Raw genomic sequence first — 57508 nt, forward strand, 5'->3', positions numbered from 1 at the left:
TCTGAAGTACTCCTGATACTTTTCCGGGTTTTTCCAGATTTTTCTCATCATTGAAGGCCATGGTGCTTTGATGGCCAGATTCCCCATCTGGTAAGGAGGCAGTTCGTTGCCCTGATCATCAATGATGGCAGCCTGAACCCCAGGAATCGGTTTTCCCATCGAACCCGGCTTGATTTCCATCTGTGGATAGTTTGAAATCAAAATGGCGCCGGTTTCGGTCATCCACCAGTTATCATGAATCCGCTTTTTATATACCTTGAGACCCCAGCGGATCACTTCCGGATTCAAAGGTTCGCCCACGCTCAAAATATGGCGGACAGAGGAAAGATCGTAATCTTCCACCTTTTCTTCTCCCGCAGCCATCAGCATGCGAAAGGCCGTAGGAGCACTATACCATACCGTTACTTTATACTTTTCAATAGTTTGATACCAGTCGTCCGGAGTAAAACGTCCGCCGCGGATCACATTGGTGACACCATGCAGCCAGGGTGCAAAGATTCCGTAAGAAGTTCCCGTAATCCACCCGGGATCGGCCGTACACCAATACACGTCATTTTCCTGCAGATCAAGTACCCATTTTCCGGTCTGATAATGTTGGATCATCGCATTGTGAACATGAAGGACACCTTTTGGTTTCCCGGTTGAGCCGGATGTATAGTGGATCAGCATCGGATCTTCACAGTCTATCCATTCGATTTCCAATTCAGTCGATGCCTGGGCCATTTCCTTTTCAAAACTGTAAAACCCTTCTTTTACGTTTTCATCTCCGCCTAACAGAATGACATGTTTCAAATGCGGCAGTTTCTGAACGGGAACACGTCCCAAAAGAGCGGGAGTAGTAACCAGGACAACAGCCTCGCTGTTTTCCAGACGGTCCTTTACCGCGTCTTCCATAAATGCTTCAAACAATGGACCGACAATGGCACCAATCTTTATGGCTCCCAAAAAACTGAAATACAATTCGGGTGAGCGGGGCATGAAAATAAACACGCGATCCCCCTTATGTACCCCGATCTTCCGCAAGACATTGCCAAACCGGTTTGACTTTTCTTTTATTTCTGAAAACGTATATGATTCATCCCGGGTGGAATCACTATAATAAAGAGCGATTTTATCCTTTTTCCCTTCATCAACATGCCGGTCAATTGCTTCGTAGGCAGCATTTAACTTCCCGGTTTTGGACCAGGTAAATTGCTTTTCAACATCTTCCCAACGGAAATTTTTGCAGCATTCGTCATAGTTCTGCAAATTGTTTCCCGTGGTCTGAACCGCAATCAATTCGTCATGTTTCATATATAGATGTACCTCCCTTATGTTAACGATTTCCTTATTTATTATTCAGTATTATAGCACAATTCCAACTATAGAGAAATTTTTGATAATAATTAAATCAAGTTGGCATTGTTTCAGGAGAGCATATGAAATACTCCCCTTTTATTTTATCACTGTTTTGGTTCAAAGGTTTTGCAATCTGTTTCCTCGCTGTGATAGACTTCTTCAACCTGGTTGGATACTACATAAATTTCTTCTGCTGAGCAAAGATTCCCCTGCTCCCAGAATACACAGTTTCTGACTTCGCACAACACATCACGAGCCACCTTACATCCCTCCTTTATTACGCCTTAGTCTGTATTCTTTTATTCTTTTTACACTGTCAGTTTATTGAAATCCATTGCCGGTCTTCCAACAGGCCAGGGGACATGCGATGTTCCCGCTGTCACATGACCGGACGGTCAACAATCACAATATTCAAAAAACATTCAGCGGCACCCATTCGGATGGACAAAGCTTCCTTTTAATGGCTTTTGACCTTGCTGATCCGGAGTTTTCCCTGTTTGCTGTCCTGGTTAAACAGGGTCAGGCCGGAACCGATAACAATAAATAAAATCCCTGCTGCAATATGGGGAGTAACTGTTTCTCCCAGGAACAGAAACGCCAGAATTGGCGCCAGAGCCGGCTTGATAAAAAAAACGACCGATGCGGTAGAAGCATTCGTTTTGTCCATGGCCAGAAAATAAAAGGCAAATCCCAGGCCTGTCACAAAAATGCCAATATAAATGATGACCGGCAGTGTATCCCATGTAATACCTTCGAGGATGGGCACACTGGCAAAAGTTCCAAGTCCGGTTTTCACCAGCCAGGATGAGATTACATCGATTTTTGACAAAAGGACAAACACGAGAAGCTGCATACTGCCTGAATAAAAACTGAAACTGGTCAAAATCACCCCGTCACAGTTGAATTGCCAGCTTCCTTTTCTCCCGACAACACTGTACAAAGCAAACGTAACCGCAGAAAAAAGAGCATAAAAAACTCCCGCAGGATTCTGGATATCAAATGGATTGACAATGCACAAGATCCCCGCTGCACTGATGGCCAGGGCCCATAATGTCTGCCTGGAAAGCGGTTCTTTCAGCATAAAGTGGGCCAGCGGAATAATGATGAGCGGATTGCAGCTGAATAAAACAGCAACCGTTGATGCACTGGCATAAACAATCGCCAATTGGTAAAATGTCATGCTAATCACTACGCATAAAAAGCCAGTCACAGCAAAAAAGGCCAAATTTTCCCTGGTTAGATGGAATCCGCTCCGTTTCATATGTTTCAGCGCCAATGGTGTCAGGATTATTGCCCCGATCAGGAATCTTAACAGGTTAAGCTGAATGGGGTTAAAATCGCCTGATCCAATTTTCAGTATGATTTCCATCGTACTAAAAAAAATAACTGATAAAAAAATATACAAATACTCTTTTTTCATCCCTATTACCTCAATATTTCAAATTGGTAATCACGTATAGATCATATCATCTGATGAGTAAAATCCATAAAAACAATTTCCATTATAGTTCATTCTTTTATAAAAGAAAAAGTGAAATTTCGGAAGCGGATCGGCCATTACCGTTCCTGGTTGGCATGTATCCGTTTTAACCTGTTTCAAGCACAGTTATGTTTTCTTTATCAGGTTGATCCGCCAATTGTTCCCCAAAAACCAAAACGCACCCGATCAGCGGCCTTTCATAAGTCCGCACGATCAGGTGCATTTCAATCCCGTCATCAAACCGATTTTTTCATCTCTTTTTGTCTCAATGCCAAAAGCCGGCAAACCATCTCACTGGAACGGCTCGCAGCCAACCGGGTAAATTCGGCAAAATTGACATGTGCCGAATGGTCCGCACGATCCGAAATGGAACGAATTACCACATAAGGGACTCCGGCCAGCCAGGAAACATGGGCTACAGCGGCCCCTTCCATTTCAACACACGCACCCTTTAATTGCTCCCGTAATTCAAGCACTTTTGCCGGGTCGGAAATAAACTGGTCCCCTGACAAAACTTTTCCCGGGACAATTTTCACATGGTTCAGTGATTTGCCGGCGTCCACAGCCCAGCGAACCAGGTCCGGATCTGCCGGAAAAATGGAAACCTCCTGGAATGGAATGGTTCCTCTTGGAAAGCCTAAAACACTGGCATCCACGTCATGCTGCTGACATTCAGTGGAAACAACAAGATCCCCGATATCCAGATCAGAATCGAGGGCGCCGGCAACCCCGGTAAAAATAATCGCTTGCACCTGAAAACGGTCAATCAGAATCTGGGTGCATAATGCCGCATTGACTTTGCCAACACCCGATTTACACAACACCAGAGATGTGCCTTCCAAAGTTCCACGGTAAAAACGAATGCCGTAACAGGCATGGGGCCGAACCTGATCCATCTTGTTCAGCAATGATGCAATTTCTTCATCCATTGCCCCAATAATCCCGATAACTTTCTTTTTCATCTGCGACCTCTCTTCCGTTTATTTCTCCTCTTCCCACTCTTTCAGCCTGGTCGACTCACGCAACATGATATTGTATTGCAAATAAACCTGACCTGTTTCAACCGGCTCATCATTCATGTATTTGGTAAGCAGGCGCATCGCGACTGCCCCGATATCGTACATCGGCACTCCTACTGTACTTAACAGGGGTCGCACCTGGGAGGCCAGGGGAATATTTTCAAAACCGATTACCGACAGATCTTCAGGCACTTTGCGCCCCAGATCCAATGCCGCATGAATAGCTCCGACGGCCATTTCATCACTTGCTGCAAACACGGCTGTAATCTGCGGCTGCTTCTCGAGCAGTTCCTTCATTGCCTCATATCCGGAGCGATAGCGATAATCACCCAATCGGACCAACTCTTCCACGAACGGAACATCCATATCCTGCAATGCTTCCTTATAGCCGAGATAACGGGGATACCCGGTGACGGAATCGGTCAGCGGGCCGCCAATCAGGGCAACATGTTTGTTTCCTTCATGAATCAGGACACTGGTTGCCTCTTTGGCCGCCTGGATCTGGTCAATGGTTACATAAGACATTTCCTTTTTCTCATCACGGCTGGCTGCCAGCACCACGGGAACATGGGTAGCGGATAAAATTTCCCGATGGGCTTCGGTGAGTTCCCCGCCCAAAAACAACAAGCCATCAACCTGTTTTTCCAAAAGGGTTTCAATCAGCTTTAGCTCTTTTTCCTTTTGTAAGTCTGAATTGCTTAAAATAATGTTGTAATGATACATCGTGGCAATATCTTCAATACCCCTTGTCAATTCAGCATAAAAAGCATTGGAAATATCAGGAATCACTACGCCGACTGTTGTCGTTTTCTTGCTGGCCAATCCGCGGGCAACCGCATTTGGACGGTAACCCAGCTGTTGAATTACATTCAGCACTTTTTTTCTTGTCGCCGGCTTGACATTCGGGTTCCCATTGACGACACGGGAAACAGTAGCCATGGAAACCCCCGCTTCACGAGCTACATCATAAATCGTAATCGTTTCTTTTTTCTTACCCATCTTTTTCTTCCACATCCACTTTCTAAATTTTTATCATTATTCCGTACCAGGAACAGATCAAGATCTTACCATATGCTTATTTTTACCGATTTGTCCAAAAAAAACAGATCCCTGACAAAGTCAGATCTTCCCAGCCTGCATTTGTGACATCAATTGTAACACATATGGAAGGGTATCTCCCATAATACTGGTCCAGGCTTCCGCCGAGCCCCGGTTAATCCAGACAATCGGCTGCCGCGGCGCCAAAGCGCGATACAGTTTTTTGGTGGAAATCAATCTTGGAACCATCGGCGGCAAATTGGGGTTTTTTTCAAGCGCTTCATCAATCAATCGCTTTGCATGCTCAGATGAAGTAAAGAAATCGACAATCGGGCTTTGATCCTGGCCGGCCAGAATCACCATGTTTCCTTCCGGGTCAACCACGACCCAAATCCTGCGCAGTTCTGCCATCGCACGGCAGACTTCCCAGCCATTTCCCATCCCCTGTCCTTCAATTGTAGCCTTTTCCAACTTTTTCAGTCCAGCGGCAACATCAGGATCGATGGGACGTTGTTTTTGCACAGCCGGCCTGTCTTTTGGAAAATTGCGCCTGGCGATTTCGTGCTGCTCCGGATCAGAGACCTGGGATTGCCTGAAATCTTCCTGTTTAACCTGCCCTGGCCCGGAAGATTGGGACGGCTGTACAGAAGAAGGCATTACCTGAACAGCATGGGAGTCAGGGGATGGCGCCGGCATCGGCAACACCTGTTCAGCAGCCGGTTCTTCCTCTTCCGGTTCCATCCGGTATCTTCCGTGGTTTCCCGAATAGATGGCATTGGCTTCTTCTTCACTGAAGGGACTTTGCTCCGGCAAACCGAAATGAAAATAAGGTGCCGGCGCTCCCAACTGTCTGCAGCGCTCTTCAATTTTTTCCCAGGAATGCCGGACCGCCTGCCCTCCGGATTTCCGGGCCACGTACTCTGCATCTTCCTCACTCAGATAAACGGTTACCGTATAATGATCCTTTTCATATTCCACCAGCAGCAGGTTTCCATCCATGGTCGGCACCCATGGCCCCGGCATGTCACGAAACTGTTCGACAGCGTATGAACGGATGAATTCCTGGACATTTGGCTTAATCAAAAAAAGCCGCTCATCATGCCCCGGATTGAGAATGACCCCATCAGCCGGCGAACGGTAAGCCTTGATCAGAAAAGAAAGCGCCGGTTCATTCACCACTTCCATATATTGAGGAAAATCCACATGGATTGCATTTATAGCTTCTTCATCGGTATATGCCACTACATAAAAACTGTTTGGACGGTCTCCTTTGGCCAAGAAAGGTTTTCTCTCTGCTCCTGTTGCCTGATAAACCACTACCCAGTCCGGGACCTGTTTCGCAAACAGATGAAACAACTGATTCAGGCTAATCTGATCCATATTTGCCCGTTTAAGATAATGCCTAACATCCAACGAACGTTCCTCCCCTTGCCAAACAATACATTACCTGTTTTTTTATAAGGGATCTGGTCTGTCGGAATCCTGACCAGACTTCCTCTTTCATTATGGCACGTTTTATGCTTATGTTCATCATATCAAAAAACAGGATCAAAAAAAGCGGACAGACTGTGAAGTCAATCCGCTTTTTTCAGGAAGCCGAATGTAATATTATTTAACAGAAACCAGCTTTTCTTCCAGCAGGCCGGAACTACGCAACTCTTTCATAAAGGTTTCAAACCGGGATACGTCAATTTGCTGTTTGGCATCAGACAAAGCTACACTTGGATTGGGATGAACTTCCAGCATGACACCATCAGCACCAGCAGCAAGGGCTGCTTTGGCACACGGCAGCAGAATGTCGCGTCTTCCGGTAGAGTGGGTTACATCGACAACGACAGGCAAGTGGGATTCATTTTTAAGAATCGGCACGGCTGATATATCCAGTGTATTGCGCGTCCATTTTTCATAAGTGCGAATTCCGCGCTCACATAAAATGACCTGATGATTCCCGCGGGAAACAATATATTCAGCTGCAAACAGGAACTCCTCCATCGTGGCAGACAATCCCCTTTTCAACAAGACAGGGGTTTTGGCGGAACCCACTTCTTTCAACAATTCGAAATTTTGCATATTGCGTGCTCCGATCTGAATGACATCCAGATAACGTTCAGCCATTTCCACATCGGTCGGGCTTACGATTTCGCTGATTACTTTCAGCCCGAACGTATCTCCCGCTTTTCTCAGGATTTTCAGCCCTTCCTCACCCAATCCCTGGAAATCATAGGGAGAGGTACGCGGCTTGTAAGCTCCGCCCCGCATCAAATCAATCCCTTGTTCCTTTAATGCCTTTGCTACCGTAAATACCTGCTTTTCAGATTCAACCGCACAAGGACCGGCGATCACCTGCTTCCTGGCTCCCCCGACAGTTGCCCCTGAAATATCAAGAACCGTATCTGCTTCTTTTTTCTTCCGGCTAACCAGCAACTCTTTTTTGTGATTGTCCAGTTGCAGATCGAGAGACGCCTTGAAAATCTGCTTGAAAAGATAACTTACCGTATCGTCTGAGAAAGGACCGGGATTCAGCTTGACCAATGTTTGTAACATGTTTTTTTCCCGTTCCGGATCAAACTTGTTAATTCCCTGTTTTTTCTTTACCTCACCAATCTGCTGGGCCAAAGCAGCCCGCTGGCTTAACAGGTCCAATAATTTCAGGTTGATTTCATCCAGTTGTTTTCGCAAGGATTCCAGTTGCTCACTCACTCGTCTGTCTCCTCTCTTCTCGCCTAAAAAATAATTTCCGATATTATATCGAAAAATCACGCAATTGTCACCTGTTAATATGAAGATTGCAAAATTTGGTTCGTCCAGTTGTCATACCATTTCTGAATTTCCTTATCCGTATTCGGGATCCGGAATATGATGATCTCCGGCCGGGATAACTGCTTGACCATCACCGACGCCCGCTTGATAAATACGGGAACGGCACCGGGATAAATGAATGCCGTCCCGGAAATGCCGGAAATGACACCCGACCATTGTTTTGGTTCAAAATGCTGAATGATATGACTTTGCAGAATGTATGACGCTTCATTATTTTTCGTCAAGGCCTTCAGCCGCCAGTCAACGCCGGTCATTTTCCTTTCATTTTGGTCTGGTTGCAGGGGTGGTAACAGATTGGCATGGAAAGGGGACGCAAAGAAAAACAATATGATGGAAGCGATGACGACAGCCCATTTTACCATTTTGAGCAATCTGCTTCTTGCCAGCAGCCTCTCTCTTTCTCCCAATTGTTCCAGCGAACTGACAAGCTGCTCCAATTTCACCAATTCATCCCGGCATCGCTTGCATTCATTCAGGTGCTTCTCCAGCCTTTGCCGGTCATCCCTTTTCATTTCCCCATCCACATAAAGCTGGATCAAAAATTCCATTTCTTTACAGTCGGAATTCATTTGGATATCTCCCTTAAAACTTGTTGGCTAGCCGATCTTTAAGCATTTTGCGGGCACGAAACAACTGGGTTTTCACTGTCCCCTCGGGAATCTCCAATTTCTTGCTCACCTCTTGATATGTATACCCGTGAAAATGGCGCAAAATAAGCACCCGTTGGTAAATTTCCGGCAATTTCCCAATTTCCAGCTTAATCCGTTCCAAAAGGATTTTTTGTTCCACCTGCTCTTCTACCGACAGATTGGATACATAAAACTTTTCTCCCTGAACACTGTCATCATCCAAGGTAACAACCGGCACACACTTTTTCCGCTTCTGATCACGGAAACGATTTGTCATCAACGTTCTGAGCCAGGCTTTCAAAGACTTCTCATATACGTATTTGTCAGATTTCTGGTGTGCCTGCCAGATCGTTTCCTGCATCAGGTCTTTGGCATCTTCCCGATTCCCTGTCAGACGGTAAGCAATTTGATACAGATATCGCTGATGATGCTGGAGGCGCTCCAAAAACTCATCTGCAACATTCTTCCACGCGCCCTCTCCCAACTCTTTCATAAATTAACTTCTGTCAGGCTCCCCGACAGAAACTTCACCTCTCTTAAAGAATTATCGGTTTGTCTTTACAGCATCGAGTAACGCTTCCGACCTGATATTGTAATGGGACGTATGCCAGCATACCTCTCCGTTTTTCAACAAAATAACCTGTGGTGATGCATGCCGGATTCCAAACCGTTCCGCAATCGCATTGGAGACCGGACGATCTTCCACAACAAGCACAACAGCTGCCGGCACTTTTTTTCCTTCCTCTGTTTGCAAAAATGATTCAAATTCGCGAAAAGCTTTTGCGCTGATGGGACATCTCGTACTGTGCTTAAACAATAACAATAAATGATCCTGATTGTCAGCAAGGGTTTTTTCCAATGTTTCCACATCAGTCAGTTTTACATAATTTTCCATGTTGGAATCCTCCTTCCTGGAAACGAGCCAACACTGTTTCTGCCGGCCCGTTTCTGCTAATCGGTTATAGTGAGATTTCCTGTTTTTCTTTCTCCTGCTTTTCTGCCTGATCTTCCATTCTGACCGGCAATTCCATCCAACCATCAAGCTGGTCGCTTTTGGTCTGATCCGGTTCCGCCGGTTCAATCCTTTCCATCAGTGCATGGTAAAAGTCTTTTCCCTTTTCCTTGGTAAATTCAAGATTTTTCCCCAATTCCTCGCGCATTTCCCTGCCACTGCGCGGGGTGGTTAACACGGCTACCGCCGCTCCGACAAGGGAACCGATCAATGCTCCCGCAATAAAGTATTTGCACTTAGCCACGAATTTCCACTCCCTTGCTTTGTTCCGGATTTCTCCGTTCCTGTTTCCACCTTTTGGCCAATTCAATTCCTGTTCCGATCAAACTTGCCAGATTCCCGTATCTGGCCTGATTCTGTTCCACCTGATGATGAATGCGTACAGAAATTTGCTGCACGGTTTTTCCCAGTCCGTCAATTGCTTCAAAAAGAGAATCGGTTTTTTCAGTCTTGTCGCGAATTTCTTTCACCAGACTTCTCGTTTCTTTGACAGCCGAATGGGTTTCTTCAACCGTTGCCGCCACCTGCCCCTTAACCTCATCCAATGTGGCCTGCACGGTTTCAACTGTTTTTGTCAGGCGAAGCAGAAACCGGACTGCAAACACAACAAAGGTCACAATAGCAACGGCGATTGCTGCCACACTTATTTCAAGGATCACTTTCGCACTTCCTTCCTGAACTCGTCTTCAGTCAATTTTTTCATTTGCCGGCCATCCATAAGGAAAGCGGTCGGAAATGGTCACCGGCAACAGTCCCTGACTTTTTATTTCTCCCGATAAAATTTTGGCACCTGCCTCCAGTAGAGGGTTTGATGAACCATATAAAGCAATATAGGTCGTCCCGGGAGGCAGTTCGCTCAATCCGTACGGGACATCCATCCCCCAAATCACAACCGGGATTTGCTCCGATTGCAATTTTTGAACGAAACGGAACCAGGCCCGGTTTTCCTTTACCTGGTCTAGGGCGATCAATACCGCATCGGCCTGTCTGGACTTTGCCAGCAAAGACGGAATCTGCGATTCGCTCAATGAATCAATCCAGGATACCGAAACGTCGTAACCCTGCTGTTTCAGGACCCGGGAGATAGCCTTCGGTTTGTTGACTGTAAAAACAGCCAGTTTCTGTTTCGGATCAAGCGGGATCAACTGATCGGTATCGGTAACCAGGGTAACCCCTTGCTCAGAGGTTTGCCGGGCAATCTTGGCCGCATCCGGCTGTTGGGCAAGCTGGTTTGCTTTTTTCACATCAACATATGGATCGGTCAAAAAGGCAGGAGACAGGCTTGCCTTCAAACTTAAAATTCGCCGAACAGAAGCATCAATCCGTTTTTCATCAATCTTCCCCTGTTCCACTGCCTGTTTAACCGCCTCAATCGATTCTGTCTGGCGATCGAGCGAATGACAGACCAGAACGATATCGGCTCCAGCCTGCACGGCACGTACAGCCGCTTCACTGGTACCAAAGTTTTCAACAATTGCCCCCATCTCCATATCATCTGTAATGATAATCCCGTCATAGTCCAATTGCTTCCTTAAAAGGCCTGTCAAAACATTTTCGGACAGGGTCGCGGGCAACCCCGGTGTAGACTCAAGCGCCGGAAAGGTAATATGGGTACTCATCACCATGTCGGTGCCAGCAGCAATCGCCCGTTTGAAAGGAACCAGTTCCATTTGATTCAACCGTTCCATGGAATGGGGAATTTCAGGAAGTCCCACATGGGAATCGACAGCGGTGTCCCCATGCCCCGGGAAATGCTTGGCAATCGTCAAAATTTTGCTTTCATGAAAGCCCCGGATCATATCAGAACCCAATTCTGCCGTCAACTCCGGGTTTTCGGAAAAAGAACGCACCCCGATGACCGGGTTTTGCGGATTGTTATTCACATCCATAACGGGAGCCATATTCAAATTGATGCCAACAGCTCTCAACTCTTTGCCCATTTCTTTTCCGGTCTGAAAGGCAAGTTCTTTACTGCGGGTAGCCCCCAGCGCCATATTGCCGGGAAAAGAGGTAAACCCTTCCTTTAACCGGGCCACTTTTCCGCCTTCCTGGTCCACTGTAATGAACAGGGGAATCTTCCTTTCTGTCGATAAAGCCAACTTTTGCAAATCATTGCTCAGTTTTGCCATCTGGGACGGGCTTTCCACATTTCGGTCAAAATAAATGATGCCCCCCACGTGATAATCCGTAACAAGAGTCCGGGCCTGTTCATTCACCGACAGTGCCTGTTCGTCCGAACCTTCCCCTTTAAAACCGGCAATGAACATTTGTCCGATCTTTTCGTCCAGGCTCATCGAAGCCAATTGCTCATCCACCCATTTTGGCGGGTTTTCCGGCTTCGGACCGGAAACGGATTCGGGTTGTTTTGAACAAGCGGTTTGCACAAACAGCAAGCAAACAAAACAAATTCCTATGTATTTCAAATATCCTGGTCGCAAGTCCATCTCTCCCATCAAGGCTTTATACCAACCTTTCCCTCTTCCATTGTACTGAATTCATGCAAGAACTTAAAGAAACTTCACCTTCCCTTCAAGTTATCAAAATTTTCCGCACTGGTGATATACAGGATGTAGGAGTATAATAGATGGGAAATTTTCAATTTGAGGTGAATATTCAATGAGTTATAGAACCGTCGTCATCATGAAAGGAGATCAGACAGGACAGGAGTTGCTCCATGAAGCATTGCGCGTTTTGGATTCCAATGTGATCGGATTTGAACTTCAATTTCAAACTTTTGATTTAAGTCTTGAAAATCGACGAAAAACGAAAAATGAAATTGTTTATGAAGCGGCCCGGGCCATGAAGCAACACGGATTTGGCTTGAAAGCGGCAACGATCACGCCGGAGGAAAAAGGGGATGTCGGCAGCCCCAATGCCATTTTGCGAAAAGAAATTGACGGAAAAGTAATTATCCGCACAGGGCGGCGGATTCCCGGCGTTCGCCCGCTCGCCGGCACTTACGCCCCCATCTCTGTCATTCGCATGGCGGTCGGAGATGCTTACGGTGCCAAAGAATGGCGGGAAGGGGAAGGCATTGATGAGATAGCATACCGCACGGAAAAAATTGACCGTAAAACATGCCGTGCCGTCGCAGAATTCGCTTTCAGACATGCCAAAAAAAATAACGCCAAGGTTTTTGGCGGACCCAAATATACGGTAAGTCCCATATACGAAGGCATGCTGAAGGAAGAAATGGACAAGGCGAGCAGGCAGTATCCGGAAGTACGTTATGAACCGCAACTGATTGATGCCACTTATGCCCTTCTTCTCAACAATTCCGGCGATCCCCTTGTCATCCCCGCCTTAAACCGCGACGGGGACTGTTTAAGCGATATGGTATTGCAGCTGTTTGGCTCTATCGCGGGTTCTGAATCAATCCTGATGAGCTTTGATGATTCGTTTAATACAAAAACAGTGATGGTAGAAGCCCCGCATGGCACTGCTCCTTCCCTGTTCGGAAAAAATGTAGCCAATCCCATGGCCATGATCCTGGCAGCGGCTTCCCTGCTCACCTATATGAATGATACCAAAGCCAATGCCGCTTCCCGCGCCATTTATGAAGCCGTTATTGAATCAGTGAGAGAAGGAATCCGAACCGCTGATCTGGGCGGAAGCTCTACCACCACCGAATTTACAAATGAAGTGATCAAAAAGGTCCAGACAAAGCTGGAAGTATGGACAACCTTGCAGGGTTTTTGATGAAGTTTCCCTCCCTGGCAGAAGGGGGAGATTACAGAAAAACAGAGAGAGCCTTTCCCGGCTCTCTCAACTATTTTTTACGTGGAGGCTGTTTTTTCCCCTGCAAAATATCCAGCCCCTTACGCGGATTTTTCTGAATCTGGTTGGCAAATTTCTTCAGCTCCCCAAACTCTACATCCGCCTGCGTCACTTTCATCAAATATTCCAGAACCGCATCCATTCCTCCCTGATCATGCGCCTTTTTGGCTCCCTGCATAATTCTCTCCATCTTTTTCTCTGACAAAACCGGCTGCCCCATAACGGAATTGATCATCTGTGTCAGATCTTTGAGAGATGGGCCTTTCCTGGACATTGAACCTCCTCCTTACAGGCAACTCCATATACTATATGACCCCCTGATCCCGGTTGATCATGAAAAATACCTATAAAACAGCCCAACTTCGATAAATTGGTTGTTTCACCTGACACCTTTTTCAGGCATTCTGTATAAATTTCTTATAAAAACGGATATCCATGGATCCCGAAAGGATGACGATCATGACACACCTCTCGCCACTGCAAAGCCTGCTTCTGTTTCTGCTCATCATTCCTACTGTTTTCGTCTTTGTCATGAGCTTGAATTGGTAGTCATTTCCCTAATTTTCACGACAAAGATATCCGCCTTTACGAATAACAATCCCAAGGCATAAATTAAAACAGCTACTGGTGAAAGACCGGGTTCTATTAAAATTCCATCTTTTCTCTTTCACCGGTAAATAATATTTGAAGGAGGATCTTTAATCATGAGTGGGTATTATGGCTTCGGCTGGAGACAACTCCTCATTTTCCTTCTGGTGATCGCGACCATTTTCGTCTTTGTTGGATCCGGTTTTGGAAAAGGAGGATATTAATTCACAAATCATAAACGAATGGCTGTGAAAGGAGGTGTTCTCATGAGCGGATACTACGGGTTTGGCTGGAGACAGCTTCTCATCTTCCTCCTGGTTATTGCCACCATCTTCGTCTTTGTCGGTACTGGTTTCGGAAAAGGATATTAATACACCCGGTGCGCCACATCGTTAAATTTGTGAAGGGAGGGGACTTCCATGAGCGGATACTACGGGTTTGGCTGGAGACAGCTCCTCATTTTCCTCCTCGTCATTGCCACCATCTTCGTCTTTGTCGGCGGTTGTTTTGGTGGCGGCAAATATTACTGATTAAAGACTTGCGCAATGGAGATGTCTTCATGAGCAACCACCGGAGGCAGCTCCGCATTTTCCATCTTTTGACCTGCACCATCCTACCCTCCGGAATGAATTCAGGCAAACGGAAAGCGCCTCAATCCAGAGGCGCTTCCTTTTTCCGACTTGTTTGGCAATTCTCTGCTACTCGCCATGATTCCGCTGATTGCGGACCGATTGTATATATAGCTTATTCTGCTCCCTACCCAATAATTGAATCAATAAATGATACTCTTCCAATAACATTAACTCAAAAAATTTCAAGTCCATTTTCATTTTATGATTTTCCCGAAGCAAATCTTTTACCTGTGCCTCGATTTGTTCCAACCGTTTTTCCAACCGGGACAATTGTGAAGCAGATGGTTTTACCTGGCGGTTGGACAAATTTTGCACCTCTTTTCGTTAAAATCTGAGCCATATTATTTTATGATGATGGTTCTTTTTTGTGTTCCGCCTCCGTCCGGATTGAAACGTGTTTTTCCGTTTGCAGGGCAGAAGAGAAGGTTGAATCCCCCATGTCCGATAACAGATTGAGCAGATGCTGGTACCTGTTTTTCACTTCCTGCTGATACCATTGATAAGAATTGCGGTCATCATGCAACTGGCGATTTTCTTCTTTTAATGTTTCATAATATTCAAACTGCTTTTTTCGCTTCTTTTTCAATTGTTCGACATTTTCTTTCAACTGCTTTTCCTCCTGTTCCAGCTGCTTTATATATGGAATGATCGCAGAAATTGATGACAGCTGCTCTCTCCTGTTTTTTCTCAACTGGTTGGAAACGCGTTTCTTCTTTGCCTCAAAATATGAGGCGGGGTCTTGCTGCCTGAGTACAGCGTTCCAGCGAAAGCCACAGGAACCCGGTGTGCGGTCCAGTGTTTGGCCGACTTTCTTGAATGCCTCGATTTGTGTTCCTCCTTGCCGAATTGCCTTCAAGACATGCTCCTTCAGGATCCGGTCCTCTTCCGCCGTCCATCGCCTGCCTTTCATTCTTCGATCCTCCTTTCCAAACATTCCTTTTAAAATCACCGCTTTATAATATTTATTTAGTCCGGATCAAGTCATTTTATGTTAATTTTTCGAAACATTATTTAATTGGGTAATCATTTTTGATAATATCTTCAAAATTTATTAAAAAGAAGGATATAGGGATTGCATGAAATTGGTGAAAATCCGATGTTAAAATATGAATAGTCAGGTTTATCCTGATCCGCACCCGGAATAAAGACAAAAAGAAAAGAGACCAGGCAAATCCTGGTCACATGAAAGAGGGTCAAGATTAAGGAGTTAAAAGAAGCGTGGTAGCGTAAGCAAGAAGGTCAACCTTACTTACACGAACATTTTAACACGCTCCCCGAAATTTGTCGATATTCTGTCGAGAGATGTTTTCATACTTTTTCAATTTTATTCCAAAAAGCCTATATTACCCATTTTTTCCAAAAAAGAAATATTTTAGGGACTTTTGACGCCTTCAGCGCTTTATCAAACTGGGAACGAATCACTTTGTTTTTCGGATCCATTCTGAGTGCCAGTTTCAATTGTCTTGCAGCTTCCTCGTACTTGTTCATTTCCATGAACACTTTCGCCTTCTGCTGGTGATAAAGTGGATGGGCCTGATAATAATGAGCTGCCAGTTCCAAATGCAACAAAGCTTGTCCAGTTTTTCCACGTGTTAAATAAATTTCAGCCAGCAGGGTATGGGATATCGCATCTTTTGAGTCTAATTCCAGATTATGGAACAATATGTTTTGTGCCAATGCAATCGCATCCGTATGTGTGATCAGGTAACGCGCATATTCCCGCGAACCTTTGGTAAAGTCGGGATGTTTGTGAAACAGGGTCTGGTAGGTGATTCCTGCTTCACGCAATTCCCCTTTGATTTCCAGAATCTGTGCTAAAAGGAGCAGTGCATCATGGTTGTCCGGTTCCAATTCCATTGCTTTCTCAACCGCTGTTTGGGCACGATTCCAATATCCTTTCTTTGCCTCCAGAACCGCCAACATCAGATAATCTTCCACATGCGGATCATCTTGCAGCATTTTTTCAATCCGTGAACGATTCCGTCTATAGCTTCCAGCAGCAAACCGATGCCCTTTTTTGCCTTCACAGATCAAATCAACATCAATCATCGGCCCAACCACCTCAGTTTCCTCCCTTGGTCCAAAATACTGTTCTTCTATTTATTAACCCTCGCTGAATAGCGATTCACACTTTTACAGAAAATAAACCCCAGCATATTAGCCATGGAATAGCCAGGGTTTTACATGGTCTGATAAAAATCTTATTTTACGCGCATCCGCAACCGGGTAAAATAATCCGTCTCATAATAGTCAAGTTCATCTCTCAGGACCTCAAATTTTTTAGACAACGAAATCGTCAGTTTTCGCAAAGGTTCAGGAGGGGAATGTCGAAATTTGATTGCATCCTGATTGGTATAGGAATACCGTCCGTCTTCCTCGTATACCTCATGTTTGGGATAGTAAAAAGAATAAATGCAGGAATGCACGATCTCACTCAGTACTTTTTCCGCAAATTCAGGTTTGAAACGTGCCCGGCGCAGCACTAGACTGACCTTTTCATAACCAATTTCACAAGCCACGCTCAAGTGGCGCAAATCTCTCAGAAATTCTCGCACATATTCCACTTTTTCTGCCTGGTCCTGTTCATTTTTCAACAATTGCGGAATACTGATATAACTCAGGAAGTGATCCAGTTCATCCCTGATATCCCGCAATTGATCCTTTGTTAATTTGCAAAGCTGTTTTGTCTGTTCAGACGGCATGCAAATGACCCCCTCGGGATCAATTCAACCCCAGTACTTTTCCTTCTATAGTATATCATATGTCCTATTTTATTTCTGCAATTAATAAAGATAATTTTCACAAGCAATAAGGGGAAATACAGAATATTTAAGACAATTTTTTTGTTATAATAAAGGAATACTTCTTGTTTCCGTTGTGTTCCAGATCAACACTATCTCAACAGGGAGGAGAAAACATGAAAATACCATGGATTACACAGGATCTGCAGGAATGGATCAAATCCTTTCGCTTTTTCACCCCGATTCAGGTACGGTTTTGCGACACCGACCAGCTGGGGCACATCAACAATGTGAGTTATTTCAGTTATTTCGAACACGGGCGCCTGGCCTATCTGCAAGAATTGAATTTGATCGGTTCCCTGCTCGATACTTCGGAAACTTCCGACAGTTTGATCGTTTCTGCCAATATGGAATGTCATTATTTGCGGCAGGTCTATTATGGAGAAAACGTTACACTCGGTGTACGGATCAGCCGCATTGGAAAAAGCAGCGCCGATTTTGAATATGCTCTTGTTACGGGGGAAAGCAGGGAGTTGTCGGCAGTGGGGAGAGGCGCGATTGTATATATTGACCGGCATACCGGAAAAAGCAAGCCTTTGCCGGAAAAAGTGAAGAATATCATCCGTTCTTTTGAAGAGTCGGCTGCACCGGTAGAATAAAAATAAAAATGAGTTTTTATCCGGGAAAGCGGGATTCATTGCTGAAAGAACAGCGAAAGGCATCCCGCTTGGCTGATTCATCTATGTTTAATGATAAATTGCTGATTCATGATGGTAAACAATCGTTTGTGCCACAATTCGATTCATGTCATCCTTGTTTATGTCAGAAATCTTTCCGTGAACCATCACATTGGCGTTCCGCTCAGTTTCTGTTAACAAGTCATACAGTTCTGGGGACACAACAAGTACCAGCTGGGAAAGTTTCATGGTCTGCATGATGAGCATCACCCCGTGAATCTTTTCTTACAACCTTTTTTATATTATGGCATAAACCGGTCTAAAAATCGATATATTTCGACAAAACGTTTGCAAGCCTAAAAACAGGAGTCCGGGATCATTCCCGGACTCCTGCCAGACTGTAAAAACTTATACAGGATGAAAGTTTTCAGAACTTCGTTCCGTCTCCACCGGATACAAGATACGGCAAGGCGCTCCACTCTTTTTCAACCCGGAAGGATTCCCGTATTCTGTGCATCTGCTTCCACCTGGTGACATTACTTACACCTAAAAAATCATTTTCTCAGGCTTTGCCGAAAAAATAATGGCTATCCTGTTCTCCCCAATAAAATGGCATGATCCACCTTGATGCAATGATCCATGATCACCGTCAGTCCATGTTTCTTCGCATAGTTGGCAGCCCCTTCATTTATTACGCCCTGCTGCAGCCAGAGGGCTTTGGCCCCCACTTTTACCGCTTCCTCTGCGATTGGAAAAACGAATTCACTGCGGCGAAAAACATCAACAATATCAATGGGTTCCTCTATGTCGCTCAACGATGCATAAGGCTTTTCGCCAAGCACCGGTTCTGTCAGGTTGGGGTTGACGGGGAAAATTCGATAGCCCGCTTTTTGCAAAGCTTCAGCAATCATATAACTTGTTCGCGCCGGTTGATCGGATAATCCCACGACAGCAATATTTCTCGCTTCCGCCAAAAGCCGTTTGCGTGCTTCATTGGATGGATTTTCAAACAATCATATCACCTCTTAGACTGACTGTTTCCCAGCAATTTTACAAATTTTCGGCCCAACTCGCGAACTGAAAAAGATGACTGGTTCTGGTTGTATATCATTTTGACGCTTTCCATGATCCAGGCGGGAATTTTTCGTCCCCGGATCAACGGATAATATTCATAATATCCTTCTTTCAGGTAATCCCATCTCTTGTCATTTCCGGGTTTCAGATATTCAGAAACGTCCAACAGTTTGGCATGGCCCTGTTGCAATATCACATTTTTCAAATGAATATCCCGGGGATTCAACCCTTTTTGCCTTGCTTCCTCTCTTCCCTTTTCCACATCCAAAATGGCCTGTTCCGGAATTTCGATTCCTTCCCGCAAACATTCATACAATGTTGGCCCCTGTTCATAACTTAACAGCAAATAATTTTTTCCCCGGCCATAACAACGGGCAAAATAGGGAGAATTGCCCAACGTCTGGTACACTTTGAATTCCTGATCAATTTTGTGCAGCCTGTCATCTGCAAAAATTTTAAATACCTTGTCCGGCAGATCCGGATGTTGCACGACGACAGCATCTGTTCCAAAACCGATCAGTTTTAATTCTGAAGGGAATTTTTCAATGGTTACCAGTTGATTGTTCGGATTGGCGTGGAACTTGACCTGCCCGATTGTTCCAGTGATCGTATGTAAATTCATCAAGTATTTGACCCCTAGTTCTTGTCTTGGGCGAAAGCCCTTTTAACAGATTATATTCTATTACAGTATTTACCCCAATTCAGAAAAAACAAGCCTCCATTTAAAAAATCTGTTTACCCATGGATCAATCCGGACAGGAAAATCATGGCCAGCAGGTAAAGCCATGTTGTAAACCACATGACACGAATGGCCAGCAGAAGATGTTTTGCTCTTCTGGACTGGACCGGTTTTCCCATTCGGGAACGGATCGACCGTACACCCTGGTAAACATTTACTCCTCCCAGCTGAATCTGGAGGCCGCCTGCCATCAGCGATTCCGGTATCCCGCTATTGGGACTGGGATGCTTGTGTGCATCCTCCCTGACCGTTTTCCAGGCCGCCCGCGGACTTAAACGCAACAAGCCCAGGGCAAACAACATAAACGGAACCATCGTCCGGGCCGGAAGCCAGTTGGCCAGGTCATCCAGCCGGGCAGAAGCCCATCCCAGGTGCAAATAGGTTCTGTTTTTATACCCTACCATGGAATCAAGAGTATTTACCGCCCGGTAAGCCATCGCCAGTGGCGCACCTCCGATTGCCGCATAAAACAGGGGAGAGATAATGGCATCGACAATATTTTCGGCAATTGTTTCAACTCCGCCCCGAACAACTTCCTCCTTATTCAACCTGGATGTATCTCTGCCGACCACCATCGACAAACGCCGCCGCGCCAGTTCAAGATCCTTGTTTACCAGCGCTTCGTAAATCGCTTCTCCCGATTCCGCCAGTCCGCGCGGCGCAATGGCAAGCCAGATCAAAACGGTTTCACACAGGATTCCCAGCACCAGATGGATTTGACCGGCTACCCTGACAAGAAGATAGGCAGCTCCCCAAACACTGCCTGCCACAGTCAGCGGAAGAAGCGTTCCCAGACAACGTACTTTCCATTTGTCCCTTGTCATATTCCAATTTCTTTTTTTGCAAAAAGCCTGCAAACGATGGTCCAGCCACCCGATCATTTTTCCCATTCCCGCAACCGGATGCCAGGAACTGCGCGGATCGCCCCAAATCCAGTCAATCAGAATCGCCAGTATAAACACAACTGCACAAGAGGCTGTCGTCATCCGCGTTCCCCCTCATTTCGCCCCCTGATCACAGCATTTTTTACTGCCTGATACACTTCTTTTCCCAATGCATTCCCAAGCGGACTTGATAAGCCCGCATAAAGATGCAGATAGCTTCCCACTTTTTTTTGCGTGGAAGCAATGACAATCGCATCGGTCCCTGTTCCGGTCGCCGTTTTCCCGTGAATTTCCTTGACCGCCAAATCCTGTAATGCTGCCGTTTTTGCCTCTGTTGCGGTGACGATCGCCCCGGCCATCGCCGCAGGAGTCAACGCGCCATCCACCAGAATCACTGTATTGATGGTGCCCGGAATATGTTTTTGGGCTGTCCAGAAAACCGGATAAGATTCACCGGCACGGGCCGCATTTCCTGTACCTGCTGTAACAAACACGCTCAGCTGGAACGTTGTTTCCAGAACGTGACGATAACAAACCTGATTCACCCTGGCCGCTGTCAACAGCACAACCGTTTCTTCCAGGGGCTGATTTTGCTTTGTCAGCCAAGCCCGGATTTCCTTTTCGGGATCAGAAGCCTCATAATCAATATCGACATGCCGGTTGATAATCCGTTTGCAACAAGGCTGGTCACTCCCAAAAACCGCACTGGACAATATGGTAAACGGCTGGGTGGATTCAATAACCAGCTTTTCGGAATCGACCGACCATGAAACAGGATTGCCCGTTAAGTGTAACCAGTTCATTTACAAGCTCCTTTCTCACATACAGAACCACAAACAACCCACTTCGTCCCTTCTTTCTCCACAATCCAGCCATCCGCATGCGGGATCATCGCCTTCCAGAAATCATCCCATGTTTTGTATATGTGCCGGACAAAAAACCAGCGAATCGGACCTCCATGGGTGAAGATGGCGACAGTTTCCCCCGGATCATGGCTCTGTTCCAACTTTTCCAGCCAGCCCGACAGCCGTTGATGAAGGTCTGTCAGACTTTCACCTCCCGGAGCAGCATAGTGGACAGGATCATTCACCCAATTCCACCAGGCTTTCCTGGCGGCAGCCTCCGCTTCCAAATACGTTTTTCCTTCCCAGATCCCAAACGAGCACTCTCTCAAGGCTGGTGTGACTGTAAGCGGAAGGTTCGGCCTTCTCTCAAGAAAAGGAGCGGCAGTCTGCAAAGCTCTTTGCAAATCACTGGCAACGACTGCATCCACCTTTGAGAAACGGATTAATCTTTCCGCCAGCGCTTCCGCCTGTTTTTGGCCAATTTCATTGAGGGGTTCATCCGTATGACCGATATACTGTTTCTTGCGATTGGCAGCTGTCTCTCCGTGCCGAATCCACATCAGACGCATAATGCCTGCACCTCCGGAATGGTGAAGAAGAGCAGCCAGACCAGTTCACCCGCTTCAATCATCGCTCCGTAAATATCGCCTGTGCATCCGCCGATGGTCTTGGTTGCCTTTCGTCCAATCCATCCTGTTCCCACAAGTACAAACAGCCCAACAATCAGGCCTGCGAAACCCAGCCATATCACAGTTGGCAAAATAGTACAAACAAGAGCCCATCCAAATCGTTTCCAGTTCAGATGTTGGCGCATCCCTTTCCCCAGGCCATCCATTTTGGCATAAGGAAAAAAGCGAATCCCGACAACTGCTCCCATTCTTCCCCACACACAGGCCAGGATCAATACAATAGCAAAATATGGATCAGACGTATCAGCCAATACAATCAAAGCACCTGCTTTCAGCATCAGAAGCAAAACAACCGCCAATACCCCCATTGCTCCCACACGGGAGTCCGTCATAATTTCCTTGATTTTATCGGAATCCCTGTTGGAACCCATTCCGTCAGCCGTATCCATCCATCCGTCCAAATGCAGACCGCCTGTCAAAAAAACCCATGCGGATAAAATCAACAATGGCTCTACAGGTGACGGAAACCAAGCAGCAACCGCCGCATCAAACAGAAACAATATGGTACCTAATATGATGCCTACCAGCGGATACCACATCGGACTTTCGTCAAAACCTTGCTTCTCAAGCCGGGCAGGCAGCGGAATTCGAGTCATAAAAGTAAGTGCCTGAATAAAAGAATTCATTTTTTCACCCTCCATGGAATACCGGCTATAACCAGCCACACTTCATTGGCCTGTCCGGCTATTTTCTGATTCACCCAGCCCAGCGTATCCTGAAAAGCGCGGCTTACCGGATGCATGGCCACTCCTCCTAAACCGATTTCATCCGTGACGATCACCGTCTCGCGCTGCTCCAGGCTTTTCAGCCATGATTCTGTTTCCCGCTCAACCCGCCGGCTCCATTCTTTTTCTCCAAATACACTCAATCCATAACTCACCCAGGTTGTGACACTGTCGAGCAATACCTGATGTTCGGGCGGGATCTGTCCGATCGCCTGAGCCAGGTCAAAGGGCTCCTCCACTACATTCCAATGGGCAGGGCGTCTTTGGCGATGAATTTCTATACGCGCACGCATTTCTTCATCTTCAGCCGTGCCTGTTGCAATATACGTCACGTTACCGGCATCCATGCACAATGATTCGGCAAAACGGCTTTTGCCGGAACGGACACCTCCAGTAACCAACCGGATTCCCATTTACTCCTCCCCTTTCACAGCAGCAAGTTCGGCAAGCGCCGACAGAAGCAGGCGGTTTTGCCCGGGTTTTTTGATCGCTGCCCGGAAACAGGCAGAGTCCAGACCTTTATAGTTTGAACAATTACGGATCAGCAGACCTTTTTCAGCCAGGCGGGATTGCAATTCATTGACCGTGTGAACCGCGTTTGGCTGAACAATCCGGACCAGCAGATAGTTGGCCAGGCCCGGAAACACGCAAAATCCACGGAGTTTGCCGATTTTCCCGATCATCAAATCCCGTTCTTGATGAATCCAGTCTTCCACCTGTCTGGCGTGCTCCTGATAAATATCTTCCTGCAACACCGCACAACCGATTTTCTGCGCCAGTCCGTTCACACTCCATGGAATTTGCAGTTTTTTGATATGGGAAACCATCGCTTCCTGCGCGATCAAATATCCCAGGCGCAACCCCGGGAGCGAAAAAAACTTGGTCATGGAACGAATGACGATGAGATTGGGAAAATTCCGCGTAAACGGGATCAGAGACCTTGCTTCCCCGTTTTCAACAAAATCGATAAACGCTTCATCCACAACAAGCGTTGTCTTAAAAAGGTGCGCCAGTTTCAAAAGTTCCTCCATCCTGCCGGAAGACAGCATATGGCCGGTCGGATTATTGGGATATCCAATAAACAGCAGATCAACCTGCTTGATCAGCGACACCATTTCTCCCGTTTCCGGCTCAAAATCCTGTTCCCATGCCGTAACCAGATGATCTACGGGAATTCCCCTTTTTTCCGCGCACTCGCTGTATTCCGCAAATGCAGGGGAAATCACCCCGACACGGGCCGGCCGCAACGCCTGGATGATTAAATCGATCAACTCCGCTGCTCCATTTCCCGGCAAAGCCATTTCCGGGGATACCCCGTGAAATTCCCCAATCGCCCGTTTCAGCTTCCTGCTGGCCGGATCAGGGTAAGAGGAGAAAACAGGCATACCTGCTTCCTCCACCGCTTCCCTGATGATCTGTTTCACGACCGGCGGCGATCCATATGGATAAATATTTGAACTGAAATCAATCCAGTCACCCGGCGATATTCCATACAGTTCACTGGCAGAAAGCAAGTCTCCGCCATGCCCAAACTGTTCAACCTGCTCCATAAATCTCCCCTCTTTTCTTTTTCACGATGGGATCAGGCACTGGGACCGGCCAGTCCCAAATCAGCAAAAGTTGCCATTTCCCTGGCGAGCGTAACGGCTGTTTCAAAAATCGGCATTGCCAGTGCCGCTCCGCTACCTTCTCCCAGACGCATGTCCGCATGGAGCAGAGGTTTCAGGCCAAGCTGTTTGAGAATCACGGAATGGCCCGGTTCAACCGATGCGTGGGATGCAAACAGATAGGATTTAATCTCCGGTTTCCAGCGTGCTGCTGCCAATGCGGCCACGGTTGAAATAAAACCGTCCGTGATGACCGGCATCCGGTTTTCGGCCGCACCTATGTATGCTCCTGCCATACCGGCAATTTCCAGTCCGCCAACCTGCGCCAGCACCTCGAGCGGTCGGTCCGGATCTGGCCGGTGCCTCAGAAGGGCTTTTTCAATCACCCGGCATTTATGGGCATAAGCGGAATCGGAAAGCCCCGAGCCCCTTCCTGTCATCCGTTTCACTTCCATCCCCGTCAGCGCTGAGGCAACAGCGGCACCCGCAGTCGTATTGCCAATTCCCAATTCACCTACAGCCAAAAGGCGTACACCCTTTTCCCGCAATTTGCAAACTGTCTTTCTCCCCGTTTGAATTGCCTGCATCACTTCTTCCTCGGTCATCGCTTTTTCCACACAGAAATTACGCGTTCCCTTTCTGACACGGGCTGAAACGACTGACTCAGGCACTTCCTCCAGTTTGCTGCCGACATCCACGACGCAAAGTTCCGCCCCCGCCCTTTTTGCCAGCAGGTTGATCGCCGCTTTTCCCCGGTCGAAACTCTGAATCATCAATGCTGTCGCTTCCTGCGGGTAGGCACTCACCCCTTCTTCCGCCACTCCGTGATCCCCGCAAAAAATGACAACCGCTTTTTGGTGAAGTTCAGGAAACATCTCTCCCGTAATAGCTGCCAGGCGAACCATAATTTCCTCCAATTGCCCCAGACTGCCAACCGGCTTCGTTAACTGATCCACATGTTTTTTCATTTTGTCGGCCATTTCTTCCGAAACAGACGGAATTTCTATAAGAGTTTCCAAGTTTCCTCCCTGCTTTCTTTAAAATCTTGTTCAACACAATTATAGTAAAATTTAATAACGTCAGTTATTTGTTAGAAAATTGATTGTTGCAAGATGCATATCTTTTGTTAAAATATTCTTCAATTATATGTTTCTGATTTTCTTTTTGTTTTCGACGAGCTGAGACCAAAGATGAGGTGAGCAAAATGAAACCACGAACTTTCTTCGAAAAAGTTTGGGATCGCCATGTCATTGAGCAGAAAAAGGGAAAACCGGCGATTTTGTATATTGATCTTCACCTGGTTCATGAAGTTACTTCCCCACAGGCTTTTGAAGGATTACGCCTTCAGGGGCGGAAAGTCCGCCGTCCGGATCTGACGGTCGCAACGATGGACCACAATGTTCCTACCACCGACCGCCTGATACCGGTCAAAGACCCCATTGCCCAGAAACAGATGGAAACATTGGCCCAAAATTGCAAAGAGTCCGGTATCCCCCTGTTTGACCTGAATCATGAGTACCAGGGAATTGTCCACGTCATCGGCCCGGAACTTGGGCTTACCCTCCCCGGAAAAACAATTGTCTGCGGTGACAGCCATACTTCCACCCATGGAGCTTTTGGCGCGCTGGCATTTGGAATCGGGACAAGCGAAGTGGAACATGTCCTGGCCACCCAGTGTTTGCAACAGCACAAGCCGAAAACGATGCGCGTCCACTTCAGGGGAAAACTCCAGCCGGGAGTCAGTGCCAAGGACGTGATCTTGGCGTTGATCGCCCAGATCGGCACAGACGGTGCAACCGGTTATGTCATTGAATATACGGGTGAAGCAATTGAGCAAATGTCCATGGAAGAAAGAATGACCGTTTGCAATATGTCGATTGAAGCAGGTGCTCGCGCCGGAATGATCGCTCCCGATGAAACCACGTTTTCCTATTTGAAAGGACGCCCTTACGCCCCCAAAGACCATGACTTCGAGCAGGCGGTAAACGAATGGAAACAGCTTTGCACCGATCCAGGCGCACTGTATGACGCCTATGTCGAAATAGATGCCGCCTCGATTGCCCCGCAGGTAACCTGGGGGACCAGTCCGGGAATGGGTACCGACATTACTCAAACCGTCCCCGATCCAGCCTCCTTTCCTTCCGAAACAGAGGCGAAAGCCGCTGAATATGCCCTTGAGTACATGGATCTCAAGCCAGGAACCCCGATGACGGAAATCCGGATTGACCAGGTGTTTATCGGTTCCTGCACCAACTCGCGCATCGAAGATTTGCGGGCTGCCGCCAAAGTGGCCCAGGGCTACAAAGTGGCGCCACACGTTAAGGGAATGGTTGTCCCCGGTTCACAACAGGTAAAGCGGCAGGCGGAAAAAGAGGGACTCGACCGGATCTTCAAGGAAGCTGGCTTTGAGTGGCGCGAGTCCGGCTGCAGCATGTGTCTGGCCATGAACCCTGATGTTCTTCAACCCGGTCAGCGGTGTGCCTCCACTTCCAACCGAAACTTCGAAGGAAGACAGGGACGCGGGGGCAGAACCCATCTCGTTTCCCCGGCTATGGCGGCTGCCACAGCCATCGCAGGCCACTTTGTAGATGTTCGTAATTGGCAATATCGCAATCAGGAGGATAAAATTCATGCAACCACTTAAACAGCATCGCGGAATCGTATGTCCGCTGGATCGAGCCAACGTCGACACGGATGCCATTATCCCCAAACAGTTTCTCAAACGGATTGAACGCGCCGGCTTTGGCCAGTTTCTTTTTTATGACTGGCGGTTTACAGACGACGGCCAGCCCGATCCGTCCTTTATCCTGAATCGGCCACAATACAAAAATGCCAGCATTATACTGGCACGAAAAAACTTCGGCTGCGGTTCTTCCCGGGAACATGCGCCCTGGGCATTAAAAGATTATGGATTTCAGGTGGTAATTGCCCCCACTTTTGCGGATATCTTTTACAACAACTGTTTTAAAAACGGAATGCTCCCTGTTACGCTTCCGGAAGAACAAATTGACCAGTTGTTTGAAAAAAGCCTGACAACCGGCAATTATCAGCTGACAGTTGATCTGGAAAAACAGGAAGTTCGTGATGATACGGGAATCCGCTTCAAGTTTGAAATTGACCCGTATCGCCGTTACTGCCTGATGGAAGGACTGGACGACATCGGAATTACCCTGCAGTCAGAAAGCAAAATCAAACAATACGAAGAAAAACTGCCTGCCTTTTATCGCATTCACTCTTGACCAACGCAAAAACGGGCATGACCACTTGCGAAAGTGGTTAATGCCCGACTTTCCTGTCAATGCTCCATCGTTTTAAAGCGGGAAGATTGCTGGAGAAGAACAGCCATGGCTTTTTGATACGTTTCCTTGTCAATCATTCCATACTGCCTCAGTTCTTTCACTTCATCCAGCATCAGTTCAATATCCCCCTGCCTGTCCCCTGTATAGATGATCGTGCCAAACCTTTTCAGAAGCCGGCGGACATCTGCCATAGTTTGCATGGATGCTTCTCCTCTTTTCTTGTGTTAAACTGGATGTAACCTCACAGAAAGAGGTGTTTTGTTTTGGTATACACCGATTTCATTCCGGTAAAACGCATGATCGGGCATTTAATCATCTCGCAAAAGAGAAATAATTGGGGAGCCACCCTTACAACGAAAGAATTCATTTTTCAAAAACCTCATTTATCCTATCATATCCTGCTCAGCGATGTCATAGGAATGACGCCTTACGAGATAAAAGAAACCGGCCCTGTTTGCGATCACACCCTGATGCACGCAAAATACGCTCACAGTTATTATAAACTGACAGCAGGCAAACTGTTTCTGATCAACCGTCATGGTGTTTTTGCCAAAGGGGCAACCAATCTGATTGTGCCCTTAAACTCCCGCCTGTTGCATTATGTAGAAACATATACAGATTTTACAATATTACGCTGGTAAAAAGAGCTTGGCCATTTTGGTCAGGTTTTTTTCTCTACACGGGTTAATTGGGGAAGGGCTTTGCGAATCGCCAGAACCACCGGAACAGCAACAATGGCTTTCGTCAGGTCTCCCGGCAAAAATATCAGCAGGGATGTGATCAGCGTCGTCTGATTAAGCGGAAGGTCAAGCACAGTGATCATCCATGGAAATCCGGCCAGATGAATTAACAATACGCCTCCGACTACATGGGCAAATCCGATTTTCCATCCTGACAACGTTTCTTTTTTAGCCCAGTGGTCAACCATCCAGCCGATAAGCCCGGCGGCAAATATCCAGCTTAAAATATATCCGCCGGTGGGACCAAGCAAAGCGCCAATTCCGGTTTTTCCTTCACTCAGAACAGGTGCGCCGGCAATGACCAGGGCAACATAGACCATCATGCCGATAAAACCGCGTCTGGCTCCCAGAACCGATCCCATCAGCATGACCACCATGGTTTGCAGGGTAACCGGAGCAGGCCCTGCATGAATGGCAAAGGTTCCGCTAACGGCAAGCATGGCCACAAACATGGCTATTATCGTCATATCGCGAATTTTCATTACAGACTTGTTCATCGCAGAACCCCTTTTCTTCTTGATTTATTCGAAAAACTATTCCTGACGCGCTTTTTCAATTAAATGCCTAATTAATTTCTATTTTATAAGATATCTATTGCCTGACTCATTGTCAACTATATAAAAAATAAAGTATACAATAAAACATGCTTCCTTTTAAGCATTCGCCCTGCCCTGCCGTCAGTTGCCGCATATGATATACAACCCGGGTTAAGCCGATTGGGAGTGAAACTCATGTCTCACAGAAAAATACAGGCACATCGCCTCTCCGTGGCTCAGGCAACACAGCATCCGGCGAATGTGTTTGTTTCCGTTTATCGCCACATTCGGCGGGGAATCGCTTCAATCATGACGGAAGAAAGCAAGCCTCAACCTTACGTGCCAATCCCGAGAAACCTGTTCAGTCTGTTCGTCCCCGAACAGCGCAAACTGGCTCAGGTAAGAAATCATTTTGGCTCCGGATTTGTCATTAATTCGAAGGGATACATTCTGACCAATGAACATGTGATTAAAAATGCATCACGGATTCAGGTGAAACTGGACCATTACAAAAAAAGCTTGACCGGGGTCCCGGTATGGGCAGACAGACAGAAGGATTTGGCCATCATTAAAGTAAAAACCCCACGGCCGCTGCCTGCCCTGCAGTTGGGAACTTCCCGAAACACGCAGGTGGGGGAATGGGTTCTGGCCGTCGGAAATCCATTTGGTTTGGAACAGACGGTCACGGCAGGCATTATCAGTGGCAAGAACCGGCCGCTCAAAGTCGGGGGACGGTATTATGAAAATGTAATCCAGACGGATGCGGCCATTAATCCGGGAAACAGCGGCGGTCCATTGGTCAATATTTTCGGGAAAGTAATTGGCATGAACACCCTGATCATTTATCCATCACAGTGCATCGGGTTTGCCATTCCCATTGAAGACATTCGTCCCCATATTGAACCCTACCTGTCAGGTTAAACAGAAAAAAGGGATGCATTTGTCTGCACCCCTTTTTTCTATGCCTCCAACGACTGTTTTCTTTTTCTGCTGCTTTGCAATTGCCACCAGATGGCAAATCCCCATAAAACAATGAGCATGGAATAAATCGTCCAAATCCCCAGCGAAGGAACGGGAAAAATTTTTAACACCTGCCCGACATTGAGGATTACAATGAATCCGCCCACCAGCACACCGAGCAGATACGAGGGAATCACCCGGACGATCCAGGCTGCAATTGGTGCAGCAATAACTCCGCCAATCACGAGAGCGGCCACCCAATAAATGTTAAATTGTTCCCAGCCCAGGAACAGCAAAAATCCCAGTGAGGCCGAAACAGCTATCACAAACTCGCTTGTATCCACTGTGCCAATGACGACTCTTGGACTCATCCCCTTTTTGCTTAAGAGCATCGGCGTGGTAATCGGCCCCCAGCCTCCTCCTCCAACAGCATCAAAGAATCCACCGACGATTCCCAACGGGATCAGGTAAGCTTTTGACAATTTTACTTCTTTTGGGGTTTCGGGACGAACATGAAATAAAAATCGCCACACGATATAAACTCCCATGATCAACAAGAAGAACGATACAAATGGTTTGATTCTGTCTCCGGGAATATGACTTAAAAAAGCAGCTCCCAAAAATGCACTTACTGCTCCGGGAATGACCAATTTTACAAGAATTTTCCGATCTACATTCCCAAACCACCAATGAGAAACACCTGCAACAGCGGTGGTGGCAATTTCGGCAAGATGAATCGATGCGGATGCCAATGCAGGAGCAACACCAAACAACAACAGGAAAGAAGCAGAAGTTGCCCCGTATGCCATTCCCAATGAGCCGTCAATCAGCTGAGCAACAAAGCCGATCATCGTCAGGATCAGAAGTTTTCTCATATCCATCCCTTTCTTACTATATTATTTCACATCATAATAATGTGTTTTGATTTTTCGCAAAACGGGAGTTCTTCTCACAAGCTCCCATACCATCCTTTTTTCAACCAGGATCATCCTGCGCTTTAAATATTGACCTTTTTCCGCAGTCCCTCCATCAAAACCTGAACTACTTCCGGACGCGAAAATTCAGGTGGCGGAGCAATTCCTTCGGATAACATTTTTCTTACTTTCGTCCCGGAAAGAATGACATGAAATGCTGAATCATGGGGACATGTTTTATAAGAAGTCATCCCGCCGCATTTTTTGCAATAGAAGCTGTGTTCGAAAAAAAGCGGTATAATGCCCAATTCTTCCGTGGAAAATTGCCCAAAAATCTTTTGCGCATCATAGGTTCCGTAATAATCGCCAACTCCCGCATGGTCCCTTCCTACAATAAAATAGGAACAGCCGTAGTTCTTGCGTACCAGGGCATGGAAGATCGCTTCACGCGGCCCCGCATAGCGCATGGCAGCCGGATAAACCCCCAACAGGACACGTTGCTTTGGATAATAGTGTTCAAGAATGGTTTCGTAACTTTTCATTCGCACGTCAGCCGGAATATCATCTGCTTTGGTCTGTCCGACCAGCGGATGCAAAAACAGTCCGTCCACGGTTTCCAAAGCTGCCTTTTGCAAATATTCATGGGCACGGTGAATGGGGTTTCTGGTCTGGAAGCCGACTACCTTCTTCCACCCCCGCTGGTGGAAGATTTCCCGTGTCTCTGACGGATCATAAAGATGGTTTTGAAACGGGTGTTCCGGCCGTTCTAACAGCCAGATATCTCCTCCGGCATTTAACGGGGATTGCCTGTAGAGCCAGGCTACTCCCGGATGAGCCAGTTCATCGGTCAAATAGACAGATCGGGCCTCCTCTCCGGGTTCAACACGGTAAAGATCTTCAACGCGCATCACTGCAATGATTTGACCCTGGGTATTGATCAGCGAGATATAATCCACCCGGGCAATTTCCGTTTCCCGTTCCTCTGGAACAGGCAGCGTTACGGGAATACTCCACACGGTTCCATCAGACAATCTCATCTGTTTTAAAACCGACCGGTAATCCTTTTCTCCCAGAAATCCGGTCAATGGCGAAAAAGCTCCAGTCGCGATACACAATAAATCCGACAAGATTCGGGCTGAAACAGAAATCTTTGGAAAATAAGCCGCCCGCTCCATCCAGTCTTTTTTCTCTTCACCTGTCAGTACCCGGTTGATCAACGTTCCTCCATGTGGGGCGATAATATCTCCCATGTTTCTGCTCCTCTCATCTCATTTTCACCTGTAAACAATAAAACAACGCTATTCAGCACACGCAAAAAGATCTGGCACTTTTTAACGCTAACCGTTCCCTGTTAGAATCAAACCGCTACAGCCACAGCACAAAGGATAAATCCACATTTCCAGGCGATCAGTGCAACAAACCTGCTGTCAAGTAAGAAAAAAGGCATGAACGACATTGGTCCCCACCAGCATGGAGGCAGGAAGAAAAGTGCTGGTCAACAGAAAAAAGAGCAAACTGCTTCCCACAGAAGCGGCCCCCTCCAACGCCCCCCGAAAAAATACCGTCCAGACGAAAAACAGAGTCAGAATATTGTTTTTTTTCTGATTGCAGTATATCATTTGCACCGGCATGAGAATAGACATAAATACAAGCTAAACCCAATTAATTTTATTTCCAATGTTCAACTGCCGCATGGTGTGCTTTTTCAGTGCCAGAATGTATAAAACCCCTGTTATGGCACCGGAACAATTGCCGAAAATCAATTTTCCCGTAATTTTTTGTTTCACCGGTTTCTGATAATATATTGCCAGCGCCAACTGCTTTGGTCACGGTTTGCATAGTGCAAATCGGTTCCCGCGGCCATTGCCGGAGGAAGCCCATACAGTAAAACCAACGGCGGGGGGCATTAAAAGCCTTCCCCCCATCCTGGTCCAACAACCAATCAGCATCCCGACAATAAACCCGGTAATCACAACCATTATTATCAGCTGACCGGGCTGTTATGCAGCCCGCATTCAATTTTGTCCGTGCCTGACCAACGACCGGCACGAGGATCTTCCCCCGGCAGTACCGGCCTTGTGCACGGTTCACAGCCAATGCTCGGATAACGGTGGTCATGCAAGGGATTGTAAGGGAGCTGATTTTTGAAGATATAATTCCAGACCTGTTTGCTGTTCCAGAACGCCAGCGGATTGAGCTTGATTAATTGGAATCCCTGATCCCATTCGACCACTTCCGCATGAGCACGGGTGGGAGCCTGCTCACGGCGAATCCCCGTAATCCATCCCTGATAGTTTCGCAGATATTTCTTCAACGGCTCCACTTTACGAAGATTGCAACAGAGGTTGGGATCTTTTTTCCACAGTTTTTCTCCATATTTAACGGCCTGTTCTTCCAACGTGAGATCCGGAGAAACACGAATAAACTGTTTTTGATATTTTCCAGACAACCGGTCCCGTACTTCATAAGTTTCCTTAAAATGCAGATCCGTATCGAGATAAAAGATATCCAGATCCGGATTTACCTTTAGTGCCATATCAAGCAAGGCAATATCTTCACATCCGAAACTGCAAGCCAGCGCAAGGCTGGAAACTCCCAACTGCTCGATCCCCCAGCGAATTATATCCTGCGGATGTTTATCTCTCATCCGGGCTGCAACAACTTTTATTTTCTGTTCGTCTTTTTTCTCCTCTTCTGTTAATATCGGCCATTTACGCGGTTGAATCATCACCGCTCCCTCCTTCTCCTGCCTTTTTTGCGTTACGGGGCCAAGATAAACCCTTTTTTTATCCGGCCATTTGTTAAACCATGCCTCATTCGGTGGGAATCACCTGTTCACAATTGCGGTCCAACTGTGCCTGAAATGCATCTATTCCAACTCTTTCCGCGAAATCCCGAAATTTTTCACCCGTTTTTCTTTCCCTTTTATAGAAAAGGATCAGTTCCTTCAATACCGGAGCCACGTAATCTTTGGCAATACAGCCCTTCAACAGCGTAGCAAATTTCCCCCTGCCATAAAGGTGACCGCCAATCGATATTGTGAAAGCATCGACCATGCCATTTGGCGTCTTCATTTTTGCCCCCAACAGGCCTATATCGGCAATTTGCCGGTGTCCGCAGGAATTGGGACATCCGTTTACATGAAGGCGAATCGGCTCATCCAGTTGCACATGATGATCCAGATACCTGATCACTTCTTCAACAAATCCTTTGGTTTCGGTCAGGGCCAGGTTGCAAAACTGGCTGCCTGTACACGAAACCGTATAACCTTCAAACGTTTTCGGAAACGGACTTAATCTCCTGAGTAATGGCTCTTTCAACAAGGCTTCCACCTTATCATCCGGCACGTCCGGAATAATGATGTTCTGGGTGTTGACAGTACGCAAAGAGCCTGATCCATATTGATCGGCCAAATCGGCAAGGGCATAAAATTCTTCTGCAGATGTGCGCCCAATCGGGATATTCAAGCCTGCATAGTTGAGTCCAACCTGCTTTTGTGGATGTACTCCCGTGAAATAGCCGGCATTCCAGCCAATCACTTTATCCTCGCCCTGCCCCGGATATTCCCCGATTACCTCTTTCAGCACCTGCAGGAATTTTTCCGGGCCCCAGTCTGCCACCAAAAATTTCAGGCGGGCCCGATGGCGCTTTTGCCGGTAACCGTAATCCCGAAAGACCGTGGTTACACCCACCGCAACATCAACCACCTGTTCAGGCAGGACAAACAGGTCCAGTTTCTCGGCCAAACGGGGACGATTGGACAGCCCCCCTCCCACCCAGACATGAAACCCGGTCACTTCTTCTCCATCAATCACTTTGACTGCCGGTGTAAAAGCCAGGTCATTGATCTGGGCATGACCCGGATTGTAAATGCTTGCGGAAACGGAAATTTTGAATTTGCGGGGCAAGTTGGAAAATTCCCGGTTAAGGAGCAACGCTTCGCTGATTCTCGCTACGATCGGGCGCGTGTCCACCAGTTCATGGGGATCAATGCCAGCCAGCGGATTGCCGGTAATGGTGCGCGGGCAATCTCCACACGCTTCATAGCTGTAAAGGTCAACTTCTCCCAACCGGCGAAAAATATCAGGAAGGTTTTCCACACGAATAAAGTGGTACTGAATCGCCTGGCGAGTGGTAACATCAATCAGCCCGCGGCCGTATTCTTTCGACAAATCGGCCATTACCCGCACCTGCCGGCTGTTCAGGATTCCGGAAGGAACGCGGATGCGGATCATAAAATAACCGTCTTCTTTGGGACGCTGCTGATACACCCCCGCCCACTTGAATAAATTGAATTTCTCTTCAGGAATTGCTTCAAATCCTTCTTTAGAATAAATATGAACAATTTCATCAATAATGTCTAAACCATCCTGTTCCAACTTCTGTAATTCCAAATCATTGAGCCGGTCACGATGTTCCGCCCAGGGCCAAACTTTTTTCAATCTGATTTCCTCCCTACTAAAAAATCCCTTTTTCGTGGAGAAAAAGGGAACTGATCCGATTACCTTTTCCTCCCCATCTTCGAACAGTATCTGTTCTCTGGATTTGGCACCGGGTTTATGCCGGTTGCCGAGGTTTCACAGGGCCAGTCCCTCCGCCTCTCTTCATGAGGATTGCACAGACAATATAAATATGGTAATTCATATAAACTAACTTGGATTTAAGAACTGGAATTATCATATCAGAAGGGAGCGGCAATTGTCAATAGCTTCTTACTGTTAATAATAAATAAAAATATTTGTCATTAATATTGTCCGGACAAATATATACCATATAATGCACTATCTTTCCTGAACCGTTTCACTTCTCACACAGCCCATAACGATGCACAAAATTGTTATGACATTGTCTCCACGTTTTCACCCCAAACAAAAATTGATCTATTTCATCTTTTCCAGCGTTTTTTTATATGCTTCAACGGATTGGCTTTCGCAGATGATGTTCCCCAGATAGTCCCTGTGATCAACCTCATCCCGTCTGTCGGGTTGGACCAGAGTAATGACATAATGGATATGGCCTTTTTTATCCATCCAGTGGCAATAACCGGGACCCGGTTAAGAATTGTTTGCCGGACCCTCTCCGGTCGGTTGGATTTTAAGACCTGAAGTGTTGCCGAGTGATCGAAATACCCCTGTCTAACCAGCTCACCCATACTCCTTCCCACCACTTCTTCCCTGGGGAGACTGCTGATTCGCTCACAGGAGTCATTGACGTAAAGTGTTTTCCCTTGGTAATCCGTCACATATACTCCCAACGATGTGGATTGAAAAACAGACCCATCGCGGCTCGAACCACACTCTCAAACAGTTGCATTGTTACGACCCCCCAATCGCATTTTTGCAACAAACGAGATTCCTTATTCACGCGATTTCGGTTGGCATGGTCTTTGCTTTAAATAATAACTGTAGAAAGGTAGGTTTTAAAATGGCAAATACAAAGTTGTATGTCCTGGATAACGGGACCATGAAAATGGACAAAAATTTCATGATCGCCATGCACAATCCGGCGACGGTGGATAATCCCGATCAGCCGGCTGAATTTTTTGAATTTCCCGTCTACACAGTATTGATCGATCATCCTGAGGGGAAAATCCTGTTCGATACCGCCTGCAACCCTCAAGGAATAGGCAAGCGAGGCCGCTGGCCGGAGCTGGTGCAGAAAATGTTCCCTCACTATGCCGATGAAGCCTGTTATCCCCCCAACCGGCTGGAGCAATTGAAGATTGGCCCCGAAGATATCAGATACGTCGTCGTTTCCCGCCTTCATCTGGATCATGCCGGTTGCCTGGAGATGTTCACCAATGCCAAAATCATTGTCCACAAAGATGAATTGGTCAACACGATGAAGAGTTACGCCATCAACAAAGATATGGGGGCTTATATATGGGCCGATATCGACGCCTGGGTCAAAAACGGACTGGACTGGAGCCCCGTCAAGCGGGATGAACAGGAAATCCCCTTAGTAAACGGGGTGAAAATCTTAAACTTTGGCAGCGGATACGCCTGGGGTCTCCTTGGGCTGCATGTCACCCTTCCGGATACAGGTAATATCATTTTGGCTTCCGATGCCGTTTATTCCACAGAAAATTACGGTCCCCCCATCCGGCTTCCGGGAATCATCTGCGACTCTGTCGGCTATGTGAAAGCGGTAGAGTATATCAAAAAATATACGGCCAGATACAATGCCCAGGTGTGGTATGGTCATGATCCCGAACAGTTCAAAAATCGGATCAAATCCACAAAAGGCTACTACGAATAAGGAGGACCTCAAATTGAAAACGCGTGCAGCTGTATTGTATGAAATGGGGCTTCCCGCCCCCTATAAGGAGAGCAAGCCGCTGGTCATCGAGCAATTGGACCTGGAATTACCGGGTATGGGGGAAGTATTAGTCCGGATCAGGGCAGCTGGTTTATGCCACTCCGACCTGTCGGTCAAAAATGGTAACCACCCCCGTCCCACACCGATGGTGCTCGGGCATGAGGCTGCGGGCGAAGTCATTGAGATAGGAGAGAGCGTCTACGATCTCGCCGTCGGAGATCATATGGTATGCGCCTTTGTCTCCAGCTGTGGTCATTGCGCTCTTTGTCGGGAGGGCCGCCCTGCCTTGTGTGAGCCCGGAGCGGAAGCCAACAGCAAGGGGGTTCTTCTCAGTGGGGAACGCCGGTTGAAAAAAGAGGACACTACCATCTATCATCACCTGGGGGTGTCCCGATTTTCCGATTATGCGGTCATCGACCAGCACTCCCTGATCAAGGTGGATCCGTCTGTTCCCTTTCATGAAGTAACCATCTTCGGTTGTGCGGTTATGACCGGGGTAGGAGCGGTACTCAATACCGCCCAAGTCAAAGCTGGAAGCAGCGTGGCCATTGTCGGTCTCAGCGCCTTGCTCGGAACCGTTGTCGCCGGAGCCCGGCAAATTGTGGCTGTCGATATCAACCCGAATAAATTGGAACTGGCCAAATCCCTGGGAGCGACGGACATTTTCAATGCCAAAGATCCCCAGGTGGTGAACCAGATCCGTTCCAACACCGGAGACGGTGTTGAATACGCTTTTGAAACCGCCGGTGTGGTGCCGGCAATGCAGACAGCCTACCAGATCACCCGCCGGGGAGGGACTACCATCGCCTCAGGTCTGCCCCATCCGAAAGAACAATTATCTATTCCTCAGGTGACGTTGGCAGCTGAAGAGAGAACGATCAAGGGTTCCTACATCGGGAGCTGCGTTCCCACCCGGGACATCCCCCGCTACATCGAGTTGTACAGACAGGGACGGTTGCCCGTGGACCGTTTATTGACGGACACACTGCCCCTGAAGGATATCAACGAAGGCTTTGACCGGCTGGCTCGTGGACAAGCGGCCCGCCTGGTCGTCACCTTGTAAGAATCGGTTGGGAGGGAAAACACTTGAAACTGGGACAATACCCTATGTTTACAGGCGGTGAATGGGTTCACCGCGATGAGACGTTTATGGTAGCGAACCCGGCAAATCAAGAAAATCTCGCCTCAGTCCCCAATGGTTCTCCGGAAGATATGAAGCTGGCGATCAACAGTGCCAGCCGGGTGCAAAACATCTGGGCGAACACCACCGCCACGGAACGCGGCCGTATTTTGAGTGCTCGTTTGATGCGGGAAAAGCAGGAACGGCTGGCAAAGATACTCACCCTGGAAGAAGGAAAACCTATTGCCGAGGCAAAAGGGGAAATTGCCTACGCCATCTCTTTTTTGGACTGGTTTGCCGAGGAGGCGAAACGGACCTATGGGGATACGATTCCCTCCAGTTTCCCCGATAAACGCATCGTCGTCATCAAACGTCCGGTCGGAGTTTGCCTGGCAATCACCCCATGAAATTTCCCCTCAGCGATGATCACGCGGAAATTGGGGCCTGTCCTGGCTTCCGGATGTACGATGGTGGTAAAACCTTCGGAACCGACCCCTTTATCTGCACTGGAAATTGCCAAAATTTTTGAGGAGGCAGGACTGCCCAAGGGTGTCTTATCCGTCGTCACGGGACAAGATGCAGCTGCATTGACCCAGGTGGCCATGGATAACCCCTGCGTTCACAAAATCACCTTTACGGGTTCGACGGAAGTGGGCAAATTGTTAATGCGACAAGCAGCGGCAACGGTGAAAAAGGTATCCCTGGAGTTGGGAGGCCATGCCCTTTTATCGTTTTCAATGATGCAGACGTGGATGCAGCCGTGGAGCAAGCCGTCGTCGCCAAAATGAGAGGCATGGGTGAAACTGTGTAGCGGCCAACCGTTTTTTTGTGCAGGAAGGGATTATCGACACATTCACGGACCGATTCACCCACCGGCTCGCCTCTATGAAGGTCGGAGACGGGTTGCAGGAAGGAATCCAGATGGGTCCGCTGATCAACAAAGAGTCCCTGGAAAAAGTGGAGCGCCACGTCCGCGACGCCCTCGATAAGGGGGCAATATTAAAAACAGGCGGTGAAAAAGTTTCCCACGCTTGTGGCTACTTTTATTTACCGACTGTATTGATGAATATAGACGATTCCATGCTCATCACCCGGGAAGAAACCTTTGGTCCTGTGGCCGGGATCACGGCTTTTGCAGATGAAGAAGAAGTGATCGCCAAAGCCAATGCCACCCCATACGGATTGGCGGGGTACTATTTTACCCGGGATATCGGGCAGGTGATCAGACTGGCCGAACGCCTGGAATTCGGAATCCTGGGCGCTAATGACGGATTGCCCTCCACCGCTCAGGCTCCTTTCGGCGGTCTGAAGGAATCCAGCCTGAGCCGGGAAGGCAGCAAGTATGGGTTGGATGAGTACCTGGAAGTGAAGTATCTATCCCTGGGCGGGATTTGAAACCTCCCGGACACCAAGAATCAGCGACCATGCGTCATCAAAACAACATGGGTTGGTCAAGCTGGCGGCTACATGCTCAGCGATTTTAAAAATATCCAATGGAACCCTCATTTTTTTTCATATAGGGAGTGTTTATTTGGTTCTGCTCCATTCAAAAGGCCCGGCTTTTTTTCCGGGCGGAGATTTGGTTTACAATATCATAGAACAGATATCTGCACCAAAACAGAATACAGGAGAGGAGCTTAAACATGGACTCGTTGTATATCTTGCCGGACAAATTCATGACGATTGGAGAGACCAGCTGCGCAAAAAAGCGGGAGAACGCGGATTGCCAATCATTTTCAAAGGACCCCAGGAAAATCACGACCGTTCGGACGACATTGGTGAGCTGATCAAGGGAAAACAGCCGAATCCGGTCTACCGTGACCATGCGGCATCGGAATTTAACAATTTGCGTACCCGCATTTGGATGCAAAAAGCGGACGTAGTGATTGCCCTGTTTGGCGAAAAATATCGGCAATGGAATACAGCCATGGACGCTTCAACAGCCATTGCCCTGAATAAACCGCTGATCCTGGTTCGCCCCGAAAGCCTGCATCATCCACTGAAAGAATTGAGCCAACGGGCCCAGGTGGTGGTTGAAACCCCGGATCAGGCTCTGGACGCTCTGGCTTATGTATTGGAAGACTGAAAAAGGGAAGCAGTCAGCCCCTCCCTTTTTCCAATCCGTTTTTATGTATATCTCTTTATTGCGGTGCTACCAATCTTGCCGGCGTATCTTCAAACACAACCCAATTCAAATTGATATTTAACAGCATGGTATCTTTTCCTGTCTCCTGGTCCCGGATCACAAAATAGTCCCTTCCCACCTGACGCAGAACCCCGTAAAAAACCTTGTTTGGCCATTCCTTGCTTCCATCATAGGTCATGTAGGCAATAATCCTTTTGCCGGTATTCCCCTGCAACAGGTCTTCCGAAAAGTTGCGTTCCTGCCTTTGCTGGGTAACCTGCGCCCCGGAATAATTCATTCCGTAAGGATAAGACCAATACATCTGAACTCCTCCTTGCTTAATACTTATACACAGCCGGGCAATCAGACGAAATCGGAATATAAAAACAGTGGCTTTTATACCTCCCGGAATTGTTTTGATTAAACCAGGTTGGCGGACAGGCTCCTGACGGCCTGAAAAACCATAATGCTCTTCTGGCAGGCTCATATCGCTGTCCCTGAATCACTTTTCGTGCCAATCGGATATCCTGCTGCCGGGCCGGTTGGTAAAAGTAAGGCCTCTGCACAGCCTCAAACCCGCCCGGAGACTGAAAAACCATCTGCTGCAGATTGCGGATTCCCTCAAAGTCAAGACAGTTGCCAAGAACGCGGTTTACCCCCACATTTCCAACCAGGAGCATTCCCATTTGCCCGTCCCCTTCTGCCTCCGCCCGCATCAATCTCGCCAACAGCTTTACATGTGACTGAGGAGCCTGAATAACTGCCATCCTTCTCCCCCCTGACACCAGACTATGTTCCTTGTTCCCGAAAAAGTACTTTTTTGTTCTTTTTTTCAATCGGAAAAAACCGGCTTTATGACTGCAGGCAGGCAAAAATTCACTTTTTGTTCATTGACAATTTTGATTTAAAAAAATTTCTGGTGAAAAACTGCTTGGAACTGCCTTTTGATTGGTGTATTCTAAAAGTAGGAGGTGGTTGGCGTGCTCCCCTTGATCCTGGGTCCACATCGCCCTTGGCGAGAAAAAGCCGCTTTCGTTTTCTGGAAATTCCGCAAATTGAAACGTCATTTACTACGTCACAAATGGCTTTTCTTCCCTTTCCTGTTTATTTCCTATATCATTGAACAAATCCGTTTGGGTATGTTTCCCTGTGTCAGTCTGAGACTCCTGCGGACCGAAAGCCCGTTGGAACGAAGACTTTACTATGCGCTACGTTCCAAATACAGTGATGAATTGAAAACCCAGTATACCATTGGTTCCTACAAGGTAGATTTGGCCATTCCAAAATACAAGCTTGCCCTCGAATGTGACGGAACAGATCTGTTTGTCAATCCGAAAAGCCAATCCCATCACCAAAAGCAGCAACATGACTTGAGAAACCGTGGCTGGAGAGTAATGCGCTTTTCTCGCCGTCGACTGTTAAAACAGATGGATCAGGTCGTTTCTGAAATTACAGAATATACAAACAAAGGAGCGACCGGCAAATTTCCCTTTACCCGTTAAGCAACCTGTATTTTCGCTTTTTTGATACGCCTAACCGGAATGGTTCAGCTGCCGGGAAGGCGTTTTTATCGGTCTGTTCGATAAGCAATTTTTCCGTTTACCACCGTCATCAATGTTTGGACTTGTCCCCATTCATCCGGATCAGTCGCAAACAAATCCTGATCATATATGGTCATGTCTGCGAAGCAGCCGGTTTCCAGGCGTCCCCGTTCCTTTTCTTCCCCGGCGGCATAAGCACTGCCAATGGTATACAATGACAACGCTCCGGCGACAGACAGTTTCTGCTCCGGCAAATATCCGGGGTGAAACGGTTCATGTGGTGCCCGTCTTGTTACGGCCGCATGAATTCCCCATACCGGATGCAGCGGTTCAATTGGCGCATCGCTCCCCCCTGCACAACAGACTCCCGCCTGAAGCAGTGTTTTCCAGGCATAGGCATAAGGAATCAACGTTTCCCCGATCCGGTCCATGACCCATGGAAAATCACTGACCGCAAACCGGGACTGGATATCCGCGACAACAGGCATGTTTTTCATTTTTCTGATCAGATCCGGACGCATCAATTGGGCATGAATGAGACGGTGGCGAAGGGAAATGCCGTTTTTTGCCGCCATAAACGGATACGTTTCCATCGCCTGAAGAGCGTTGGCTGCCGCTTCGTCACCAATGGCATGCACCGCCACCGGCATCCCGTATTCTGCTGCTTTTTTTGTCAGCCAGGCCAGTTCTTCGGTGTCGTGAATCGCAATTCCGCGTTGATCCGGCTTATCCAGGTAGGGTTGTGAAAGAAGCGCCGTTCTTCCTCCCAACGACCCGTCCGCAAAAATTTTTACCGCTCCCGGTCGAAACCATTCATCACCGGCACCGGCTGCCCACGGGCGATCGGCAAGCTCTTCCAAGTAAGGATAGTAAATCAGATGATGTGTTCGCAACATCACCCCTTCTTCATTCAGTTCCCGGTAAATGCGAACCATTTCTGCCACGCTTTCGATATAGCGGAGATCTTCTGTATGGACACAGGTTAAGCCACAGGCCAATGCTTCCTGCATTGCCAGACGAATTGTCTCCTTTTTTTCGGCATAGTCCGGTTTGGGTTGGACGTCATAAAAAATTCGGGTGGCATCTTCGTAAACGATTCCGTTCAGTTGCCCTCTCTCATCCCGGCCCCATGCTCCCTGTTCCAAATCGGGCTCATCTTCCCTCACCCCTGCCAGCTGATACGCCATCCGGTTTACGAGTGCAGCATGATGGCAAATGCGCACCAGAAAAAGCGGATGGTTACCACTTGCCTCATCCAATTCATCCAGGGTGGGGATTTGCCCCCGCATTTCATTTTCATCCCACCCCATCCCCAAAACCCATTGCCCCGGCCTGATTTTCCCCGAACGGATCCGAATCATTTGCAGCAGTTCGTCTTTGGAGCGGCACGCGCTGACATCCAGCCAGCGCCTTTTTTGACCGACCCCGGACAAATGCAAATGGCTGTCTGTCAGACCGGGATAAATGTATCCTCCCTCCAGATTGACCAACTGTGCTTCCCTTCGCCCATGATCAAGCAAAATGGACTCACTTTCCCCGATTGCCACAATTTTCCCGTTTTTCACTACCACCGCTTCCCGGGCATACGGGCTGGCAACCGGACGGATGTGGCCATTGTAAAAAATGGTGATTTCTTTCATGACATTCCCTCACTTTATTTTCATAATAAATATTCAATTTTTACCTCCATCATACATATCCGCCATCCATCCCGGCAGCTGGAAACATTTTGCGGTATAAACAGAACATGTATTCGCATATAATAAAAACAAATGATCGTGTTCGCATCACAGGGAAGGAGATGAAACCATTGAAACCTGTAATATTCCTAGTCGATATGCAATCCTTTTATGCCAATATCGAGAAATCACTCCGCCCTGAATTGCGCCATCGTCCCGTTGTGGTATCAGGCGATCCCGAACGGCGCACCGGAGTGATCCTTGCGGCTTGTCCACTGGCCAAAAGCTACGGCATCCAAAATGCGGACACCTTGAGGGAAGCGCAGGAACGCTGCCCGGAAGTAGCCGTTGTCCGTCCCCGCATGGGCCTGTATCTGCAAATTTCTTTGCGCATTACCGAAATCCTGGAACGTTTCAGTGATCAGGTTGAGCCTTACTCCATTGACGAACAGTTTGTTTCTATTCATGGAAGTGAAAAACTGTTCGGTTCCCCGCGGCAAATTGCCGGCAAAATCCAGGCCGTGATCCGGAATGAACTGAATCTGTATGCCCGGGTAGGCATCGGGCCTAACAAAGTGCTGAGCAAAATGGCTTGTGACAATTTCGCCAAGAAAAACAGAGACGGCATTTTTCGCCTTGATCACAAAAACATGAAGACAGACCTGTGGCCTTTGCCTGTGGAAAAAATGTTCGGGGTCGGCAAGCGGATGGGGGATCACCTGAGGAAAATGGGAATTCGCACGATCGGCGACCTGGCCCAGTTTCCCCTGGAACGTTTGCAAAAACGGTGGGGTGTAAACGGGCATGTATTATGGATGACAGCCAACGGACAGGATTTGTCCCCAGTCACCCCGCATACCTTTGAACGGCAAAAGGCAATCGGCCATCATATCACCCTGCCCCGCGACTACCGGACAGCGGGAGAGATCCGGGTGGTTTTGCTGGAACTGTGTGAAGAAGTATGCAGCCGGGCACGGCACCATCAGCTTCTCGGACAAACGGTCAGTGTTGGATGCCGTGGGGCAAATTACCAGCTTCCCACCGGATTCCACCGCCAGTTGAAAATGCCTGAAGCCACCAACCAGACAATGGAAATATTTCAATACGCCTGGCAACTCTTTTTGCAGTTTTGGGATGGTCTGCCGGTTCGCTCCCTGGGAGTCAGCCTGAGCCAGTTGACACCCGATCGCCATATCCAGCTGAATCTGTTTGAAGATCGCGGCAAAAAGGCACAGTTGGGCTATATCATGGATGAAATCAAGGACCGCTTTGGTCCAACCGCCATTTTACGTGCCGTTTCCCTTACCTGTGCCGGGCAGGCACTGAACCGCGCCCGGAAGATTGGAGGACATTACCGATGAGCTCCACATTAGACCGCAAAAATCTCCTTTGGGAAGGGAGCCGCATGTTTTTGCCCGAGCATCGTGAAGCACTGTCAAGGCAGCGGGAAAAGCAGGAAGATTTCATACCGCCTGAACTGGATGAGGACCAATTGCAAGAAATAAACCGCATCATTCTGGAAGCCTTGCACAGTGATTTTCCGGTACTGGTCAAGTATGTAAAAAACAAACGGCTTCACCAATCATGCGGATTTATCAAAAAGGTTCATCCTGATGAACACTGGCTCAAGATTGCCAATGGCCATCATGAGGAAATCATTCCTTTTTCCGCAGTTTGCGGTGTGGAAAAAGAATGACCCGATCTTTCGGACTGGTACCGGTTATCCATGATGGCTGGTCGCATAACGCGGGGCAGGGCGCCGCCAGATCTGTGCCACGGCAAATGTGAGCAGTACTGCTGCGACAAAACGGATGAGCAGCAGATAGTAAACAGGAATTCCCAGGGGGATAAAGATGACGGTATCCTCAATAATCGCATGGCATGCCGCCAGGAAAACAATGATAAGCGTAATGTCTCGCCTGGACAAATTATATTCCTTTGCCTGCTGAATAATCAATCCGGCGCCAAGGAACAGACCGGCCAGCAATCCGCTCGCCATCGTGATGGAGCCTTCTTTGGCGATTTCAAACGGCTTCAGCAGGGGAGAAATCCAGACGGCAATCCGGTCCAGCACGTGAAGATCTTTTAAAGCTTGCAGGAAAAGCGTCAATGGAATAATAATGACCACAAACTGAAGAATTCCTTCCGAAGCTGTCCAAATCGCCGATATGAAGATTTCCCACCATCCCGTCGAATAGGAAGCCTGTTCGCTTGCGATCAGGTCTATTGCCGCCCGACCGCTGCCTCCCTGCCAAAAAGCGTTAACCACAAGGCCTGATAAAACAGCCAGACCGCCCCGGACCAGAACAGGAATCCAGACGGCCACCCCTACCTTCCGGCACAAGGCCGTTTCTATAAACATATTGTGTGAGAAACTCAGCATGATGGCCAAAATGAATGCTTGCTTTACCGTTAAGTCGAGAGCGGCAATTGCCCCCAAGGCTGCATACAGATTTAACACATTTCCCAATACAAGAGGAATAGCCGCTTCGCCGCTGAGCCCAAACCAGGACATCAGGGGAGCGACCAACTCCGCCAGCCATGCCAGGATTGCAGTATGTTTTGCAATATGCACCAGAAAGGCAATGGGAAAAACAACCTTGCTCAACTCCAACGCTGTCTTCCATCCGGATTTCAAACCGTGTTTCCAGTTAATTTTCTGCAATACTTCTCCCCACTTTCTCTTTATATGGTTATTGATTCCAGATATGATTAAGCACACACTGCTTTCGGTCTCAGACAATCAGGCAAGCGCATAACAATTGAATATAAATGCTATTATAATAGAATTTTTCAGACAGAACATTCATTTCATCTCCTTTTTTAAGGTTGCAAGGTATATTGTGAATTACTTTGAAATATTTTGAAATATGTTTTTATTATAGTTTATCATACTGTTTGATGAAAGGTCGGTGTTAAAAGGCAAACATAAGCAAAGCTTCCATTCTGTCTGTTCCGGTCTCTTTGATAACCAAAAGACTTCCATTTGAAATCAAGACTAAAATGAAAAATCCACGCTGGGGAAGCAGGCAAAACCATTAAAACAAATGTCCCAATGGTTTCAACAACGTTCAGAACGTTATGCTGTTTTAGTTATAACGAATAGACAAGATATTCAGATGGGCATCCTTGAATCCACATTCTCATCGTTGTGCTTACGCAGGAGTGGCCGATATTTCGATAATTATAGACCGCAATCAGAAAAGGGACTTGGCTCGAAATTACTTCAGGCTTGGAAAGAACTGCGAAAGAAAATGGCTTTCATAAACTGGTACTGTTCACCTTTCCCTTTAACCAATTAGGGCAAGGTTTATACAGAAAATCGGAATTTCGGGAAGTGTGGATTTTCAAGAACCAGGGAAAACTGGATGGAATTTTGTCGTTGTGATGGCAATAGAAAAACTGCTATAGTTTATAATTACTGTATCATAATTAAAAAACGACCCATTTGTTTCCCTGGCTGAACACTGGCAACTCGCAAGGGCACATGGGTCAAAAAATAAACAATTCGGATTTATGCTTTTGTTTTGGCCAGGAACAGCGGGGGACAGCGGTCCAACAAGGTTTTGCCCACCAAAACCGGTCGGTTTTGAGACTGTTCCACATCCCATCTGGAAAGCCAGTCTTTTCTTTCCTGTTCATTGCAGCCTTGCACAATCAGCCCGATTGAGGTATGTGCCTGTTCAGGAAGCATGGCCCATCTCAGCAGTTTTGAAGCAAAAACCTCTTTCAGCTGGGCTTCCAGGGCCGGTTTTGTCACTTGTCCGCGCACTTTTAACCACATAAACCGGGTTAGAAACACATCTTCACCCGCCAGAACCCAGGGATTGGTCTGGCAACCTGTTTCTTCCTCAAACGAAATCCCCGTATTGAGCAAATCTTCAACAACAGCGCTTGCAGTGGGCTTTTGCCCCGCTCCCTGTCCGACAAAAGTCAGGTCCTGGACATAATCCCCTTCTATCGTTACGGCATTATACACATCCCTGACCGATGCCAATGAATAATGGAGCGGAACCAATGTGGGAAGAACAGAACAGGAAACGGGTCCATTTTCGCCAAATTGCTCGGCCCTGGCCAGAAGTTTTACGGAATAACCAAGCATTTCAGCGAGCTGAAGTTCCTGCGGAGAAAGATCGGTAATACCCTGGCAGGGAATTTGGGAAACCGGAACATGGACCTGAAAAGCCAGCCGCATCAGGATCGACAGTTTATATACCGCATCCAGTCCTTCCACATCCGAAGACGGGTCCGCTTCCGCATATCCTTTCTCCTGGGCATCTTTCAACACATCTGCAAAGGAACATGCTTCTTCGCTCATCCTGGTCAGGATGTAATTGGTTGTCCCGTTCAGGATCCCGTAAAAGCGATAAATACGATTGGCTTTGAGGAAGTGGCGAATGGTGCTGATTACGGGAATGCCTCCTCCAACACTCGCTTCATAGCGCAACTGGACTCCGTATTGTCCGGAAAGTTCCTCCAGTTCCTGTCCGCGCTTTGCCATCAGTTCCTTGTTTGCCGTAACAATATGGCATCCTTTGGCCATCGCTTTTTTGATATATGAAAAAGCAGGTTCCACCCCTCCGATCACCTCAATCAATACGTCCGGGTCCCGGGCGAGCACCTGTGAAAAGTCAGTGGTTAACACTTCTTCCACTCCATCCAGATTCCGCTTTTTTTCAGGATTTTTCACCAGAACGGAACTGATTTGATACCATTTTCCGGTTTTGCGGGCAATGACATCCCGATTTTCACTGATCATCTTCCATACGCCGCTGCCTACGGTTCCCAAACCCAACAGCGCCACTTTTACTTTTTCCATCATTTCACCTCAATTATCCCATAATAAAAAAATCTCTTCCCAGATAAGAAGAGTTTTTGTGTCACACCCGACTTCTTATCTTTCAGCGGTCAACAAGCGCTGCAGGAATTGGCACCTTCCGGTAAATGTTCAATCTTACCGAGGTTGCCGGGTTTCATCGGGCCAGTCCCTCCACCACTCTGGATAAGAATCATTAATTTTACATTTTTCGATGAATATTTTTATATATTATCATGTTCATAATTTTGTTTGTCAAGAACCTTTTTCAAATTATCTGATTCCGCAAGATCCCCAAGCGTTCAATTTCCAGTTCCACAATATCCCCAGGCTCCAGCCAGCGGTGCACATCCGTTCCCAGTTCCAAAATGCAACCGGTTCCCACGGTTCCCGACCCGATCACGTCTCCCGGAAACAACTCGCAATCCTGAGATGCCCGTTCAATCATTTGCGCAAAACTCCAGTGGAGTGTTTTTACATTGCCGGATGAAACCTGCCGGCCATTGATCCTGGCGCACATCTCAAGATCCCAGTGTTCCCCGCAACGACGGTCCTCCAATTCATCCAGGGTAACCAGGCAAGGACCCATCGAGGTGGCAAAATCTTTTCCTTTGGCAGGTCCCAGGCCAACCGCCATTTCTCTTCTCTGTTCATCCCGTGCACTCCAGTCGTTCAGAATCATAAAGCCGGCAATATGCTGCAACGCCTGTTGGCGAGGGATATTCTTTCCTTTTTTTCCAATCACGCATGCGATTTCCAGTTCAAAGTCAAGCTGATCCGTATATTGCGGTTTGCTGATACAGGAATCATGGCCTTTAATGGAATGATGATTGGAAAAATAAAAAACGGGAAGCTGGTACCATTCGGGGACCATGGCAAGCCCCCGTTTCTGGCGGCAAGTTTTCACATGCTGCTCGAAGGCGTAAAAATCGCGAAAGCTTGCAGGTACCGGAACCGGAGCATACAATTGTGCTTCTTCGAGGGGGATAGCAATCGGTTCCCCTTCGATCTGCAAGAAGCCGATATTTTCGTACTGCAACCACTTTTCCATTTCTTTCAGCGCTTCAAACTCCGACTTCCCTATTGTCAGGCACTGCCTCATATCTGTCGCAATTTCATGAGAAAACAAAAACCGTTTCTCGATTTCCAGCCACTTCTGGGCAAGGCCCACATCAACAACGGATGAACCGATCAGGATCCCCAGGCGGGCACCGGCAATCTCTTCCGTCTGAATATTCAGCTCATCGGCTTTCACACGATATGTAACCAGCTTCAAAACAGTCACCCTCCTTTAAAGAAACAATATTCCAAAATCTGTGAGCCCGAGGGGCCATAAAAGAGAAGCAGACTTTGTAGCTCAGTAACAGGCTATAAAGTCTGCATGACCGGCGCTTCCATGCGAAGCGTTTCCTGAACGATCTGTTGACTGGCATGTGTTGACATCAACGGGGTAAACCGTTCTGCCATCCGCTTTCTTTGCTGGTCTGACAAGAAAAACTTCTCCAGTTGAAACCGTATGGTCTGCGGCCGGGTTACCATCGCTACCCGATGATGCAGCAAGTATTGCTGGTTTGCCTTTTCCTGTCCTGGGAATGCCTCAAACAGGAACATCGGCAACCGTTTGGATATCGCTTCACTGATGGTAAGACCTCCGGGCTTGGTAACCAGTAAATCCGCAGATGCCATCCACAAAGGCATATCACGGCGAAACGATTCAATCCGTATATGTGATTCATATCCTTTTTTTCGGAGACGGTGATACAGGTTTTGGTTGTTTCCGGTTAAGACGACAAACTGCAGGGAACGCATATAACGAATTTCTTCGACAAGTTGTTCCAACGGCCCGAGTCCGGTACCTCCGCCCATAATCAACACGACCGGGTGGTTCTCCGGCAAGCCCAGTACCTGACGTGCTCTCTCTTTCGAGAGTTCCTCATAAAATGCGGCATTGACGGGAATGCCTGTCTGATGCAAAGTTAAGCCCGTTGTCCACTGAATCCGTTCCAACTGGCTTTGATTGAGCAAATATTTCGGAACGAACAATGCATGCGGTAACCGCGCCAGCCAAATGGGGTGCAGTTCATAATCCGTAATCACTCCGACTGTCGGTATTTTCTCCCAGTGTGCAGGGCACAATATCAAAGCAAAAGGATGGGTGGTCACAATTCTTGTCGGACGCACATCCTCCAACAGCTGTGCCATTTTTTTCCGGATCGACCATCCCATCTTTTCGATCACTTCGCTCGAAACATACCGAAACATCTTGTTATGATGAGTCCAGTCATACAAATAATGATATACCGTTGGAAATTTATTGAGCATTCCCTGATATCCAGATTGCAGCAGGGGATGGAAGGTACTAGGGATCAATTCCAGTAAATCAACCACCTCCGCTGTTACTGCAGGCATTTTTTCGAATTCATACTTCAGTGCCTTTGCGGCAGAATTATGGCCGGTACCGAAGCCCATAGTCAGCAGTAATATGCGTTCGATGGCACTTCCCCTCCTTTTTGACCCGTCTACCCCTATTATACTTTTCCCATTTATTCCAGTATATAAATCCGAACTTACATTAAACAAAATTAAAAAAGTTCATATCCGGTTAACGTTCTCTTGCCAGTTCATCCTGTGCCATGCGAACCAATTCCTTCACCATATGTCCCCCGATAAAACCGCCTATTTTGCCGGCATCCGTAGCCCGGATGTCTCCATTTCCCGTTTTCTTCAGTGGAATATTCAACTGCTTGGCTACTTCCATACTTACGTCTTCCGGATATTGAATATGCCTTCCGGTTACTTCACTTATTATCAGTTTTTTTAACTGATTTAATTCATTGCGTTTTTCTTGTGACCGGGACAATTGAACCACCTCCTCGCAAATAGTATGCCTTGAGGAGATCAGGTTATAAACAACTGTATTTTCCTATTCTACACTTTTTTAAAACAGAGGGCAAAACCATAAAAAAGCCTGTTCATCGTAAAGAGAGCCCGAAAATATACCGGTCGGACGGTCACCTCATAAATACATGTTTGCCAATACGTGTTTTTGCGCTTTTGACCGCTTTTTCCTTCATCCAATCGGAAGTGGCAATCTCTGGATTATAGTAATAAACCGCCCCATAAGTCGGGTCTGCTCCCTGAATAGCTTTTTCTACCGCTTTTACAGCTTCCCGGTCAGGTACCAGGTGAATCTGCCCATCCTCTACGGCCGTAAAGGCATTTTCCTGGTAAACAACTCCATGAACGCTGTCCGGAAAATCGGCATGGTCGATCCGATTCAAAATAACGGCCGCCACTGCCACCTGTCCGCGAAAGGATTCTCCACGCGCTTCACTATAAACAGCTTTTGCCAGCAGCCTCTTTTCAGAAGCGGAAAATTCAGATGTGTTTCCTTTTTCTGATTGGTTGGCAGTCACTTTTTTATGTTTTGGAACCGCTTTTTCCGGTTTCTGTCCGGTTGACAAATGAACCGGTTGCGGTTTGTTTTTTTTCGATACGATCATGCCGGTGCGAAGCAGCCGTGCTGACTCCGCCTGCTCCATCTCTGCAACATGCCTTCTGTAATCAATATTGTCAACGATTCTTTCAGGCATTAGCGGGTCAGCCATTTTGGCGTAACCCTTGTCGATTGCAATGGACAACACAGTCACCGCCAGGAAAAAAATCCCCATCGCTGATATACTTTTTGCAATATTCATAAAAACCCTCCCAATTTTATTGTGAGGTAAACTTCTTTAAATTCTCCCGTTATTCTAAGACAAGGGGTATTTAAACACAATAGTAATTAATTGGAATTGGCCTGAAACAAAAAAGAACGCCCCGTTAAGAAGCGGCGTTCTTTCTACTGTTTATCATTATCCGCGGGCAGCGAGATAACGTTTGTTCACTTCATCCCAGTTTACGATGTTCCAGAATGCTTTTACATAATCGGGACGTTTGTTTTGATACTTCAGATAGTAAGCATGCTCCCATACATCCAGCCCCAGAACGGGGATTGTCCCTTCCATTAACGGGCTGTCCTGGTTTGGAGTGCTGGTCACTTCAAGCCTTCCATTTTTGACAACCAGCCATGCCCATCCGCTTCCAAAGCGTTTTACTGCGGCTTCATTAAATTTTTCCCTGAATGCCTCAAAGCTTCCAAATTCGGAATGAATGGCATCAGCCACTTCGCCCGTGGGAGCACCTCCGCCATTTGGACTCAGCACTTGCCAGAACAGGGAGTGGTTTGCATGTCCCCCACCATTGTTACGAACTGCAGTACGGACGATTTCCGGCAAGGATTGCAAATTGGAAATCAATTCCTCCACGCTTTTGCTCCCGATTTCCAATCCCTCAATCGCAGCATTCAGATTGTTCACATAAGTCGCATGGTGGCGATCATGGTGAATCTCCATTGTCATCGCATCAAAATAAGGTTCCAAAGCATCTGTTGCATATGGCAGCGGCGGTAATTCGTATTTTGCCATTGTATCCCCTCCTGAAACGTGTTTGGTACAAGCCTTGTCATCTTGGGAAATTTGTTTCCAAAACATAATATACAAAATAAACATCTATATTTATTATGTCGGAGCAAGTGTCATTAGTCAACTGAGACCTTTGAAAAAATGGAAACTAATTCGGTTATATTTTGCAAAATATAATCCGCCCCCAGATCTTCAAACTTTGTTCTGGCTGCTTCTCCAGCAAGTCCTGTCAACGTGGCCGCAAAATCACATCCCATTTTGCGGGCGGCGAAGCAGTCGGCTACAGAATCTCCTACAACCAGAATCTCTTTTCCGTTTGCGAGTGGCAAAGGATGGTCCAGGCATTCTTTTAATAATTTATCCTTCCCGAAAAACGCCCGTAAATATGTAAATGGTTCCGGTTTCCCAAGCGGCGCACGATCCGGGTATGCTTTCTCTGCGGCAATCACATCCGTTGCGGTGGCAATATGCTTTTCATCCAGCAGGGAAAACCAGCCAAATGATTGAAAGGGAACTTTCGTCTCCAGGAATGAACGGCCGGTGCCTATCCCCACTTTAACCCCTTTTTCTTCCAGCATCATGAGCAGTTGTTTGATCCGGTCCGGATCGGCCAAAGCAATCTCATTCTCGAGAAATCCTTCTTTTCCATGCTGTCTGGCTGGCTTGCCTTCAGTTTTTTCATAAAGGCATTCTCCCAAATACCACTCCTGATAAACCGAATAACCCAATTCCCACAACAATGATTTCCGGGAAAACTGCTCAACAGGAATATCAAACCAGTCGCTGGCCAATTTGTTAAAATAAACGAGTAATTCATGCTTGTCCAATTGCTCCTGTCCCGAAAAAAGCGAAATAAACCGGTCAAACCGGGGCACAAAACCGGCGGCCTCCTTTTTAATGTTGCGCAAGGATACTTCTGTTACCGGTTTTAGGAGAAAGCGTTTGACCAGATCCGGCTGATCCCGGTACAATCCCTTGAGCAGCAATAAAAGTTGTCCTGAAAATGTGAGATAAACCATATCCCAATTTGAATTAAGCCCTCTTTCTTTCATCCAGTCCAAAACCTGATCTTTTACAAATACCTGTTCGCGAATCTTGCGGATTGTGTCTTCGGAAGGCTTAACAACATGCCTGCTTTGATCCAGCCCCAAAAAATGCGGAGCATTCAGCAGTTCCCAGACCGATAATGCCGACGCATCAAAACAGCGCTCCTCACTCAAAAAAACACCATCCACATCAAACAAGATCACTTTATACATAAATACCGCCTCCAGTTAAAAACGCATGATCTTTCGCTTCATTGTAATAAAGCAAAATTATTCCCGCAAGAGAATTTCCATTAATTTTGTCTTTATCTTCGGAAAAATCGGTTTGTCTCTTCCAAATTTTCGGTACAACAAGTTTTCTTCACAAAACCTGTAATATCCAGTATTATCTAAATAGGGAGAGAGTGACTTTGTTTTCTATCCTTTCAAAGAGGGGAGGTAATCGATTGATTCGCTTAAATTGGACATCTTTTTTTATTCTGACTTTTTCCTTCGCTTTGGCTATGCTGTTGATCCCTGCCCCCGTCACCCATGCTGCCCCGGCGGACTACAAGATCGAGGTGAACAAGGCAACCAACAGGCTTTATCTGTATGAAGGAAACACCGTTAAAAAAGTTTACCCCGTTGCTACCGGTCGCACATCAAAACTGACTCCGGAAGGAACATTTCCCGTTGCGGTCAAGATCAACAAGCCGGGCTGGAAAGGCATCGCTGGAGGAGATCCTGAAAATCCGCTTGGCGACCGCTGGATCGGTTTAACCGTTAACGGAGACCTGGGAAGAACCTATGGAATTCACGGAACCAACCAGCCGACATCAATTGGAAAACATGTTTCCAACGGTTGTGTGCGGATGCAGAACCAGGATGTGATCGAACTGGCAAAATTGATCCCTGAAGGCACCCCGGTCTGGATCCATAGCGGAAAAAGCAACAACCAGTGGCGGGGAAATCATAAACAGGGATTACAGCCGGCATCCGGAACCGGCACCATCACCGGCAATGCAGTAAATGCCCGGACAGGTCCGTCACTGGGTGCATTTATCATTACCAAATTGAATAAAGGTACCCGTTTGGCCATTACCGGAACAGTAAACGATTGGGTACAGGTCCGGCTTACGAACGGTCAGACGGCCTTTGTCTACCAATCCTATATTCGTGGGAATTTTCATAAAACCGATCATTTCCTTGTCGTCAACGTGTACCTGGCCAACATCCGGTCAGCGCCTTCGCTTTCTTCCACCGTATTGCAACGGGTTCCCAAAGGCATGATCCTGACCAAAACCGGGAAAGTGGGGGACTTTTACCAAATCAGGCTGAAAGACGGCTCAACTGCTTATATTCATGAAACCTGTGTTACCGATTGAAAACAGTGCCGGGAAGAACGCCTTGTAAAACAGGGCGTTCTTCCATTTTCCGGGAAAAACATGTCCTGAAAATGACCTCCGGTACACCCCCAAAAATGCCTTATACGCCTTAATCAAGGCGTTTTTTTAATCCCGATTTCAAATAATAGTTAAAATCATTCCAAAGTATTACCTGATTTTTGCTGTATAGTAAAAACAACCAATCCTTTCTTTTACAGGTACGTGCAACGTTTATTCCCAGGTTGTTCAAAAACAATTTGAAGGTCATTCTCAAACAAGCATGATGAAACCCTGCTCGGGAGGGATCATGAAAAAGTGAAACACTGGAAATGGATTTTTACATCCATTTTGGCCATTATTCTGATCTTCGGGGCTTATTTTGGAACGGTTCAGGCTGCCGCAAATTACCAGATTGAAATCAATAAATCGACCAACAAGCTATACCTGTACAAAGATGGCATCTTGCAAAAAACCTATTCAATAGCAACCAGCCGTTCCAATGAATTAACTCCCGAAGGGACTTTTACAATGGTTGTAAAAATCAATCAGCCCGGATGGAAAAATATTCCAGGCGGCAACCCGCGTAATCCTTTGGGCGAAAAATGGCTGGGATTCAGCGTAAATGACGATAGCGGCCGAACTTACGGAATTCATGGCACAAACGAACCGGAAAGCATCGGCCATCATGTTTCCAACGGATGTGTGCGGATGGATAAAAGAGGTATTAACGAATTGTATAAAACCATCCCCGAAGGTACTCCCATATGGATTCACAGTGGAAAATCGACCGGCAAGTGGGCAGGTGATCCCTCATATGCCGTTCAACCTCTCAGGGGGCAGCTGAGAGTAACGGTCGACCTGGCCAATATCCGTACAGGTCCGTCACTGGGCGCGTTTATCATTCAACAGGCTGAAACCGGAACAACCCTCGACATGACCGGTTTCGTCAATGAATGGTATCAAATTGAGACACCTGACGGGAAAACCGGTTTTATCCATAAATCCACAGTCGCCAATAATTCCGCCATTGCGAAGCCAAACCGGTTTATCCAGGCCACAGGATATCTCAAGGTTACCGGATCGATGACAAACATCCGCTCCAATCCGTCATTGACCGCACCGATTGTGCAAAAGGCAAAAAGGGGAACCGAATTGATTTTGACTGGAGAAAACGGGAGCTGGTATCGCGTCCGTCTTCCCAGCGGTTTTATCGCTTATGTCCATAAAAGCACCGCTGAAAAAGATATCAGCAAAAAACCGGATTCAAAACTGATTACGACCCGGTTCTTCCTGGCCAATATCCGGAATGCCCCTTCCCGACATGCAGCCATTATTATGCGGGTGGCCCGGAATACACAACTTGAAAAAATTGGAACCAATGGTGAGTGGCAGATCATCAGGCTAAAAGACGGCCGGACCGGATTTATCCATAATCGTGTGGCAAATTAGCCAAAATACAGGAGAAGCCCTGTAAAGAAAGGGGCTTCTCCTGTTTCTGTCTATTTAATGGTCAACATCCGGTCAAGCGCTATTTTCGACCAATGTTTGATTTCGTCGTTCACTTCCATTACATGAACCGGCTTGCCTTCAATGATGCTTTCCAGCGTCCACAACAAGTGCGGCCGGTCAATCCGGTTCATGGTCAGGCATGGGCACATTGTTGTGCTTAACAATTCAATATGCTGTTCAGGATGTTCCTGTGCCAGCCGTTGCACCAGGTTGACTTCTGTCCCGATTGCCCAGCGACTGCCAGCCGGCGCTTCCCCGATTTTTTTGATGATATAACCGGTTGAGCCGGCGTCATCAGCCAGTTTGACAACATCGAAGGAGCATTCCGGATGCACAATCACTTTCATTTCCGGATCCCGCTCACGAACGCGGCGCACTTGTTCAGGAGTGAACTTTTGATGCACAGAACAATGCCCTTTCCACAAAATCATGCGCATCTGGTTGAAAGGACCTTGCACATCTCCAAACTGACCCTGAACCGGATCCCAAATCACCATTTGCTCCAGAGGAATGCCCATTTTAAAATAGGCTGTATTGCGACCCAGGTGTTGGTCCGGTAAAAAGAAAACATGCTTCTTCCGTGCAAAGGCCCACGCCATAACTTCATGGGCATTGGATGAGGTGCATGTAGTCCCTCCATGTTTCCCCACAAACGCCTTGACCGCGGCAGTTGAATTGACATAGGTCAGGGGAATCACCGTATCGCCAAACTTCTCCTGAATCGCTTCCCAGGCTTCTTCCACTTCTTCAATATCCGCCATATC

General features: G+C 47.3%; 64 protein-coding genes, 2 pseudogenes and 2 riboswitches (2 of these 68 only partly in view). Of the genes and pseudogenes, 17 read left to right on the top strand and 49 right to left on the bottom strand.

The window, feature by feature from the left end; translation table 11 throughout:
• From acsA to nagZ, 13 genes are all read right to left on the bottom strand, one after another.
• Positions 1–1293, bottom strand: the 5' portion of a protein-coding gene (acsA, locus tag H2C83_RS03910) for an acetate--CoA ligase (RefSeq protein WP_181737940.1). It extends 426 nt beyond the left edge of the window; only the first 1293 of its 1719 coding nucleotides appear in the window; it begins with the start codon at positions 1291–1293; its stop codon lies beyond the left edge, outside the window.
• 149 nt (positions 1294–1442) lie between these two features.
• A complete protein-coding gene (locus tag H2C83_RS03915; protein ID WP_181737942.1) occupies positions 1443–1598 on the bottom strand; it encodes a DUF1540 domain-containing protein in 156 nt (51 codons plus the stop codon).
• 197 nt (positions 1599–1795) lie between these two features.
• Entirely contained in the window at positions 1796–2764 is a 969-nt protein-coding gene (locus H2C83_RS03920; protein ID WP_181738098.1) for a DMT family transporter, read from the bottom strand.
• Positions 2765–3054: 290 nt separating this feature from the next.
• Positions 3055–3780: a 5'-methylthioadenosine/adenosylhomocysteine nucleosidase gene (locus H2C83_RS03925; RefSeq protein WP_181737944.1), complete on the bottom strand. Its 726-nt coding sequence runs from the start codon at positions 3778–3780 to the stop codon at positions 3055–3057.
• An 18-nt stretch (positions 3781–3798) separates the two neighbouring features.
• A complete protein-coding gene (gene ccpA / locus H2C83_RS03930) occupies positions 3799–4836 on the bottom strand; it encodes a catabolite control protein A (protein ID WP_181737946.1) in 1038 nt (345 codons plus the stop codon).
• Positions 4837–4956: 120 nt separating this feature from the next.
• A complete protein-coding gene (locus tag H2C83_RS03935) occupies positions 4957–6288 on the bottom strand; it encodes a hypothetical protein (protein ID WP_181737948.1) in 1332 nt (443 codons plus the stop codon).
• Between the two features lie 195 nt (positions 6289–6483).
• Positions 6484–7575, bottom strand: a complete 1092-nt coding sequence (locus tag H2C83_RS03940) for a bifunctional 3-deoxy-7-phosphoheptulonate synthase/chorismate mutase (protein ID WP_181737950.1) — start codon at positions 7573–7575, stop codon at positions 6484–6486.
• Positions 7576–7649: 74 nt separating this feature from the next.
• Entirely contained in the window at positions 7650–8264 is a 615-nt protein-coding gene (locus H2C83_RS03945) for an anti-sigma factor family protein (RefSeq protein ID WP_181737953.1), read from the bottom strand.
• A gap of 13 nt (positions 8265–8277) precedes the next feature.
• Positions 8278–8817, bottom strand: coding sequence for an RNA polymerase sigma factor (locus H2C83_RS03950; RefSeq protein ID WP_181737955.1), 540 nt, complete (start codon positions 8815–8817; stop codon positions 8278–8280).
• Between the two features lie 51 nt (positions 8818–8868).
• The gene (ytxJ, locus tag H2C83_RS03955; protein WP_181737957.1) at positions 8869–9219 is read right to left on the bottom strand and encodes a bacillithiol system redox-active protein YtxJ; all 351 of its coding nucleotides are present in this window, start codon (positions 9217–9219) and stop codon (positions 8869–8871) included.
• 64 nt (positions 9220–9283) lie between these two features.
• Positions 9284–9580: a YtxH domain-containing protein gene (locus H2C83_RS03960; RefSeq protein ID WP_181737959.1), complete on the bottom strand. Its 297-nt coding sequence runs from the start codon at positions 9578–9580 to the stop codon at positions 9284–9286.
• Positions 9573–9995, bottom strand: coding sequence for a DUF948 domain-containing protein (locus H2C83_RS03965; RefSeq protein ID WP_181737961.1), 423 nt, complete (start codon positions 9993–9995; stop codon positions 9573–9575). The genes H2C83_RS03960 and H2C83_RS03965 overlap by 8 nt, the downstream gene beginning before the upstream one ends.
• 27 nt (positions 9996–10022) lie before the next feature.
• A complete protein-coding gene (gene nagZ, locus H2C83_RS03970; protein WP_220183989.1) occupies positions 10023–11651 on the bottom strand; it encodes a beta-N-acetylhexosaminidase in 1629 nt (542 codons plus the stop codon).
• Between the two features lie 301 nt (positions 11652–11952).
• Between nagZ and H2C83_RS03975 the strand changes: the two genes are divergently transcribed.
• Positions 11953–13035, top strand: a complete 1083-nt coding sequence (locus H2C83_RS03975; RefSeq protein ID WP_181737965.1) for an isocitrate/isopropylmalate family dehydrogenase — start codon at positions 11953–11955, stop codon at positions 13033–13035.
• A gap of 70 nt (positions 13036–13105) precedes the next feature.
• Here the strand turns inward: H2C83_RS03975 and H2C83_RS03980 are convergent, their stop codons facing one another.
• A complete protein-coding gene (locus tag H2C83_RS03980) occupies positions 13106–13387 on the bottom strand; it encodes a hypothetical protein (RefSeq protein WP_181737967.1) in 282 nt (93 codons plus the stop codon).
• A gap of 556 nt (positions 13388–13943) precedes the next feature.
• On the opposite strand from H2C83_RS03980, the gene H2C83_RS18055 reads away from it, so the two are divergent.
• Complete coding sequence (locus tag H2C83_RS18055; protein ID WP_281364084.1) at positions 13944–14072, top strand: hypothetical protein; 129 nt, start codon at positions 13944–13946, stop codon at positions 14070–14072.
• A gap of 327 nt (positions 14073–14399) precedes the next feature.
• Here the strand turns inward: H2C83_RS18055 and H2C83_RS03985 are convergent, their stop codons facing one another.
• From H2C83_RS03985 to H2C83_RS04000, 4 genes are all read right to left on the bottom strand, one after another.
• Entirely contained in the window at positions 14400–14639 is a 240-nt protein-coding gene (locus H2C83_RS03985) for a hypothetical protein (protein WP_181737969.1), read from the bottom strand.
• A gap of 40 nt (positions 14640–14679) precedes the next feature.
• Entirely contained in the window at positions 14680–15243 is a 564-nt protein-coding gene (locus tag H2C83_RS03990; RefSeq protein ID WP_181737972.1) for a hypothetical protein, read from the bottom strand.
• A 428-nt stretch (positions 15244–15671) separates the two neighbouring features.
• Entirely contained in the window at positions 15672–16394 is a 723-nt protein-coding gene (locus H2C83_RS03995) for a tetratricopeptide repeat protein (RefSeq protein WP_181737974.1), read from the bottom strand.
• Between the two features lie 140 nt (positions 16395–16534).
• On the bottom strand, positions 16535–17035 hold the full coding sequence (locus H2C83_RS04000; protein WP_181737976.1) for a DUF3907 family protein: 501 nt from the start codon (positions 17033–17035) through the stop codon (positions 16535–16537).
• A gap of 215 nt (positions 17036–17250) precedes the next feature.
• Here H2C83_RS04000 and H2C83_RS04005 point away from each other — a divergent pair, with 215 nt between their 5' ends.
• A complete protein-coding gene (locus H2C83_RS04005) occupies positions 17251–17733 on the top strand; it encodes an acyl-CoA thioesterase (protein ID WP_181737978.1) in 483 nt (160 codons plus the stop codon).
• Positions 17734–17820: 87 nt separating this feature from the next.
• Here the strand turns inward: H2C83_RS04005 and H2C83_RS04010 are convergent, their stop codons facing one another.
• The 10 genes from H2C83_RS04010 to cobT form a co-directional block, all read right to left on the bottom strand.
• Positions 17821–18009 (bottom strand): hypothetical protein, encoded by a 189-nt coding sequence (locus tag H2C83_RS04010; protein WP_181737980.1) that lies wholly within the window; start codon positions 18007–18009, stop codon positions 17821–17823.
• A gap of 329 nt (positions 18010–18338) precedes the next feature.
• Positions 18339–18764, bottom strand: coding sequence for a CoA-binding protein (locus H2C83_RS04015; protein ID WP_181737982.1), 426 nt, complete (start codon positions 18762–18764; stop codon positions 18339–18341).
• Between the two features lie 5 nt (positions 18765–18769).
• Complete coding sequence (locus H2C83_RS04020; protein ID WP_181738100.1) at positions 18770–19447, bottom strand: serine/threonine-protein kinase; 678 nt, start codon at positions 19445–19447, stop codon at positions 18770–18772.
• 113 nt (positions 19448–19560) lie between these two features.
• On the bottom strand, positions 19561–20550 hold the full coding sequence (gene cbiB, locus H2C83_RS04025) for an adenosylcobinamide-phosphate synthase CbiB (RefSeq protein ID WP_181737984.1): 990 nt from the start codon (positions 20548–20550) through the stop codon (positions 19561–19563).
• Entirely contained in the window at positions 20547–21251 is a 705-nt protein-coding gene (locus tag H2C83_RS04030; RefSeq protein ID WP_181737986.1) for an adenosylcobinamide amidohydrolase, read from the bottom strand. The genes cbiB and H2C83_RS04030 overlap by 4 nt, the downstream gene beginning before the upstream one ends.
• Positions 21248–21862: a histidine phosphatase family protein gene (locus tag H2C83_RS04035; RefSeq protein ID WP_181737988.1), complete on the bottom strand. Its 615-nt coding sequence runs from the start codon at positions 21860–21862 to the stop codon at positions 21248–21250. The genes H2C83_RS04030 and H2C83_RS04035 overlap by 4 nt, the downstream gene beginning before the upstream one ends.
• Entirely contained in the window at positions 21853–22608 is a 756-nt protein-coding gene (gene cobS / locus H2C83_RS04040; RefSeq protein ID WP_181737989.1) for an adenosylcobinamide-GDP ribazoletransferase, read from the bottom strand. Before cobS ends, H2C83_RS04035 begins: the two co-directional genes overlap by 10 nt.
• Entirely contained in the window at positions 22605–23120 is a 516-nt protein-coding gene (cobU, locus tag H2C83_RS04045) for a bifunctional adenosylcobinamide kinase/adenosylcobinamide-phosphate guanylyltransferase (protein WP_181737991.1), read from the bottom strand. The genes cobS and cobU overlap by 4 nt, the downstream gene beginning before the upstream one ends.
• A complete protein-coding gene (cobD, locus tag H2C83_RS04050) occupies positions 23121–24257 on the bottom strand; it encodes a threonine-phosphate decarboxylase CobD (RefSeq protein WP_181737993.1) in 1137 nt (378 codons plus the stop codon).
• 32 nt (positions 24258–24289) lie between these two features.
• The gene (gene cobT, locus H2C83_RS04055; RefSeq protein WP_246333718.1) at positions 24290–25333 is read right to left on the bottom strand and encodes a nicotinate-nucleotide--dimethylbenzimidazole phosphoribosyltransferase; all 1044 of its coding nucleotides are present in this window, start codon (positions 25331–25333) and stop codon (positions 24290–24292) included.
• A gap of 185 nt (positions 25334–25518) precedes the next feature.
• On the opposite strand from cobT, the gene leuC reads away from it, so the two are divergent.
• Positions 25519–26958 (top strand): 3-isopropylmalate dehydratase large subunit, encoded by a 1440-nt coding sequence (leuC, locus tag H2C83_RS04060; RefSeq protein WP_181737996.1) that lies wholly within the window; start codon positions 25519–25521, stop codon positions 26956–26958.
• Positions 26945–27553: a 3-isopropylmalate dehydratase small subunit gene (leuD, locus tag H2C83_RS04065; protein WP_181737998.1), complete on the top strand. Its 609-nt coding sequence runs from the start codon at positions 26945–26947 to the stop codon at positions 27551–27553. Before leuC ends, leuD begins: the two co-directional genes overlap by 14 nt.
• Before the next feature lie 56 nt (positions 27554–27609).
• Here leuD and H2C83_RS04070 read toward each other — a convergent pair whose 3' ends face one another.
• Positions 27610–27813 (bottom strand): YqgQ family protein, encoded by a 204-nt coding sequence (locus tag H2C83_RS04070; protein WP_181738000.1) that lies wholly within the window; start codon positions 27811–27813, stop codon positions 27610–27612.
• Between the two features lie 63 nt (positions 27814–27876).
• Here H2C83_RS04070 and H2C83_RS04075 point away from each other — a divergent pair, with 63 nt between their 5' ends.
• A complete protein-coding gene (locus tag H2C83_RS04075; RefSeq protein WP_181738002.1) occupies positions 27877–28254 on the top strand; it encodes a hypothetical protein in 378 nt (125 codons plus the stop codon).
• Positions 28255–28274: 20 nt separating this feature from the next.
• Here the strand turns inward: H2C83_RS04075 and H2C83_RS04080 are convergent, their stop codons facing one another.
• Complete coding sequence (locus tag H2C83_RS04080) at positions 28275–28850, bottom strand: biotin transporter BioY (RefSeq protein WP_181738004.1); 576 nt, start codon at positions 28848–28850, stop codon at positions 28275–28277.
• Between the two features lie 234 nt (positions 28851–29084).
• On the opposite strand from H2C83_RS04080, the gene H2C83_RS04085 reads away from it, so the two are divergent.
• Entirely contained in the window at positions 29085–29810 is a 726-nt protein-coding gene (locus tag H2C83_RS04085; protein WP_181738006.1) for a S1C family serine protease, read from the top strand.
• A 38-nt stretch (positions 29811–29848) separates the two neighbouring features.
• On the opposite strand, the gene H2C83_RS04090 is transcribed toward H2C83_RS04085, so the two are convergent.
• The 7 genes and pseudogenes from H2C83_RS04090 to H2C83_RS18435 form a co-directional block, all read right to left on the bottom strand.
• Positions 29849–30724, bottom strand: a complete 876-nt coding sequence (locus tag H2C83_RS04090; protein WP_181738008.1) for a sulfite exporter TauE/SafE family protein — start codon at positions 30722–30724, stop codon at positions 29849–29851.
• A 122-nt stretch (positions 30725–30846) separates the two neighbouring features.
• On the bottom strand, positions 30847–32013 hold the full coding sequence (gene sat / locus H2C83_RS04095; RefSeq protein WP_181738011.1) for a sulfate adenylyltransferase: 1167 nt from the start codon (positions 32011–32013) through the stop codon (positions 30847–30849).
• Between the two features lie 177 nt (positions 32014–32190).
• On the bottom strand, positions 32191–32406 hold the full coding sequence (locus H2C83_RS04100) for a hypothetical protein (protein WP_181738013.1): 216 nt from the start codon (positions 32404–32406) through the stop codon (positions 32191–32193).
• A gap of 341 nt (positions 32407–32747) precedes the next feature.
• Positions 32748–33491 carry a phosphoadenylyl-sulfate reductase gene (locus H2C83_RS04105; RefSeq protein ID WP_181738015.1) on the bottom strand — a complete coding sequence of 248 codons (744 nt, stop codon included), beginning with the start codon at positions 33489–33491 and terminating at the stop codon, positions 32748–32750.
• Positions 33492–33576: 85 nt separating this feature from the next.
• Complete coding sequence (locus tag H2C83_RS04110; protein ID WP_181738017.1) at positions 33577–35205, bottom strand: nitrite/sulfite reductase; 1629 nt, start codon at positions 35203–35205, stop codon at positions 33577–33579.
• Positions 35206–35275: 70 nt separating this feature from the next.
• A riboswitch (SAM riboswitch) is annotated at positions 35276–35376 on the bottom strand.
• Between the two features lie 267 nt (positions 35377–35643).
• Positions 35644–35793, bottom strand: a complete 150-nt coding sequence (locus H2C83_RS17610; RefSeq protein WP_246333719.1) for a hypothetical protein — start codon at positions 35791–35793, stop codon at positions 35644–35646.
• 44 nt (positions 35794–35837) lie between these two features.
• Positions 35838–36023: pseudogene (locus H2C83_RS18435) on the bottom strand (PAS domain-containing protein); the annotation flags it as partial.
• A gap of 164 nt (positions 36024–36187) precedes the next feature.
• On the opposite strand from H2C83_RS18435, the gene ahlS reads away from it, so the two are divergent.
• The 4 genes and pseudogenes from ahlS to H2C83_RS04135 all read left to right on the top strand — a co-directional run bounded on the left by ahlS (position 36188) and on the right by H2C83_RS04135 (position 40287).
• Entirely contained in the window at positions 36188–37021 is an 834-nt protein-coding gene (ahlS, locus tag H2C83_RS04120) for an AhlS family quorum-quenching N-acyl homoserine lactonase (protein ID WP_181738021.1), read from the top strand.
• Positions 37022–37034: 13 nt separating this feature from the next.
• Positions 37035–38144: a zinc-dependent alcohol dehydrogenase family protein gene (locus H2C83_RS04125; RefSeq protein WP_181738023.1), complete on the top strand. Its 1110-nt coding sequence runs from the start codon at positions 37035–37037 to the stop codon at positions 38142–38144.
• Positions 38145–38188: 44 nt separating this feature from the next.
• Positions 38189–39596, top strand: a pseudogene (locus tag H2C83_RS04130) (NAD-dependent succinate-semialdehyde dehydrogenase).
• Positions 39597–39804: 208 nt separating this feature from the next.
• Positions 39805–40287, top strand: a complete 483-nt coding sequence (locus H2C83_RS04135) for a YtoQ family protein (protein ID WP_181738104.1) — start codon at positions 39805–39807, stop codon at positions 40285–40287.
• Between the two features lie 55 nt (positions 40288–40342).
• Here the strand turns inward: H2C83_RS04135 and H2C83_RS04140 are convergent, their stop codons facing one another.
• Both H2C83_RS04140 and H2C83_RS04145 read right to left on the bottom strand, forming a co-directional pair.
• Positions 40343–40648, bottom strand: a complete 306-nt coding sequence (locus H2C83_RS04140; RefSeq protein WP_181738025.1) for a spore coat protein GerQ — start codon at positions 40646–40648, stop codon at positions 40343–40345.
• 16 nt (positions 40649–40664) lie between these two features.
• Entirely contained in the window at positions 40665–41093 is a 429-nt protein-coding gene (locus H2C83_RS04145; protein WP_181738027.1) for a cell wall hydrolase, read from the bottom strand.
• 213 nt (positions 41094–41306) lie between these two features.
• Here H2C83_RS04145 and H2C83_RS04150 point away from each other — a divergent pair, with 213 nt between their 5' ends.
• Positions 41307–41828 (top strand): endonuclease domain-containing protein, encoded by a 522-nt coding sequence (locus tag H2C83_RS04150; RefSeq protein WP_181738029.1) that lies wholly within the window; start codon positions 41307–41309, stop codon positions 41826–41828.
• A 65-nt stretch (positions 41829–41893) separates the two neighbouring features.
• Here H2C83_RS04150 and H2C83_RS04155 read toward each other — a convergent pair whose 3' ends face one another.
• Positions 41894–43507: an amidohydrolase gene (locus H2C83_RS04155; RefSeq protein WP_181738031.1), complete on the bottom strand. Its 1614-nt coding sequence runs from the start codon at positions 43505–43507 to the stop codon at positions 41894–41896.
• Positions 43508–43704: 197 nt separating this feature from the next.
• Here H2C83_RS04155 and H2C83_RS04160 point away from each other — a divergent pair, with 197 nt between their 5' ends.
• On the top strand, positions 43705–44907 hold the full coding sequence (locus tag H2C83_RS04160) for a DNA polymerase IV (protein ID WP_446697282.1): 1203 nt from the start codon (positions 43705–43707) through the stop codon (positions 44905–44907).
• Complete coding sequence (locus H2C83_RS04165) at positions 44904–45242, top strand: YolD-like family protein (RefSeq protein ID WP_181738037.1); 339 nt, start codon at positions 44904–44906, stop codon at positions 45240–45242. Before H2C83_RS04160 ends, H2C83_RS04165 begins: the two co-directional genes overlap by 4 nt.
• A 24-nt stretch (positions 45243–45266) precedes the next feature.
• On the opposite strand, the gene H2C83_RS04170 is transcribed toward H2C83_RS04165, so the two are convergent.
• Positions 45267–46211 (bottom strand): nucleoside recognition domain-containing protein, encoded by a 945-nt coding sequence (locus tag H2C83_RS04170; RefSeq protein ID WP_181738106.1) that lies wholly within the window; start codon positions 46209–46211, stop codon positions 45267–45269.
• Between the two features lie 567 nt (positions 46212–46778).
• Between H2C83_RS04170 and H2C83_RS04175 the strand changes: the two genes are divergently transcribed.
• Positions 46779–46934, top strand: a complete 156-nt coding sequence (locus H2C83_RS04175) for a GNAT family N-acetyltransferase (RefSeq protein WP_181738039.1) — start codon at positions 46779–46781, stop codon at positions 46932–46934.
• Positions 46935–47060: 126 nt separating this feature from the next.
• On the opposite strand, the gene H2C83_RS04180 is transcribed toward H2C83_RS04175, so the two are convergent.
• The 7 genes from H2C83_RS04180 to H2C83_RS04210 form a co-directional block, all read right to left on the bottom strand.
• On the bottom strand, positions 47061–48368 hold the full coding sequence (locus tag H2C83_RS04180) for a homoserine dehydrogenase (RefSeq protein ID WP_181738041.1): 1308 nt from the start codon (positions 48366–48368) through the stop codon (positions 47061–47063).
• A gap of 69 nt (positions 48369–48437) precedes the next feature.
• Positions 48438–48555: riboswitch (SAM riboswitch) on the bottom strand.
• A gap of 75 nt (positions 48556–48630) precedes the next feature.
• Positions 48631–49638, bottom strand: coding sequence for a fumarylacetoacetate hydrolase family protein (locus H2C83_RS04185; protein WP_246333720.1), 1008 nt, complete (start codon positions 49636–49638; stop codon positions 48631–48633).
• Positions 49639–49730: 92 nt separating this feature from the next.
• A complete protein-coding gene (locus H2C83_RS04190) occupies positions 49731–50831 on the bottom strand; it encodes an MGDG synthase family glycosyltransferase (RefSeq protein WP_220183990.1) in 1101 nt (366 codons plus the stop codon).
• 133 nt (positions 50832–50964) lie between these two features.
• Positions 50965–51222 carry an alpha/beta-type small acid-soluble spore protein gene (locus tag H2C83_RS04195; RefSeq protein WP_220183991.1) on the bottom strand — a complete coding sequence of 86 codons (258 nt, stop codon included), beginning with the start codon at positions 51220–51222 and terminating at the stop codon, positions 50965–50967.
• Between the two features lie 151 nt (positions 51223–51373).
• A complete protein-coding gene (locus H2C83_RS04200; RefSeq protein WP_181738047.1) occupies positions 51374–52060 on the bottom strand; it encodes a cell wall hydrolase in 687 nt (228 codons plus the stop codon).
• A gap of 156 nt (positions 52061–52216) precedes the next feature.
• Positions 52217–52828: a superoxide dismutase gene (locus H2C83_RS04205; RefSeq protein ID WP_181738049.1), complete on the bottom strand. Its 612-nt coding sequence runs from the start codon at positions 52826–52828 to the stop codon at positions 52217–52219.
• A 113-nt stretch (positions 52829–52941) separates the two neighbouring features.
• A complete protein-coding gene (locus tag H2C83_RS04210) occupies positions 52942–54084 on the bottom strand; it encodes an HAD family hydrolase (protein WP_181738051.1) in 1143 nt (380 codons plus the stop codon).
• A gap of 233 nt (positions 54085–54317) precedes the next feature.
• On the opposite strand from H2C83_RS04210, the gene H2C83_RS04215 reads away from it, so the two are divergent.
• Positions 54318–55235, top strand: coding sequence for an SH3 domain-containing protein (locus H2C83_RS04215; protein WP_181738053.1), 918 nt, complete (start codon positions 54318–54320; stop codon positions 55233–55235).
• A 315-nt stretch (positions 55236–55550) separates the two neighbouring features.
• Positions 55551–56684: an SH3 domain-containing protein gene (locus H2C83_RS04220; protein ID WP_181738055.1), complete on the top strand. Its 1134-nt coding sequence runs from the start codon at positions 55551–55553 to the stop codon at positions 56682–56684.
• Positions 56685–56734: 50 nt separating this feature from the next.
• On the opposite strand, the gene nadA is transcribed toward H2C83_RS04220, so the two are convergent.
• Positions 56735–57508, bottom strand: partial view of a quinolinate synthase NadA gene (gene nadA, locus H2C83_RS04225; RefSeq protein WP_181738110.1) — the 3' portion only. It continues 321 nt past the right edge of the window; the window shows 774 of its 1095 coding nt (coding positions 322–1095); the start codon falls outside the window, past its right edge; the stop codon is at positions 56735–56737.

Origin of the sequence: Thermoactinomyces mirandus (genome assembly GCF_013868055.1) — a bacterium.
Classification (GTDB): Bacteria; Bacillota; Bacilli; order Thermoactinomycetales; family Thermoactinomycetaceae; genus Thermoactinomyces; species Thermoactinomyces mirandus.

Bases quoted from the DNA above. Each gene is read 5' to 3' on its own strand.
- H2C83_RS04000 (WP_181737976.1), bottom strand. From the start codon at position 17,035: ATGCCGTCTGAACAGACAAAACAGCTTTGCAAATTAACAAAGGATCAA.
- H2C83_RS04210 (WP_181738051.1), bottom strand. From the start codon at position 54,084: ATGTATAAAGTGATCTTGTTTGATGTGGATGGTGTTTTTTTGAGTGAG.
- H2C83_RS04085 (WP_181738006.1), top strand. From the start codon at position 29,085: ATGTCTCACAGAAAAATACAGGCACATCGCCTCTCCGTGGCTCAGGCA.
- H2C83_RS04020 (WP_181738100.1), bottom strand. From the start codon at position 19,447: ATGAATTTACATACGATCACTGGAACAATCGGGCAGGTCAAGTTCCAC.
- H2C83_RS04010 (WP_181737980.1), bottom strand. From the start codon at position 18,009: ATGCAGACCATGAAACTTTCCCAGCTGGTACTTGTTGTGTCCCCAGAA.
- H2C83_RS04100 (WP_181738013.1), bottom strand. From the start codon at position 32,406: ATGTCTATTCTCATGCCGGTGCAAATGATATACTGCAATCAGAAAAAA.
- leuD (WP_181737998.1), top strand. From the start codon at position 26,945: ATGCAACCACTTAAACAGCATCGCGGAATCGTATGTCCGCTGGATCGA.
- H2C83_RS04030 (WP_181737986.1), bottom strand. From the start codon at position 21,251: ATGAACTGGTTACACTTAACGGGCAATCCTGTTTCATGGTCGGTCGAT.
- H2C83_RS17610 (WP_246333719.1), bottom strand. From the start codon at position 35,793: ATGGATAAAAAAGGCCATATCCATTATGTCATTACTCTGGTCCAACCC.
- sat (WP_181738011.1), bottom strand. From the start codon at position 32,013: ATGGGAGATATTATCGCCCCACATGGAGGAACGTTGATCAACCGGGTA.
- H2C83_RS03945 (WP_181737953.1), bottom strand. From the start codon at position 8,264: ATGAATTCCGACTGTAAAGAAATGGAATTTTTGATCCAGCTTTATGTG.
- cobS (WP_181737989.1), bottom strand. From the start codon at position 22,608: ATGAATTCTTTTATTCAGGCACTTACTTTTATGACTCGAATTCCGCTG.
- H2C83_RS04140 (WP_181738025.1), bottom strand. From the start codon at position 40,648: ATGTATTGGTCTTATCCTTACGGAATGAATTATTCCGGGGCGCAGGTT.
- ccpA (WP_181737946.1), bottom strand. From the start codon at position 4,836: ATGGGTAAGAAAAAAGAAACGATTACGATTTATGATGTAGCTCGTGAA.
- H2C83_RS03925 (WP_181737944.1), bottom strand. From the start codon at position 3,780: ATGAAAAAGAAAGTTATCGGGATTATTGGGGCAATGGATGAAGAAATT.
- H2C83_RS04090 (WP_181738008.1), bottom strand. From the start codon at position 30,724: ATGAGAAAACTTCTGATCCTGACGATGATCGGCTTTGTTGCTCAGCTG.
- H2C83_RS04160 (WP_446697282.1), top strand. From the start codon at position 43,705: ATGCAATCCTTTTATGCCAATATCGAGAAATCACTCCGCCCTGAATTG.
- ytxJ (WP_181737957.1), bottom strand. From the start codon at position 9,219: ATGGAAAATTATGTAAAACTGACTGATGTGGAAACATTGGAAAAAACC.
- H2C83_RS03980 (WP_181737967.1), bottom strand. From the start codon at position 13,387: ATGTCCAGGAAAGGCCCATCTCTCAAAGATCTGACACAGATGATCAAT.
- H2C83_RS04105 (WP_181738015.1), bottom strand. From the start codon at position 33,491: ATGATTCAACCGCGTAAATGGCCGATATTAACAGAAGAGGAGAAAAAA.
- cobD (WP_181737993.1), bottom strand. From the start codon at position 24,257: ATGGAGCAGGTTGAACAGTTTGGGCATGGCGGAGACTTGCTTTCTGCC.
- H2C83_RS04200 (WP_181738047.1), bottom strand. From the start codon at position 52,060: ATGAATATTGCAAAAAGTATATCAGCGATGGGGATTTTTTTCCTGGCG.
- ahlS (WP_181738021.1), top strand. From the start codon at position 36,188: ATGGCAAATACAAAGTTGTATGTCCTGGATAACGGGACCATGAAAATG.
- leuC (WP_181737996.1), top strand. From the start codon at position 25,519: ATGAAACCACGAACTTTCTTCGAAAAAGTTTGGGATCGCCATGTCATT.
- H2C83_RS04145 (WP_181738027.1), bottom strand. From the start codon at position 41,093: ATGGCAGTTATTCAGGCTCCTCAGTCACATGTAAAGCTGTTGGCGAGA.
- H2C83_RS04180 (WP_181738041.1), bottom strand. From the start codon at position 48,368: ATGATGGAAAAAGTAAAAGTGGCGCTGTTGGGTTTGGGAACCGTAGGC.
- cbiB (WP_181737984.1), bottom strand. From the start codon at position 20,550: ATGACGACAGCCTCTTGTGCAGTTGTGTTTATACTGGCGATTCTGATT.
- H2C83_RS18055 (WP_281364084.1), top strand. From the start codon at position 13,944: ATGGCTGTGAAAGGAGGTGTTCTCATGAGCGGATACTACGGGTTTGGC.
- H2C83_RS04035 (WP_181737988.1), bottom strand. From the start codon at position 21,862: ATGCGTCTGATGTGGATTCGGCACGGAGAGACAGCTGCCAATCGCAAG.
- H2C83_RS03975 (WP_181737965.1), top strand. From the start codon at position 11,953: ATGAGTTATAGAACCGTCGTCATCATGAAAGGAGATCAGACAGGACAG.
- H2C83_RS04080 (WP_181738004.1), bottom strand. From the start codon at position 28,850: ATGAACAAGTCTGTAATGAAAATTCGCGATATGACGATAATAGCCATG.
- H2C83_RS03950 (WP_181737955.1), bottom strand. From the start codon at position 8,817: ATGAAAGAGTTGGGAGAGGGCGCGTGGAAGAATGTTGCAGATGAGTTT.
- cobU (WP_181737991.1), bottom strand. From the start codon at position 23,120: ATGGGAATCCGGTTGGTTACTGGAGGTGTCCGTTCCGGCAAAAGCCGT.
- H2C83_RS04155 (WP_181738031.1), bottom strand. From the start codon at position 43,507: ATGAAAGAAATCACCATTTTTTACAATGGCCACATCCGTCCGGTTGCC.
- H2C83_RS04205 (WP_181738049.1), bottom strand. From the start codon at position 52,828: ATGGCAAAATACGAATTACCGCCGCTGCCATATGCAACAGATGCTTTG.
- H2C83_RS04190 (WP_220183990.1), bottom strand. From the start codon at position 50,831: ATGGGCTTCGGTACCGGCCATAATTCTGCCGCAAAGGCACTGAAGTAT.
- H2C83_RS04165 (WP_181738037.1), top strand. From the start codon at position 44,904: ATGAGCTCCACATTAGACCGCAAAAATCTCCTTTGGGAAGGGAGCCGC.
- H2C83_RS04005 (WP_181737978.1), top strand. From the start codon at position 17,251: ATGAAAATACCATGGATTACACAGGATCTGCAGGAATGGATCAAATCC.
- H2C83_RS04070 (WP_181738000.1), bottom strand. From the start codon at position 27,813: ATGCAAACTATGGCAGATGTCCGCCGGCTTCTGAAAAGGTTTGGCACG.
- H2C83_RS03990 (WP_181737972.1), bottom strand. From the start codon at position 15,243: ATGAAAGGCAGGCGATGGACGGCGGAAGAGGACCGGATCCTGAAGGAG.